General features: G+C 50.7%; 37 protein-coding genes (1 of these 37 running past the window's edge). 18 read left to right on the top strand and 19 right to left on the bottom strand.

Going from position 1 to position 43,948, the window contains the following annotated elements:
- Positions 1 to 28: 28 nt before the first annotated feature.
- The 5 genes from CSQ88_RS03525 to CSQ88_RS03505 all read right to left on the bottom strand — a co-directional run bounded on the left by CSQ88_RS03525 (position 29) and on the right by CSQ88_RS03505 (position 8,071).
- Complete coding sequence (locus CSQ88_RS03525; protein ID WP_099396717.1) at positions 29 to 559, bottom strand: helix-turn-helix domain-containing protein; 531 nt, start codon at positions 557 to 559, stop codon at positions 29 to 31.
- A 96-nt stretch (positions 560 to 655) separates the two neighbouring features.
- Positions 656 to 3,265: an EAL domain-containing protein gene (locus CSQ88_RS03520; protein ID WP_180273512.1), complete on the bottom strand. Its 2,610-nt coding sequence runs from the start codon at positions 3,263 to 3,265 to the stop codon at positions 656 to 658.
- A 120-nt stretch (positions 3,266 to 3,385) separates the two neighbouring features.
- A complete protein-coding gene (gene topA / locus CSQ88_RS03515; protein WP_099396715.1) occupies positions 3,386 to 5,692 on the bottom strand; it encodes a type I DNA topoisomerase in 2,307 nt (768 codons plus the stop codon).
- A 244-nt stretch (positions 5,693 to 5,936) separates the two neighbouring features.
- Complete coding sequence (gene dprA, locus CSQ88_RS03510) at positions 5,937 to 7,013, bottom strand: DNA-processing protein DprA (RefSeq protein ID WP_099396714.1); 1,077 nt, start codon at positions 7,011 to 7,013, stop codon at positions 5,937 to 5,939.
- On the bottom strand, positions 7,013 to 8,071 hold the full coding sequence (locus CSQ88_RS03505; RefSeq protein WP_099396713.1) for a LysM peptidoglycan-binding domain-containing protein: 1,059 nt from the start codon (positions 8,069 to 8,071) through the stop codon (positions 7,013 to 7,015). The genes dprA and CSQ88_RS03505 overlap by 1 nt, the downstream gene beginning before the upstream one ends.
- A gap of 147 nt (positions 8,072 to 8,218) precedes the next feature.
- Here CSQ88_RS03505 and def point away from each other — a divergent pair, with 147 nt between their 5' ends.
- The 12 genes from def (at position 8,219) to CSQ88_RS22895 (ending at position 23,374) form a co-directional block, all read left to right on the top strand.
- Positions 8,219 to 8,722, top strand: a complete 504-nt coding sequence (gene def / locus CSQ88_RS03500; protein ID WP_218962988.1) for a peptide deformylase — start codon at positions 8,219 to 8,221, stop codon at positions 8,720 to 8,722.
- An 81-nt stretch (positions 8,723 to 8,803) separates the two neighbouring features.
- Positions 8,804 to 9,730, top strand: coding sequence for a methionyl-tRNA formyltransferase (gene fmt, locus CSQ88_RS03495; protein WP_099396711.1), 927 nt, complete (start codon positions 8,804 to 8,806; stop codon positions 9,728 to 9,730).
- A gap of 221 nt (positions 9,731 to 9,951) precedes the next feature.
- Positions 9,952 to 10,797, top strand: coding sequence for a zinc metalloprotease HtpX (gene htpX / locus CSQ88_RS03490; RefSeq protein WP_099396710.1), 846 nt, complete (start codon positions 9,952 to 9,954; stop codon positions 10,795 to 10,797).
- A gap of 79 nt (positions 10,798 to 10,876) precedes the next feature.
- Positions 10,877 to 12,151, top strand: coding sequence for a 16S rRNA (cytosine(967)-C(5))-methyltransferase RsmB (rsmB, locus tag CSQ88_RS03485; protein ID WP_099396709.1), 1,275 nt, complete (start codon positions 10,877 to 10,879; stop codon positions 12,149 to 12,151).
- Positions 12,152 to 12,175: 24 nt separating this feature from the next.
- Entirely contained in the window at positions 12,176 to 12,814 is a 639-nt protein-coding gene (locus CSQ88_RS03480; protein ID WP_099396708.1) for a DUF4390 domain-containing protein, read from the top strand.
- Positions 12,807 to 14,945: an ATP-binding protein gene (locus CSQ88_RS03475; protein WP_099396707.1), complete on the top strand. Its 2,139-nt coding sequence runs from the start codon at positions 12,807 to 12,809 to the stop codon at positions 14,943 to 14,945. The genes CSQ88_RS03480 and CSQ88_RS03475 overlap by 8 nt, the downstream gene beginning before the upstream one ends.
- Complete coding sequence (locus CSQ88_RS03470; protein ID WP_099396706.1) at positions 14,938 to 16,239, top strand: sigma-54 dependent transcriptional regulator; 1,302 nt, start codon at positions 14,938 to 14,940, stop codon at positions 16,237 to 16,239. The genes CSQ88_RS03475 and CSQ88_RS03470 overlap by 8 nt, the downstream gene beginning before the upstream one ends.
- Complete coding sequence (locus CSQ88_RS03465; protein WP_099396705.1) at positions 16,239 to 17,216, top strand: hypothetical protein; 978 nt, start codon at positions 16,239 to 16,241, stop codon at positions 17,214 to 17,216. Before CSQ88_RS03470 ends, CSQ88_RS03465 begins: the two co-directional genes overlap by 1 nt.
- A 219-nt stretch (positions 17,217 to 17,435) precedes the next feature.
- Positions 17,436 to 18,803, top strand: a complete 1,368-nt coding sequence (gene trkA / locus CSQ88_RS03460; protein ID WP_306475234.1) for a Trk system potassium transporter TrkA — start codon at positions 17,436 to 17,438, stop codon at positions 18,801 to 18,803.
- Entirely contained in the window at positions 18,803 to 20,272 is a 1,470-nt protein-coding gene (locus CSQ88_RS03455; protein WP_180273511.1) for a TrkH family potassium uptake protein, read from the top strand. The genes trkA and CSQ88_RS03455 overlap by 1 nt, the downstream gene beginning before the upstream one ends.
- A 280-nt stretch (positions 20,273 to 20,552) precedes the next feature.
- Positions 20,553 to 21,182 (top strand): LysE family translocator, encoded by a 630-nt coding sequence (locus CSQ88_RS03450; RefSeq protein ID WP_099396703.1) that lies wholly within the window; start codon positions 20,553 to 20,555, stop codon positions 21,180 to 21,182.
- A 215-nt stretch (positions 21,183 to 21,397) separates the two neighbouring features.
- Complete coding sequence (locus tag CSQ88_RS22895; RefSeq protein WP_099396702.1) at positions 21,398 to 23,374, top strand: methyl-accepting chemotaxis protein; 1,977 nt, start codon at positions 21,398 to 21,400, stop codon at positions 23,372 to 23,374.
- 230 nt (positions 23,375 to 23,604) lie between these two features.
- Here the strand turns inward: CSQ88_RS22895 and CSQ88_RS03440 are convergent, their stop codons facing one another.
- Positions 23,605 to 24,387, bottom strand: a complete 783-nt coding sequence (locus CSQ88_RS03440; protein ID WP_099396701.1) for a MetQ/NlpA family ABC transporter substrate-binding protein — start codon at positions 24,385 to 24,387, stop codon at positions 23,605 to 23,607.
- A 256-nt stretch (positions 24,388 to 24,643) separates the two neighbouring features.
- Here CSQ88_RS03440 and CSQ88_RS03435 point away from each other — a divergent pair, with 256 nt between their 5' ends.
- Positions 24,644 to 25,378 carry a YoaK family protein gene (locus CSQ88_RS03435; RefSeq protein ID WP_099396700.1) on the top strand — a complete coding sequence of 245 codons (735 nt, stop codon included), beginning with the start codon at positions 24,644 to 24,646 and terminating at the stop codon, positions 25,376 to 25,378.
- A gap of 41 nt (positions 25,379 to 25,419) precedes the next feature.
- Here CSQ88_RS03435 and CSQ88_RS03430 read toward each other — a convergent pair whose 3' ends face one another.
- The 9 genes from CSQ88_RS03430 to CSQ88_RS03395 all read right to left on the bottom strand — a co-directional run bounded on the left by CSQ88_RS03430 (position 25,420) and on the right by CSQ88_RS03395 (position 33,919).
- A complete protein-coding gene (locus CSQ88_RS03430; RefSeq protein WP_099396699.1) occupies positions 25,420 to 26,532 on the bottom strand; it encodes a glycine betaine/L-proline ABC transporter ATP-binding protein in 1,113 nt (370 codons plus the stop codon).
- Positions 26,529 to 27,362 (bottom strand): proline/glycine betaine ABC transporter permease, encoded by an 834-nt coding sequence (locus tag CSQ88_RS03425; protein ID WP_218962987.1) that lies wholly within the window; start codon positions 27,360 to 27,362, stop codon positions 26,529 to 26,531. Before CSQ88_RS03425 ends, CSQ88_RS03430 begins: the two co-directional genes overlap by 4 nt.
- Positions 27,363 to 27,454: 92 nt before the next feature.
- Complete coding sequence (locus CSQ88_RS03420) at positions 27,455 to 28,447, bottom strand: choline ABC transporter substrate-binding protein (protein ID WP_218962986.1); 993 nt, start codon at positions 28,445 to 28,447, stop codon at positions 27,455 to 27,457.
- Complete coding sequence (locus CSQ88_RS22690) at positions 28,411 to 28,590, bottom strand: hypothetical protein (RefSeq protein WP_143449400.1); 180 nt, start codon at positions 28,588 to 28,590, stop codon at positions 28,411 to 28,413. Before CSQ88_RS22690 ends, CSQ88_RS03420 begins: the two co-directional genes overlap by 37 nt.
- Before the next feature lie 134 nt (positions 28,591 to 28,724).
- Positions 28,725 to 29,831, bottom strand: coding sequence for a VanZ family protein (locus CSQ88_RS03415; RefSeq protein ID WP_099396697.1), 1,107 nt, complete (start codon positions 29,829 to 29,831; stop codon positions 28,725 to 28,727).
- A gap of 46 nt (positions 29,832 to 29,877) precedes the next feature.
- On the bottom strand, positions 29,878 to 30,936 hold the full coding sequence (locus CSQ88_RS03410) for a PotD/PotF family extracellular solute-binding protein (protein WP_099396696.1): 1,059 nt from the start codon (positions 30,934 to 30,936) through the stop codon (positions 29,878 to 29,880).
- A gap of 183 nt (positions 30,937 to 31,119) precedes the next feature.
- On the bottom strand, positions 31,120 to 31,893 hold the full coding sequence (locus CSQ88_RS03405) for an ABC transporter permease (RefSeq protein ID WP_099396695.1): 774 nt from the start codon (positions 31,891 to 31,893) through the stop codon (positions 31,120 to 31,122).
- Entirely contained in the window at positions 31,886 to 32,821 is a 936-nt protein-coding gene (locus CSQ88_RS03400) for an ABC transporter permease (RefSeq protein ID WP_099396694.1), read from the bottom strand. The genes CSQ88_RS03405 and CSQ88_RS03400 overlap by 8 nt, the downstream gene beginning before the upstream one ends.
- 9 nt (positions 32,822 to 32,830) lie before the next feature.
- On the bottom strand, positions 32,831 to 33,919 hold the full coding sequence (locus CSQ88_RS03395) for an ABC transporter ATP-binding protein (protein ID WP_099396693.1): 1,089 nt from the start codon (positions 33,917 to 33,919) through the stop codon (positions 32,831 to 32,833).
- 92 nt (positions 33,920 to 34,011) lie between these two features.
- Between CSQ88_RS03395 and CSQ88_RS03390 the strand changes: the two genes are divergently transcribed.
- The 5 genes from CSQ88_RS03390 (at position 34,012) to CSQ88_RS03370 (ending at position 39,207) form a co-directional block, all read left to right on the top strand.
- A complete protein-coding gene (locus tag CSQ88_RS03390; protein WP_099396692.1) occupies positions 34,012 to 34,422 on the top strand; it encodes a hypothetical protein in 411 nt (136 codons plus the stop codon).
- 151 nt (positions 34,423 to 34,573) lie between these two features.
- On the top strand, positions 34,574 to 35,911 hold the full coding sequence (locus tag CSQ88_RS03385; RefSeq protein ID WP_099396691.1) for an HD-GYP domain-containing protein: 1,338 nt from the start codon (positions 34,574 to 34,576) through the stop codon (positions 35,909 to 35,911).
- The gene (locus CSQ88_RS03380) at positions 35,908 to 37,458 is read left to right on the top strand and encodes a GGDEF domain-containing phosphodiesterase (RefSeq protein ID WP_099396690.1); all 1,551 of its coding nucleotides are present in this window, start codon (positions 35,908 to 35,910) and stop codon (positions 37,456 to 37,458) included. Before CSQ88_RS03385 ends, CSQ88_RS03380 begins: the two co-directional genes overlap by 4 nt.
- Positions 37,459 to 37,502: 44 nt before the next feature.
- Positions 37,503 to 38,822 carry a deoxyguanosinetriphosphate triphosphohydrolase gene (locus CSQ88_RS03375; protein WP_099396689.1) on the top strand — a complete coding sequence of 440 codons (1,320 nt, stop codon included), beginning with the start codon at positions 37,503 to 37,505 and terminating at the stop codon, positions 38,820 to 38,822.
- 91 nt (positions 38,823 to 38,913) lie between these two features.
- The gene (locus tag CSQ88_RS03370; RefSeq protein WP_099396688.1) at positions 38,914 to 39,207 is read left to right on the top strand and encodes a hypothetical protein; all 294 of its coding nucleotides are present in this window, start codon (positions 38,914 to 38,916) and stop codon (positions 39,205 to 39,207) included.
- Positions 39,208 to 39,380: 173 nt separating this feature from the next.
- Here CSQ88_RS03370 and CSQ88_RS03365 read toward each other — a convergent pair whose 3' ends face one another.
- The 4 genes from CSQ88_RS03365 to CSQ88_RS03350 form a co-directional block, all read right to left on the bottom strand.
- Positions 39,381 to 39,980 (bottom strand): OmpW family protein, encoded by a 600-nt coding sequence (locus CSQ88_RS03365; protein WP_099396723.1) that lies wholly within the window; start codon positions 39,978 to 39,980, stop codon positions 39,381 to 39,383.
- A 280-nt stretch (positions 39,981 to 40,260) separates the two neighbouring features.
- Positions 40,261 to 41,850: a diguanylate cyclase gene (locus CSQ88_RS03360; RefSeq protein ID WP_099396687.1), complete on the bottom strand. Its 1,590-nt coding sequence runs from the start codon at positions 41,848 to 41,850 to the stop codon at positions 40,261 to 40,263.
- Entirely contained in the window at positions 41,840 to 42,976 is a 1,137-nt protein-coding gene (locus tag CSQ88_RS03355; RefSeq protein ID WP_143449399.1) for a hypothetical protein, read from the bottom strand. The genes CSQ88_RS03360 and CSQ88_RS03355 overlap by 11 nt, the downstream gene beginning before the upstream one ends.
- A 121-nt stretch (positions 42,977 to 43,097) precedes the next feature.
- Positions 43,098 to 43,948, bottom strand: the 3' end of a protein-coding gene (locus CSQ88_RS03350; protein ID WP_099396685.1) for a sigma-54-dependent Fis family transcriptional regulator. 934 nt of this gene lie beyond the right edge of the window; only the last 851 of its 1,785 coding nucleotides appear in the window; its start codon lies off the right edge, out of view; it ends in the stop codon at positions 43,098 to 43,100.

Raw genomic sequence — 43,948 nt, 5'->3', positions numbered from 1 at the left:
AATGGAAACTGCGGCCTTAATTCAAGCACTATTTGCGTGGCTTCTGCTGCGCCGATTGGGCTTTGGCTTGAACTAAGGCATTGTACTTTTTTATGTAGGCCACCTCTAAACGCAGGCGTTTGTTTTCTGCAATGAGTTCTTCGCGGCTACGGGTTTCATCGTCGGCCGGCAGCGGCGCAGTGTTGTTTTCGGTAATGGGCATAGGTGATTTCTTTCGACCTTTAGTTGCAGGTTCAAGGGCAGCCATTCCGCCAGTGTCATACTGCGCGCTCCATTGATTCAAGCAAGTGGGGCTACGAATATCAAAATAAGCGTTCGTTTCCTGCTGGGAGAGATGATTATCCCACATGTGCTGGAGCACGGAGAGCTTGAATGCTGCATTGTAATGACTGTATTTGGGCGCTAAACCCGATTCGCCATGCTGGCGAAACGACCTCACCCAGCGACGAAACATGGCCTGCTCAATGCCGTGTTGGTTGGTGATCGTTTTGATACCCGCTTCGCCAGTTAAATATTGCTGAACGACAGAGAGCTTGAATTGCGTTGAGTACTTGGACATAAAAACACCCCAAAAATATGGACGGGTGTCCAACTTTTGGGGTGCAGTTCAAGGGACGGCTTTTTTAAAGTGATTTTCAATTTAAAACAGCAGCGGCTAAATCTTCGCCTGCAAACCCAACCTCATCCACAGCTCGGCCACGCCACTGGGCACAGGTTCGCTGAAGTAAAAGCCTTGCATGCACTGCACGCCCAGGCCTTGCAGAAAGCGGGCGGTTTCCAGGTTTTCTACGCCTTCCACAATAATCTCTAAGCCCAGCCCCAGGCCAAGCTGCACAATGGCCTGCATAATGCGGCGGCCGTCTTCGGTATGCAGGCGCAGGGCAAAAGAGACATCAATTTTAATAATTTGCGCGGGCATTTCATGCAGCTGGGAGAGCGATGAATAGCCGGTGCCAAAATCATCAATGGCGATTTCAAAGCCCGATGCATTGAGCTGGCGTAAATGACGCAGCTGGCGCGAGTAATCAGTCAGCGCAACCGATTCGGTGATTTCCAGCACCACATCTTCGGCCCGCAGGCGGTGCTGCATGAGTTTCTCATTCAGTTGAGTCACAAATTGCGGCTGAAACAGCTGGCTGCGCGAGATATTGATCATCAATCTTTGCTTAAGGCCTGCATCCCGCCATTCGCGCAGTTTAATAAAGCTTTGCTCTATCACCAGCTCGGATAATTCCTGAATCAGACCAACTTTTTCGGCCATGGGGATAAATAACTCAGGGCTGATCCAGCCGCTTTGCTCATCCTGCCAGCGTGCCAGCGCTTCAACCATCAGCACTTCACCCGTTCTGCCATCCACCACAGGCTGGTAAAACACTTGCAGGCGCTGATCGCGGATGGCAGTTGAAAGGCGGGACTGAATGGCGACATGTTCACGGCCCAGCGCCTTTAAATGCACAATATCGCTGTAGAAACAGACATTATTACGCCCGGTATGCTTGGCGTGATACATGGTGTGATCCGCCGCAGAAAGAAGCTCTTCACCCGATTCTGCGTTATCCGGAAACACAGCAAAGCCCAGCGAAATAGTCGGCTGAGTTTCCATGCCGTTGATGGTGACGCCTTTTCTGGCGGCGTTTTTCAGGCGCTCAGATAACTCCCGCATCACATTTAAATCACTTAAATCCGGGATTAAAACCACAAACTCATCCCCGCCCCAGCGGGCGATCACATCATTTTCACGTAAAACACTTTCCAGCTGCCGCGCCACATTAACGAGCAGCTCATCGCCAACCTGGTGACCAAATGCATCATTAATCTGCTTAAAGTGATCCAGATCGATAAAACCAAGCGCAACTTTGGTGTTTTGAATACGGGCTCTGTCGATCGCGCTGTGAATCTCGCTATCGAGCATCAGGCGATTGGGCAGCTTGGTCAGCGTGTCGTAAAGCGCCAGCTGGGTAATATGCTGCTCATTTAAATGGCTGACAGTAACATCGCGCAATACCCCGCGAATCGCCGCTAACAAGCCATCAGGGGTACGGTGAGCAATCAGGCGGGCTTCCACCCACAGATATTCGCCACTGCCCTGAACCAGTCTGAAACGCTGGCTGACAGGCTCGGTTGTTTTGAGTATTTTTGAGAGTGCCTCAACCATCAGCATTCCATCGCCAGAATGCACCCAGGCAAATAGTGGCTGCCCCAGGTCTTTGGCCATTTCACGCAAATCCAGACCACGCAGCTTTGCCCATGCAGGCGTGGTGCGCACCAGCTCGCCGGTCGGCGCCAGATCGATCACCGCTTCTTCAAGTAAATTCAGCGTATCCAGCATGGTCTTGCGCTGCGCGTCTTCCAGCATCAGCGCCGTTACATCGTGGACGAGTACCACCGCATGGTTTTGCCCGTTTGGTGCTTGCACAGGCTGCAAACGAACCAGTAAATACACAGGCCCATTGATGGTTTGTACCGTGCAGTTAAATTGGGCGCTTTCTTTATTTTGCAAAATACGCGGCAAATAACGCACCAGCTCCGATGCCAGCTCGTAGGGCAAGACACTAATAATCGCCCGCCCCTGCAGCATTTCAGCAGAAGGCAAATTCGGATGCCCGGACCATACGCTGACAATCACGCTTTGCTGATTGCACTCAAACACCATATCTTGCAGCACGCCAACCAAGGCACGTAAGCGCTGCTGATTGCACAACAGCTCCTGCTCTACCCGCTTTTTAACCATTGCCTGCGCCACATGATTGCTCAGCATCGCCAGCAGGCGTAATTCACTGCGGCTGCGCTGAATTTCTGCATCATTTAAAAAACACAGAAAACCAAATGGCTCGCCTTTTTCAAGCAGGGGAATGCACAAAAGCTGACGAACACCAATTTGTGCCATCAGCATTTGTTCAGCAAGGGGTAATTCTAAAAGAGATTTACTCAGCATCATGCCCACAGCCAGCGTATCTGCCAGCAGCGGATAACTGCTGTAATCAAGCGAGCGGCAGGGATCTGGCGTGAAATCAGCAAGGCGGGTCTCGGGGGAGCGCCATGCAGAAGTCAGATGCGAAACCTGATTATCAGGGGTATTCAGATACAGGCAAGCCGCGCTGCTTTTAGACGCTTCGGCCAAAATTTGCAAAGCCTCCAGCATGTCTTGCTTGCTGGTATCGAGCAAAGCCGCCACGGTGCTGTCAAAAGCTTCAAAGTAAGTTTGCAACAGCCCAAGTTCGCTCCGAAGTTCGAAATCAGGATCAGATAATACATTGCGCTGCACGGCAAACCTCTTTTGAAGAGTACCCCAAAGTGCTGATTCGGGGACTCTGAAACTAAGCATTGCGGATTATTTCCGCCCTACAAAGGTAATGAGGGTGAGCATCAAGCTCACCCCAACACCTTACTCCGCCTCGGCTTTTTCAGCTTTTGGCGCAGGCCCTTCGATGACTTCCACATAACCACATTCTTTCTGTGGGCACACTTTTTCTGTACCACGACGCTTGGTCACCTTAATGGTCATCACTGGCCATTTACACTGCGGGCAACATTCGGCAATCGGTGGATTCCAGGTTGCGTATTTGCAATCCGGATAGGTATTGCACGAATAAAAGAGCTTACCATAGCGGCTCTTTCTCTCGATCAGGCTGCCCTTTTTGCATTCCGGACACTCAACACCCGTATCACGCGGTTTTTCGAGTGGCTCGATATGCTTACACTTTGGATAGGCCGAGCAGCCAATAAACTTACCATAACGCCCTACCTTGATATGCAGTGCCGATTCACATTTCGGGCAGGTGCGGTCAGGTACGACTTCAGGTTCGGTCGGCGCGGTATCGGCGTCATCCCCCAGATTGCGGGTGTAATCGCATTCCGGATACGTAGTGCAGCCAATAAAGCGGCCGCGTTTACCTAAGCGGATCGCCAGTTTTGCCACGCCACATTTTGGACAGTCTTCGTCCATTTCTTCCTGGGTGACTTCTTTGCGCGATAAGCCGGCTTTTTCTTCGCATTGCTTGTGAAAGCCTTTCCAGAAATCTGCCAGCACCGGAATCCAATCCCGTTTACCGGTAGAAATCTCATCCAGCTTATCCTCCAGCTTGGCAGTGAAGTTGTAATCCACATACTGGGTAAAATGCTCAGTAAGGAATTTATTCACCACTTCGCCGGTATCGGTCGGGGTAAAACGCTTTTTATCAAGGATCACATACTCGCGATCTTTCAGCGTTTTAATCGTCGATGCGTAGGTAGATGGGCGGCCAATACCAAATTCTTCCAGCGATTTAACCAAAGAAGCTTCAGTAAAGCGCGGTGGCGGCTGCGTAAAGTGCTGCTCACCGGATAACTTATCTACCGGTAGCTTATCGCCCACATTCAGTACCGGCAGGCGTGCTTCGTCTTCTTCTTCTTCATCATCGGTATCTTCCTGATAAACGGCAATAAAGCCAGGAAATACCAAGGTCTGGCCAGTGGCGCGGAAAATGGCATCCAGGCCAACGGCAATATCAACTGCTACCGTATCAAACTTAGCCGCAGCAATCTGGCTGGCTAAGGTACGCTTCCAGATCATTTGGTAAAGCTTAAACTGATCGGCTGTTAAATAGGCTTTAACCGCATCTGGCGAGCGATAAATCGAAGTCGGGCGAATCGCTTCGTGCGCTTCTTGTGCGTTTTTGGCTTTGTTTTTGAAAATAACCGGCGAATTAGGCAGGTATTCTTTCTCAAATTTTTCGCCAATATACGCACGGATTTCATCCAGCGCATCGTTGGCCAGAGCCACCGAGTCAGTACGCATATAGGTAATCAAACCGACGGTTTCACCACCAATGCTCATCCCTTCATACAGCTGCTGAGCTGTACGCATAGCGCGATCGGTGGTCATACCCAGTTTACGAACCGCTTCCTGTTGCAGGGTAGACGTTGTGAACGGCGCAGCAGCGCTGCGCGATTTCTTTTTCTTGTCTACGGCCTGAATCTCAGCAGTCTGGCCGCTGAGCGCATCAAGAATGCTCTCTTGCGTACCTGTATCTGGGATATCAAACTGCTCGAGCTTCTTGCCCTGCCATTGGGTCAGTTTTGCACCAAACTTGCTTCGGCCCTGATGGGTATCAAGGTGAACTGACCAGTATTCTTGCGAGGTAAACGCGCGAATCTCGATCTCACGCTCGCAAATCAGGCGAAGCGCCGGGCTTTGCACACGGCCAGCCGACAGGCCGGAGCGCACTTTACGCCAAAGCAACGGGGATAAATTAAATCCAACCAGGTAATCCAAAGCACTGCGTGCCTGCTGGGCATTCACCAGATCGCTGTCAATATCGCGCGGATTTGCCACGGCATTGAGTACGGCGGTTTCGGTAATTTCATGGAACACCACGCGCTTAAAAGTGCGACTGGCAGTCAGCAGCTTTTTAGAGCGTAAAATTTCCATGATATGCCAGGAAATCGCTTCACCTTCGCGGTCCGGGTCAGTTGCCAGAAAGATATTGGTGGATTCTTTCACAGCGGCAACCAGCGCATCGACGTGTTTTTTATTCCGTTCGATCACCTGGTATTTCATTTTGAAGTCATTCTCGGGATCAACCGAGCCGTCCTTTCTGACCAATCCACGGACGTGACCATAGGAAGCAAGGATCTGGAAATCCTTACCAAGATATTTAAGCAGCGTTTTCGCCTTAGACGGCGATTCGACAATCAATAGATTTGCGGGCATGGGTCCCCGGCACGTTTATACATAAATTAAAGGACTGACTTAACAGCAGGTGGCGTATTAATGACGGCAAACCCTTGTTTTACAAGTGCATACCTGAGCAAAAAAAACACATCCCTTACTATAAGCAGCGCATCTCACAACATTTTGCATACATATCCAAAACAATCAGCTCTATGGATATAGCAGGAAATCGGGCGGGGCAAGCAAGCATCCAAAATGGACAGAGCAAATACTTACGCCCTGCTCAGGCAATCCGCTGATAGCGGCTACCGGGCAGGGCGACAATGCAACCTTCAAGCTCCAAGGTCAACAGCATCGCGGATAGCCTGTCTGTCGTCAAGCCGCTGCGTTGTGACAATGTTTCAATATCGACGGGATCGAAACCCATATTTTGTAAAAAAGGACTACTTTTTGATGCTTTTTGCTTGCCTGGTCCTTGCACGGGGCTAGCCCAAGCCAGCTCGGATAATACATCCTCAGCTGACTCAACCAGCTTGGCTCCCTGCTTGATCAGCTGATGACAACCTCTTGCCATGGGCGAGTGAATAGAGCCTGGTATGGCAAAAACCTCTCTCCCTATATCTGCGGCCTGTTTCGCCGTTATCAAGGAGCCACTTCCCACGGTAGCCTCAACCACCAGACACCCCAGCCCCAAGGCGGCGATGATTCGGTTACGCCGGGGAAAATGTTCTGCTTTGGGAGGACTGCCTAAGGCTAACTCAGAAAGGATCACGCCATCACTGGCAATTTGATGTGCCAATTCACGATTGCTGGCCGGGTACACCCGGTCGAGCCCCGTACCCACCACCGCAATGGTCGATGAAGCGGCTGCAAGTGCCCCCTGATGGGCTGCCGCATCAATCCCTGCAGCAAGGCCGCTCACCACGCTAAGCCCGGCCCCGCTGAAGCACTGAGCAAATTCTCTTGCATTTATGATGCCCTGCGGGCTGGCGTTCCGGCTGCCAACAATGGCCAGTGCCGGAGCAGACAATAAATCTGTGCGCCCTTTTATATACAAGAGTACCGGCGCATCGGGTAAATCCAGGAGGCTGGACGGGTAATCTGCATCGCCAAGGCACAGCAGACGATTGCCTTCTTCTGCCTGCCAGGCAAGGGTTTGCCGGACAGTTTCTTCAATATCCGGGCTATCCAGCCAGGCTTTTAATACTAAGGGGCTCAGAACTTCAGCCAGCTCGGCCGGTTTGGCTGCAAAAACGGCCTCTGGCGTTCCAAAGCGGCTTAAAAGCGCAATTTGCTTTCTGGGCCCCACCTTGGTCACGGTGGTGAAGCGCAGCCAAAGCCGCACTTCATCCTCGCTCATCAAGGCGTTTTCACCTCGTCGCCCACATTCACCGCTCGGGTACTATCCAGCACTAAGCCATAGGAAAACGCCGGGAAAACACGGTAAATAAATAAATTACCGTTTTTCTCTACCGGGGTATAACGATCAGGCTCGTTGCGATTTTCCTTGCGAATCAGGCGGCCAGCCTTGTAGTTAAAAAACACACTGCCCACATCCACACCCTGATCTGAGCCGCGATTAATCACAACCGTTGTCAGAGGCCCCGCTTCAGCCACTCCACCATAAGATGAAACCACACGGCCACTCACCGGGGTTTCCGGCACATGCGGTACAAAATTAAGGAAAGGGGCTTCATTGGCGCGAATCAGGCGGCTGCCCACCAGAATTTCTTCTTTTGAAGAAGTCAGGCGCAATGTTGCCACATCACCTGTGACCTCCAGACGGGCATCCCCTAGGTATTCAACCTGATGGCCAATGACCCGTTTTCTTTCAGGATCGTCAGGATCAATCAGATTTTTACCATCACGGAAAACCTGCCAGTTATCGCCAACTTCACCTGTCAGGCCAACTGCATAGACCTTATCGCCACTGGCAAAAATCACACGCTCATCCGGACCAGCGGCAATTCTCGGTGCGGCGGCGAAGGTTTCGTTATCGATCACCAGTGGTTTATTCAGGAAGGGGCTGATTGCAGATAAAGGGATACTTGGTGTTGCGCCATCCGCCAGAGAGGTCGAGCGAATACGCGGTGACACCTTGCCCGAAACCGGCGCAGATGCAGGCGATTTTTCGTTTTTAAGCAAGCGCAGACGCGGTTCACCGCTGCTCTTATCCAGCAGCACCACATCACCCGGATAAATCCAGTGTGGATTTTTAATGTCCGCTTTATTAAGCTGCCAAATTTCCGGCCAGCGCCACGGTTGTTTCAAAAAACGACCCGAAATACCCCAGAGGGTATCGCCTTTTACCACCACATAACGATCAGGCGCGTTATCCTGCATGGCAAGAGTATCTGCAACAGCAGACCCAGATAAAAGTACGCCTACCCAAAGTAGCGATATAATTGTTTTTCGCATGATGGCGATTTCTCTCCGCCGAAAAAGATGTTAGCCGAGTGCTTACATCAGTTTTTCGGAACATGTTTATTTGACTACTGCTTATTTTACAGCCACAAGCAAGAAATTTGCTTGTGGCAATCACCGCTCTTACTTGCACAGACTAAAATGGCCATTCTAAATATTTTGCACTACCCCGACGACAGGCTGTACACCATTGCCAAGCCAGTTACTGTATTCGATGATCGCTTACAGCAGCTGGTTCGCGACATGAGTGAAACCATGTACGCCGCTCCAGGCATCGGTTTAGCAGCCACACAAGTGAACGTTCACCAGCGTGTTGTTGTGATCGATATCTCTGAAGAGAAAAATAGCCTAATGGCGCTGATTAATCCTCAAATCGTAACGATGGATGGAAAAACCATGTGGGAAGAAGGCTGTCTTTCTGTTCCTGGCATCTACGAAGAAGTAGAACGCGCCGAACGGGTTAAAGTCCGCGCCCTTGATATTAAAGGCGAAATCTTTGAATTAGAAGCCGACGGTTTACTCGCCATTTGCATTCAGCATGAATTAGATCATCTGGATGGTAAAGTTTTTGTAGAAAAGCTCTCCAAGCTGAAATTGAGCCGTATCGTGCAAAAACTTAAAAAAAATCAGCGTAAAACCATGTAACTCATTGCCGCCCTCTGGCCTGTATTGCGGTATTTTCACCACAATACAGGCCCGACAGCAGCCCACCGTGGCTCATACAAAATGAAAATAATCTTTGCCGGCACGCCGGATTTTGCCGCTTGTGCGCTACAAGCACTGATTGCGGCAGGGCATGACATTGCTCTCGTTTTAACTCAGCCTGACCGCCCCGCAGGGCGTGGAATGAAGCTCACAGCATCGCCGGTGAAAGTACTGGCAGAGCAGCATGGCATCCCCGTTTATCAGCCGGAAAAGCTGCGTACTCCGGAGCAACAGGCCCCATTAGCCGAAATAAAAGCAGACGTGATGATTGTCGCGGCATACGGCCTTATTTTGCCGCAGGCCGTGCTTGATTTACCAAAACTTGGTTGCCTGAATATCCACGGCTCACTACTGCCCCGCTGGCGTGGTGCAGCCCCCATTCACCGGGCAATTCTGGCTGGAGATACTGAGACTGGCATTACCATTATGCAAATGGATGCGGGCCTTGATACGGGGGACATGCTATCCATCCACCGCACAGCCATCGAAGCGGGCGACACCACGGCCAGCCTGCACGATAAGCTGGCAGCCCAGGGAGCAAAAGCCCTGATTGAAGCGCTGGAAAATCTGCCCGCACTGCAGCAAACACGCCAGTTGCAGCCTGAAGCGGGTGTGACTTACGCCGATAAACTAAAGCGTGAAGAATCACAAATCGACTGGCACAAATCCGCAGCCGAGCTTGATCAGATGATCCGTGCTTTTAATCCTTTTCCTTCGGCTCAGACACTGCTGACAGGGCAGGCACTGAAAATCTGGCAGGCCACGGTTTGCCAGCAAAGCGGCGCTCCCGGTACCGTACTGGCTGCTGATAAAGACGGGCTGCTTGTTGCCTGTGGCAGCGGCTCACTCAGAATTACCGAGCTGCAAAAAGCAGGCAGCAAACGAGTTACAGCGGCCGCATTTTTGTCGGGCAATAGCATTGAGGCAGGCTTAAAATTAGGGGAATAAGAAAGCGCTTTGGGTGCAGCGGCAGGTAAAAGTCTGACCCAAACGTGTTCGTCATTCTCTTTCGGTGGCCGTTTTAGCGACCACTGGCAAAATCCCGGGGAATACCGGTTTAAGCAGCGCAAACCCTGACAGGCTCTGGTTTTAATTGGCAGAGAACAGAGATTGAATTTTTCTAAAAAAAAAGCATCTGATGATAATCAATCTGATTTTCTGGGTAGAAAATGAATAACTGGCTAAAAACAAGCATTCTGATGGCGGGCATTATTGCCCTCTTTGCCATGATAGGCGCAATGCTCGGCGGCAAGAGCGGCATGCTGCTGGCCCTGCTTTTAGGGGGCGGAATGAATGTCTGGGCCTATTGGAATTCAGACAAGATGGTGTTGCGTATGTACAACGCTCACCCTGTTGATGCCCATAGCGCGCCCGAACTTTATGCAATGGTGGAAGAGCTTTCCAGAAATGCAGGCCTGCCCATGCCAAAAGTCTATGTCATCGATGAAGACCAGCCCAACGCTTTTGCCACCGGGCGCAACCCGGAAAATGCCGCCGTTGCCGCCACCACAGGCATTATGCGGGTGCTTTCTTACCGTGAATTACGCGGGGTGATGGCCCACGAGCTGGCGCACGTTCAGCACCGCGATATTTTAATTTCAACCATTTCAGCCACCATGGCCGGAGCCATTTCTGCGCTGGCTAACTTTGCCATGTTTTTTGGCGGCCGCGATGAAAATGGCCGGCCAATGAATCCGATTATCAGCATTGCTTTGGCCATTTTGGCCCCGATTGCTGCCTCGCTGATTCAAATGGCGATTTCCCGTGCACGGGAATTTGAAGCCGATGCCGGTGGCGCGCGTATTTCAGGCGATCCGCTGGCTTTGGCCGATGCTTTACAAAAAATTGAGGCTTACGCACGGGGCATCCCCATGCACGCTGCTGATGCCCATCCGGAAACCGCGCAAATGATGATTATCAACCCGCTGATTGGCGGTGGATTATCAGATTTATTTCGCACCCATCCACAAACAGCAGAACGCGTTGCAAGATTGCACGCCATTGCACGCGGTTAATTAAACACACAGTCACAGATGCTTCTGCCTTGCAGATCCAGCGTTTGTACTGGCGGCCATTTCACAGAAAGAGAATATTTTGCTTGCTACTCAAAAATTTGCCAGCCGTATTGTGGCCGGCGTACTCGCCGGCCAAAACCTGACCGAAGCCTTAAATAAAGTCTGGCGCGAAGACCCCAGCCTATTGCCGCGCCAAAAAGGCGCGATTCAGGATGTAAGCTACGGCACCCTGCGTCAGCTGGGCTTAATCGAAAGTATTTTAAAACAGCTATTGCAAAAGCCCTTGCACGAGCCAGAGCTGAAAGCGCTGCTGCTGGTTGCAATTTACCAGCTGCAATTTAGCCGCTCTGCCCCGCACGCCATTGTGGATCACGCCGTTAAAGTGGCGATGCAAACCGGTGCGGGCCACGGTAAGGGCCTGGTGAATGGCGTGCTGCGTAACTTCCTTCGCCAGAAAGACGATCTCTTCAAAATGGCGCAAAACAGCGAATACGGCCAGTACTCACACCCTGCATGGTGGATTTCGGCCATGCGCAAAACCTATCCAAGACAATGGCGCAATATCCTGCTGGCCAATAATCAGCATCCGCCAATGACCCTGCGGGTTAATCTGAACAAAACCACCAGCGATGCCTATATCGCCCTTTTAGCTCAGGATGAAATAGCCGCCAGCTCAAGCGACGGGCTGTCCATTCAGCTGCAAAACCCGGTTGGTGTTGATCGTTTACCACACTTTTTTGATGGCTGGGTTTCAGTACAGGATCTGGGCGCGCAATATGCCGCAAGGATTTTAGATGTAGCCGATGGCCAGCGCGTGCTGGATTCTTGTGCGGCGCCTGGTGGAAAAAGTGGCCATATTTTAGAGCTGGCCAAAGTCAGCTTAACCGCCATCGATAACGATGCAGCCCGACTTCGCCGTGTACAGGAAAACGTAGACCGGCTGGGCCAGACCGCCACCTTACAGCTGGGCGACGCCAGCCAGCCTGACACCTGGTGGGATGGCAAACAATTTGACCGCATCCTGGCGGATGTGCCCTGCTCCGCAACCGGGGTGGTGCGCCGCCACCCGGATATCAAGTGGCTGCGCCGTCCTGAAGACTTTGCAGGTTTCGCACGCCAGCAAGCCCAAATGCTTGATGCACTCTGGCCACTCGTAGCGCCAGGCGGCAAACTCCTGTACGCTACCTGCTCAGTTTTTGCGGCGGAAAATACCGAGGCAGCGAGTGCATTTGCGGCTCGGCATGCCAACGCAGAACGACTGCCTTTACCTGATTTTATTCCCGCAGATGGTCAACTCCTGCCGACACCGGAACATGATGGCTTTTTCTACGCCCTTTTTGCCAAAACGGCATAATCGCCGCGAATTGCGATTATCCTCATGCTGAAATCCAGCATGACGACCCGCCATGCACAAAGCCAGCCTCGTCTTATCAAGCTGGCTTTGTTTTGCATAGCCAGCCTGCTTTGCGCATGGGTTTGGGCCGATGCCGGTGATATTAAGGCGCAAAAGGCCGAGGCAAGCTTTGCGGATAATCGCGTTGAGATTGCTGCCCGCTTTGATGTATCGCTTTCTAATGATTTACAGGAAGCACTCAAAAATGGCTTGTCGCTGACCTTTGTGTATGAGTTTCAACTGACCCGCCCCCGGATTTACTCATGGTACCGCCAGCTTTCAGATGGCTTTGGCCCCAATGCCATGCTGAGTTACCAGCTTTCTTATCATTCGCTGTCGCGGCAATACCGCCTGCATATTGGCAGCTTTTACCGCAATTTTCCCAATGTAAATGATGCATTAGCCGCCTTGGGCATCGTGCGTAACTGGGGTGTGCTCACCGACAGCAATATTGCCCGCGACCGCAATCCTGATTTTGCGGGCAAAGTACGTTTAAAGCTTGATCGCTCCCGCCTGCCCAAAACCTATCAGCTCACCGCCTTTGGCCACGAAGAGTGGCAATTAGAATCGCCCTGGGTCGATCTGGCCAAAGTACGCACCGAAGACGCCGTCAGTAATGAGTAAACCTAAGCTGCTGTTTTTTGCCTCTCTGGGCGCAATTCTGATTTTCTTACTGGCCACCGCCAGTGGTAACACTTCGGCCTTTGCCGAGTATTACACCCTGCTGCTGGTGCTGAACTTGCTGCTGCTGGGCGGCCTGCTGGTTTTAGTCAGCATTCGCTTAATCAGCTTGGTTAAAAAAGTGCGGGCCAAAGTATTTGGCTCAAGGCTTACGCTGAGAATGGTGCTGATGTTTGCCCTTGTTGCCGTACTGCCCGGCACGCTGGTTTACACACTGTCGGTGCAGTTTTTAAACCGCAGTATTGAAAACTGGTTTGATGTGCGTGTCGATCATGCTCTGGATCGTGGCCTGAACCTGGGGCATAACGCCATCGATTATCAGTTGAGCGATCTGGCCAGAAAAGCCAGCGTGATTGCGCTCGATATCAGCGAAGACAGCAGCTCCGGGATGCTGCTGAGGCTGGGCCGTCTGCGCGAGCAAACAGGCGTGCAGGAATTATCTCTCTTTAACGAATCAGGCCAGACGCTTGCCCATATCGGCGGCGAGAACGCCAGCCTTTTCCCCATCCAGCCCGATCGCATCCAGCTGCGCCAGGCCATGCGCACGCCCTTTAAAATCATTGAGCCACTCAATGATCAGGGGTTGTCCATGCGGGTGCTTGTGCCGGTACGCGCCAGCAATTTTGGTGAAAAAACACGGTTGTTGCAGCTGGTTCAGCCCGTACCTAAGCAGCTTGCTGCCGATGCCGAGTTGGTTGAAAAAGTACGCAACGATTACAAACAATTATCGCAATCAAGGCGCGGGCTGAAACTGATTTACAGCCTGACGCTGACGCTTGCCCTGTTAATGGCCCTGCTGGGCGCACTGGCCCTGGCCATTTACTTATCAGACCGCCTTGCAGCTCCGCTCTCGGTGCTGGCCGAAGGCACCCGTGCCGTTGCTGCTGGCGACTACTCACAAATGCAGCCGGTAATCAGCAGGGATGAGCTGGGGATACTCACGCATTCGTTTAACCGTATGACAAGGCAGCTGTCAGAGGCGCGCAGCACGCTCGAAATGCACCAGGCCGAGCAAGCTGCAGGGCGGGCACATCTGGGCGCTATTTTGGGTTCTCTCTCTGCAGGCGTATTATCTTTTGATAACGCATGGCAATTGCGCTCATCCAACCAGAGCGCCTTAAGAATACTGGGGATAGACCCGGAAAGAATCGGCTCAGAGCCTCTTTCTAACTGGCATTTATTCTATCCGGCACTTACACCCTTTTGTGCTCAGATCGCAGATAGATTACTATCTGAGCAAGACCGTTGGCAGCATCAGTTAGAACTTGCTAATACAAAGCGCGTTTTGCATATCCGGGGCACGCATTTACTGGATCCGCAAGATGACAGCCACACCGGTTTTGTAGTGGTATTTGATGATGTCACCGATTTACTATCTGCTCAGCGTGATGCAGCATGGGGGGAAGTTGCCAGACGTTTAGCGCATGAAATTAAAAATCCGCTCACGCCGATCCAATTAGCGGCAGAACGGATGGAGCATAAGCTGGCAGATAAGCTGGATAAAGCCAGTGCAGAGCTTCTGGCAAGAAACACCCAGACGATTGTGCGGCAGGTGGGTGCATTAAAAGACATGGTTGATGCGTTCAGAGATTATGCACGCCAGCCCAGCGGCAAGAAAAAGCCGCTGGATTTACAGCAGCTGCTGACTGAAATTTTAGTGCTGTACGAAGCCTCTCCGCTGATTTTAAATCAGGTCAGCGAGGAGCCTTTAATCGTGCTTGGCGACGCTACCCAGCTGCGCCAGGTGATCCATAACCTCTTGCAAAATGCTCAGGACGCCATCACAGGGCTGGAAAATTCCGAAAATCCCAAGCGGATTTACCTTAAGATGGAAAAAAATGAACGCTTTGCAAGCCTAACCGTTACAGACAGTGGCAGTGGATTTCCAAATGAACTTTTGTCTCGGATTTTTGAGCCCTATGTCACCACTAAAATCAAAGGGACAGGCTTAGGTTTAGCTATCGTAAAAAAAATAATCGAAGAACATCAGGGCCGAATACAGGCCGGCAACAGGGATGAAGGCGGCGCTTGGGTAAGAATCGAGCTGCCCCTCGCGGAGGAAGCAATTGGCTAGTCAGGATATTTTGATCGTCGACGATGAAGTCGGCATTCGCGAATTATTATCGGAAATTCTGCAAGACGAAGGCTATGGCATTGTGCTGGCCGAAAATGCAGAAGCCGCCCGTAAAATCAGAAATCAATCCCAGCCACGTCTGGTGCTACTTGATATCTGGATGCCGGATACGGATGGTATTACTCTGCTGAAAGAATGGTCGCGTAATGGTCAGCTCACCATGCCTGTGGTGATGATGTCCGGCCACGCCACCATCGATACGGCAGTAGAAGCCACCCGCATCGGAGCGCTTGATTTCCTCGAAAAACCCATTGGTTTGCAAAAACTATTGGCTACGGTCAAGCGCGCCCTGTCGCTGCCCAGCGAGACATCTGTACGCGCCCCGACTTTAGAGCGTTTAGGCGCGGGCAGTGCCATCCAGGAATTGCAATCCACCCTCAGCCCGTTGCGTGGCAGGCCGGGCCCGGTCTTACTGCTGGGCTTACCTGGGGTAGGATTTGAGCACTGCGCCCGTTTTCTGAATTTGCCCAATGCGCCTTTTGTTTCGCCGCCCTCCAATGAAGATTTGGCTCAGGCGCCGCAAGAGCTGCTTAATAAAGCTACGGGCGGTATTTTATTCTTGCGTGATTTAGCCTGGCTGGATCGCCGTGCTCAGCTGGGCCTGAAAAGCATTTTGCCTAAGCTGGAAAAACAGCGTGTGCGCCTTGTGTGTGCATCAAGCAAGCCATTAAGTGTTCTGGCTGGCCAGCTGGAGCCTGAATTATTAAATTATATTTCCCAGCTGAGCATCGCCATTCCTTCTTTGGCAGAGCATCGCGAAGATATTCCTCAGCTGGCTGAAAAACTGCTTGCTGATGCAATCAGCGTGCATAAGCTGGGCCCCCGCTACTTCAGCCCGCTGGCCTTGCAGCTGCTATCGCGCCAGGTATGGGCCGGTAATCTGGATGAATTAGCCAATGTGGTTAAAAGCGTCGCCATTACCAGCCGCGATGGCGAAATTGACAGCGCACCACTGGCGCGTCTTTTGTCTCAGTTTGCTCCAAATGGCAGCATCAGCGCTGAAAGTCACAGCCAGCATGTATCGGGCCTGCCCAATATTGATCTGAGCCTGCCACTGCGTGAAGCGCGTGATCAGTTTGAAAAGCTCTATATCGAGCGGCAAATTGATTTATCAAACGGCAATATGAGCCGTGTGGCAGAAAAAGTGGGCCTGGAACGCACTCATCTTTACCGTAAGCTCAAGCAGCTGGGTATTGCTGTGCCTAAAAAACAGCGCAGTACCGAGGAAGAATAATGCTGGCAAGGCCCAAAGCGCTTCCCTCAGATATTGATCGCTTAATTGCCAGCGCAGATGAAATCCTTGCCACGCAGGCCAATGAAGGTCTGCAGCTGGCAGGACATGCGCTATTACAGGCGCAGGCAACGGGTTATATCAAAGGGGAAGTACTGGCAGGCCTCGTGCGGGGTAAAGCGCAGCTGATGCTTGGCAAGCATCAGAATGCACTAGCCACCCTCAGCCATGCTTTAACGCTGGCTCAGCCAGCATCAAACGAAAAAGCACTGCTGCTCGAACAGCTTGGCCGCAGCTATCTTGATTTGGGTGAAACAACAGAAGCGGCCCGAATCTGGGCCGGGTGCGCAGAGCTTGCGCTTCAGAACAATAACTTCACCACGTTTATTCAGGCCCAGATCGGGCTTGGACAAGTGCATTTTGGCTTTGAAGAATACGCAGCAGCACTGCAATGCCACTACAAGGCTTTTGATTTTTTGCACGCCAGCCATGATCCGGTCTTGCGCTCTCAGGTGTATATCAATATTGCCGTTGATCTTTACAGCCTTGAGCGCCTCGATGAAGCAAAGACCATGCTGCAAAGCGCGAAAGATATGTCGCTGTCAGTGCGCCATTTAGATCACGAAACCGAAATTTACCGCATCAGTGGTTTATTGCTTTTAAAGCAAGGCGATCTGGAAAACGCCAGATCGCAGCTTAATATCGCTTTAAAAATCAGCCTGTTACAAGATAACCCGTGGCATAAAGCCAACAGCTTACTGGGGCTGGGCCTGTGTGATCTGGCTGAGGAGCGCTGGGATCATGCACGAATACAGCTAGATCAGGCTTTAAGCCTCGCAACAGATCTGGCAAACCCGCATTTACTCTGCAAAATTCACCGCGCGCTGTCTGAAGCCCATATCAACCTAGATGCAGATGCTGCAGCCACGCATCATTTTGCGTATACCCGGCATCAGCATTCACTGCAACGCCCGCTCTGACCCCCAAAATCGCTAGCAAGCCTGCTGCCATCAATCCGGCACGATCAATATTTTTTCACTTGCTAAGATATAACAATCAAAGCAAGCTCTTTCCCCCGAAGGCTTTGCAAGTATTCTGGCCGCGTGCATTGTTCAGACTGCTTTTTTAAGCCAGCCTTATCTGTTTTAAGCTGACGTCTGCATATTTTGCTCATCAGATGGAAAAACACTGTGTCTAATATTTTGATCCTGGGTGCCGGCCGTGTGGGTGCCTCTGTTGCTGAACAGCTTGTTCACGAACGCTACAACGTCACCATTGTGGATGAAAACCCGGAAAGCTTAAAACCACTGGCAGACCGGCTGGACCTTCGTACTGTGGTAGGCCACGCAGCCAGCCCGGCGGTACTTGCTGCTGCCGGAGCCGCAGATGCAGATCTGCTGCTTGCGGTTACGCCACTGGATGAGCTCAATATGGTGGCGTGCAAAATTGCCTATGAGCTATTCAATATCCCTACCCGGCTGGCACGTATTCGTGACCCTGATTTGCTGGCCCACCCGGAGTTATTTATCGAGAGCAACTTTGCAATCGATCATGTGATTACCCCGGCGCAGATTGTGACTGATTATTTAGTCAGCCTTGTAGAAAACCCCGAGGCACTGCAGGTGCTGGATTTTGCCGACGGCAAAGCCCAGCTGGTTGCCACCAGAGTTGAGGCTGGCGCACATATGGATGGCCAGGATCTGGCTGCTCTGAATCGCCTGCTGCCTGGGATTGATCGCAGGGTGGTTTCTATATACCGCAAAGGCCATCGTATTCACCCTGATGGCAATACGATTTTGCAAGTGGGGGACGAGGTGTTTTTCCTTGCTGCAAGCGAGCATATCCGGGATGTCATCAAGGAAATGCGCGGTACAGAAACCCCAATCAAACGCATTACCCTCTCCGGAGGTGGCAATGTGGGCTTCAGGCTGGCACAGGCCTTAGAAAAAGACTACCAGGTTAAAATTATTGAAGCCAATCGCGAGCGTGCCAGCTGGCTGGCCGAAGCGCTGCCCAAAACGCTGGTACTCAGGGGCGATGCAACCGATGAAGCACTGCTGGAAAGCGAGCAGATTGAGCGCTGTGATCTCTATTTTGCCCTCACCTCGGATGATGAAGACAACATCATGTCCAGCCTCTTAGCCAAGCAAATGGGCGCAAGAAAAACCATCGCCATTATTAACCGCTCACGCTATGTGGATTTACTGCAGGGCGGGAAAATCGATGTGGCCATCTCTCCGGCCATTGCCACCATCGGCTCCCTGCTTGCACACGTCAGAAGCGGCGATGTGGTTGCTGTGCACAGCCTGCGCCGGGGTGCTGCCGAAGCCATGGAGCTTATCGTGCATGGCACCGCTGCCACCTCGCGGGTGATTGGCAAAAAGCTGGACGATATTAAATTACCATCCGGCGCTGATTTAGCAGCCATCGTGCGCGGAGAAAAAGTACTGATTGCCCATGGTGACACCATGATTGAAGCGGAAGATCACGTCATTTTATTTGTTGATAACAAGGCGCATATCAGAGAAGTAGAAAAACTCTTCGCCGTAAAAATGGGGTTTTTCTAATGTCACTCGTCCAACGCATTTTCCCCACAGTGAATATTCTGGCCCGGGTATCGGGCATGTTTTCGCTGTGGATTTTGCTGCCGATTGCGGTGGCATGGTTTGGCAATGATGAAGGGCTGGCCCCCTTTATCACCTCGCTGACCTTCCTGTTGCTTTTTAGTGTGGCTTTGGCTGTGCTGACCCATGGCTATAAGCGGGAAATGAAAGCAAGAGATGGCTTTGTTCTGGTGGTTGGCCTGTGGACGGTACTGCCCGCGGTTTCTGCCTTGCCGCTGCTGCTGTTTAACCCCTCTCTCTCTTTTACCCATGCCTACTTTGAAACCATGTCAGCGCTCACCACCACAGGGGCAACCGTATTAACGGGGCTGGATCAACTCCCCCCTTCAATTAATTTATGGCGGCATTTGCTTAACTGGCTGGGCGGCATGGGAATTATCGTGCTGGCAGTCGCTATTCTGCCCATGCTGGGCGTAGGGGGAATGCAGCTTTTTAAGGCCGAAACACCTGGCCCCATCAAAGATGCCAAGCTCACTCCCCGAATCAGAGAAACCGCACGTAATTTATGGATAGTCTATGCGGGGCTTACGCTGGCCTGCACTTTGCTGCTTAAATTTGCGGGCGGAATGAGCTGGCTGGATGCGGTTTGCCACGCTTTTGCCGCAATGTGCCTGGGTGGGTTTTCTACACACGATGCCAGCGTCGGCTATTTTAATTCGCCCATGATCGAAGCCATACTGATTGTATTTATGCTGCTGGCAGCCACTAATTTTGCCACGCACTATGTAGCACTTTCAGGGCGAAAACTCTCTGCCTATTTAAAAGACTCTGAATTTAAAGCCATGATTTTGCTGATTCTGATCAGCACCCTTGGCTGCGCTGCCTATTTAGTAGTTCAAAAAACCTATGGCGATTTTTTTACTTCGCTCAGGCATGTGGCCTTTAATCTGGTCTCCATTGCCACCGATTCGGGCTTTGCCAGTGTGGATTTTGGCATGTGGCCTATTTTTGTACCGCTGCTGATGCTGTTTTTATCCTGCATCACCGCCTGCTCCGGCTCTACAGGCGGCGGGGTTAAAATGATCCGAACACTGATTATGATGCGTGAATCCGGCCGGCAAATGTCCAGCTTACTGCATCCAAACGCCGTTCATCCGCTGCGCGTAAATGGTATGGCCATCCCCCATCAGATTATTTTTGCTGTGATGGGATTTATTTTTCTATACGCAATGAGTATTTTTGTACTCACCTTTTTACTCCTGCTCTCTGGTCTGGATTTTCTTTCCAGCTTTACCGCCATTATTGCCTGCATCAACAACGCGGGCCCCGGCCTTGGCGTGGTTGGCCCTGCATCCAATTACGGCGTGCTCAGCGATATTCAAATCTGGATTTGTAATTTCGCCATGCTGCTTGGGCGGCTGGAAGTCTTTTCACTGCTGATTTTGTTTACCCGGGTCTTTTGGAAATCTTAAGCGGTACTGCGCAGCAAAGCCCAAACCTTGAACCACATAGAACACGAAGTTTCACAGACAGAAAAACCTGGTTTTTTATGTTTGTCTCCATCTGCTTCGAGTCAAAGTGGTTTAAGGCCTGGCTTTTTGTATCAGCCCATAGTTGCCACCGCACCCCAAGCTCAATAGATTTCTGCGGACTAAAGGTAATACGTCCATTCAAGCCCTTATCTCAAACTGTTAAACTGCCCGTCCTGCCGTATTCGCCCCTGCCCCAAGCAAGCACTGACAGAGCCTTAAAATGGATGTATTCATCACCGGTTTTTTACTTTCTATTTCACTTTGCCTGGATCTGGGCATTGTCAACGTCGCCCTGATCGATACCAGCCTGAAACACGGACCCCGACCCGCGCTGTGGATGGGCTTTGGCTCGTGTTTTGGTGATATGGTTTGGGCGATTGTTTCCCTCTTAGGGATGAGCGTTTTACTGCAGTTTACGGCAGTAAGATGGCTCACTTGGCTTGGTGGTGGCTCGGTCTTACTTTACCTCGCAGTAAAAATGGCACGCCAGGCATGGCAGGATGCTAAGCAAATAGAAAGCACAACCCTGCCACATGCAGGCCGCCGCGGAATGTTTGCCAGAGGCATGATGCTCGCAATGGCCTCTCCCTCATCCATCCTCTGGTTTGCCGCCGTGGGTGGTAGCCTGATTGCTCAAGCCACTGATGGCAGCATGCTCTCTACGGCTCGGTTTCTTTCTGGATTTTTTGCAGGGGGTATGGCCTGGACTTTACTGATGGTTTACAGCGCCACCCACGGCGCCAAGCTATTTGGCCAGCGCTTTACCCAAGGCTGCCTGCTGCTGTCCGCCCTGCTTTACCTCTGGTTTGCGGGCCTCGTTTTGATTAACGGCTATCGTAATTTGCTGTAAGTGCGTCGGCCCAAGCCGTCCTTCGGCTCGTCAACCGCTTATACCGAACTCAGCCTTATCTTTGTTGCAGTGCACTTCTTTTTGAATGATAACGATAACTGTAATTTTTACGAATGAAATTACATGTTATTCAATCAAAAATTCAAAGCATTAAGTAATTTATTACGGAGTTTTCCTAAATAAATCTTACTTAGTGATGTGAAGGTGCCTCTGCCATGACGCTTATCCGCCACGATTCTCTGATCGTCCGCCTTAATTTAGTGCTGTTGGCTCTGCTGATTATTCTGTTTGGGGGTCTGTTCTGGGGATTATCCAGCGGGCTGGAACAGCGTCTTACGCATACGGCCAGAGCCAGTCTGCACACCACCAATCAATCTGTTGTTGATCTTTTAGCAGCCTACCGTGCCAATCTGGATCGATCGGCTTCCAGCCTTAATGCTGTGTGGGCCAGCAATTTCAGCCCGGATTGGGATCTTCATGAGGGTAAGCTGCTCAACGATGGCAAAATCATACTCGATGGCAATGAGCAGGCAGACCGCTTTACCCAAATCACCGGCTCTGTAGCCACAATTTTTATCAGGGAAGGACAGGATTTTCGCCGTCTGGCCACTTCGCTCACCAAAGCTGACGGCACACGCTCAACAGGCACCTTACTTGGTGATGCCCATCCTGCCCGGCTTGGCTTACTCAGTGGCAAGCCCTATGTAGGTGTAGCCAATCTTTTTGGCCATGACTATATGACCGTTTACCGCCCCATCAAAAACAAGCAGGGTGAAATCGTTGGCAGCCTGTTTATTGGCTTTGATTTCTCGCTGGGCATGGCCGATTTAAAAAAGAAAATCGCCGCCATTAAGCTGGGAGAAAGTGGCTATTTGCTGATTATTGACGCGGGTAAAAACCTAGGCAAAGCGCTGGTCCACCCCACCATGGCCAATAAGGATCTGCTAAAAGACCCTGATGCCCAAAGCTATATCCAGACCATGCTCAAACAAGGGGAAGGGCAAATAGTTTATAGCGACAAAGGCGAAGCCAGAGAGGCATCTTTTGCAAGACTAAATGACCCCAACTGGCTGATTGTCAGCACGCAAAGCCAAAAAGAAGTTTTGGCCGATGCCAGATGGACGCATGATCTCATTCTGATTGCCTGCATTGCCGGTGCCTTATTGCTCTCTGTTTCGCTGCATCTGGCTTTATCCCGCTGGTTAAAACAGCCGCTTTTAATTGCCATTCGCCATATCGAAAGATTAGCCAATGGCGATTTCAGCGGCCATATTCCGCATGCCCGCAACGATGAAATTGGCGATCTGCTCAATGCCTTTGAAAAAATGCAGGAGCAATTACTCAAGCTATTTATGGATACGAAAGAAAGCGCCGACCATCTATTGCGGGGCGCGGAGCAAATCAGCAGCAGCTCGGAGCAAGTTTCAGGCGGAGCCAAAGAGCAAAGCGAAGCTGCAGCCAGCATGGCTTCTGCCGTGCAAGAGCTGACCGTAAGTATTAATCTTGTTGCCAATAATGCGCGGGACGCCCAGCTCACCTCTACCGAATCAGGCCGTGTTTCCCATGAAGGCGGCGAGGTAATCCAGCAAACAGTGGCGGGTATTCAGGCGATAGCCTCTACGGTACGCATTGCCTCTGATAGCGTGGCCGAGCTGAATGAATACTCTCAGCAAATTGCCGGCATCGCCAATGTCATCAAAGAAATTGCCGATCAGACTAATTTGCTGGCACTAAACGCCGCCATCGAAGCTGCCAGAGCTGGCGACACAGGCCGGGGCTTTGCCGTGGTGGCCGATGAAGTGCGTAAATTGGCCGAGCGCACCACCGCCAGCACTTTTGAAATTGGCAAAATGATAGAAAAAATCCAAACCGGCACCAGCAACGCCGTCCAAAACATGAGCCAGGGCGTAATTGAAGTAGAAAAAGGGATGGTACTCGCCAATCAGGCAGGGGACGCCATCAGGAAAATCCGCGAAGGATCGCTGAAAGTGATGAATGTGGTCATGGAAATCAGCCAGGCACTTAAAACCCAGACCAGCATGGCCAATAGCGTGGCAGGTAATGTAGACCGCATTGCACAAATGAGCGTGGAAAACAGCCGCGCCGTTGAAGAATCAGCCCATACCGCGCATTCATTAAGAGATCTCGCCAGCCGCATGGATTTGGCCGTGGCGCATTTTAAATTAAGTTAATAGATAACGACTCAGGCGTGCACGAAAACCCAAATATTGAACCACAGAGAACACTTCGGCCCCAGAGTTACACGGAGCAAAGCGGATAGGGAATTAAAGCCGCAGGTATGTCTGCGTATATAAATGTAGGTTGGGTTAGCTGATTATCATCGCAGTTTTAGCGGTGATAATCAGCGTAACCCAACATGCGCAAGTGATAAAAATATTGAATTACGCAGGCCTGCACACAATTAAAACGCTGGAACCACCGCGCCTGCGTATTTGCCTTCGATAAAGGTTTTAACTTGCTGGCTGGTTAAAGCTGCGGCCAGTTTTTTAATTGCGGCGCTGTCTTTATTATCCGGGCGGGCAACCAGGTAATTCACATAAGGCGAGCTGCGGTCTTCCAGGGCTAATGAATCTTTAACCGGATTAAGCTTGGCTTCCAATGCGTAATTAGTATTGATCAGCGCTAAATCAACCTGATCCAATACGCGTGCCAGCATTGCTGCATCCAGCTCTTTAAACTTCAATTGCTTTGGATTTTCGCTGATGTCTTTAGGTGTAGACAAAGCATTTGTCGGGTCTTTCAATTTTAATAAACCTGCTTTTTGCAGCAGTAATAAAGCGCGGCCACTATTGCTGCCTTCATTAGGAATAGCAACGGTTGCGCCGTTTGGTAAATCTTTTAATGATTTATATTTGCGTGAATAAGCGCCAAATGGCTCTACGTGCACACCCGCTACAATCACCAAATGCGTGCCCTTACCTTTATTAAAGTTATCTAAATAAGGCTTGGTCTGAAAGTAATTGGCATCAATATTTTTTTGATCGACTTGCAGATTAGGCTGCACATAATCGGTAAATACTTTGATCTGCAAATCCACGCCTTCTTTGGCCAATTGTGGTTTTACCAATTCAAGGATTTCTGCATGAGGCACAGCCGTTGCAGCAATAGTGAGTTTTTCTGCAGCTTGTGCAAAACCAGTTGCCAATAAAGCCGCCAGAGCGCTAAGAACCAGAGTTTTTTTCATTTTAATTCCTTAGATAGAGAGTGGGGCTAAAGCTGAATGTCTTGATCTGTCTGAAGTCTAACAAGCATTATTCACACAAAGAAGAACTATTAAATAACTTATATATAACAAAATAAACTATAAATTTATTTTAGCCGCAAATCCTACCGGTCTCTCAAGGGACCCGCAAAGGCATGCAAGGGTAATGTTGGCAACATGGCAGAAGCATGAAGGCGAGTACAATTGCAGCACCGAAAGCATTTAAATATAAGCCGACATGCCCCTTCAATACCTTCGCACCCTTACCGCGCCAGAGCGCACCGATCGCAATAATCTGCACCTTGGGATTACCCTTTGTTTTGTGGCGGGCGCAACCAATGCAGGGGGCTTTTTGGCAGTAGGTCAGTACACATCGCATATGACGGGGATTTTATCGGGACTGGTCGATAACTGGGTACTGGGTAATTCCAGGCTGATCATTGCTGCAGTGGCCAGCTTGCTGATGTTTATGGCGGGGGCCATCACCTCTACCCTGCTGATAAACTGGGCGCGCCGCCGTGGCAGCCGCAGCTTATATGCCGAACCTCTGATGCTGGAAGCTTTGCTTCTGCTGTGCTTTGGCCTGCTGGGCGGGCAGCTTGATTCCCACTCCCCTGGCCTTGTTTCGCTGACTATGCTGCTGCTGTGTTTTATTATGGGCCTGCAAAACGCCATCATTACCAAGATTTCTAAAGCCGTGATTCGCACCACCCACCTGACCGGTTTAATCACCGATATCAGCATCGAGCTTGGGCGTTTGATTTACTGGAACCGCAATCCAAGCACGCCAGAACATATCAAGGTGCTTTGCGACCGTACCCATTTAAAAGTGCAAGCCAGCCTGGTCATGGCGTTTTTTTGTGGCGCGCTGCTGGGTGCCTTCGGCTTCAGCCATCTTGGCTTTAGCTCAACCATATTCCTGGCGCTGATTCTGGCGATTCTTTCTATCGGGCCGCTGATTGAAGATTTTTAAATCTGCCAGAGCCTGCCTCCGGAACAGGGTGATCTGCCCCCCTAAGCAGCCTGCCCCAGAATCGCCCGCGACATTTGTGCCCCAGATAAGCAGCCTACCAGCTTGCCATCTTGCGCCAGAATCAGCTCGCAGCCAGTCTGGGCATAAACCGCAAAGGCCTCGCGCAAGCGGATATCCGCATCCACCACGGTAGGTTTGGCACGCAATAAGGATAAAGGCTCTGGTGCATGCCAGTATTGCACCGCAGAGCGTGCATTCTGTGCGCCAGACATGATCTGCTCCAGGCCAGGAAAATGGCCGGGCCGCATCAGGCTGGCGGCAGACAGCACATTCAGCGGATTACTATGTTTTACAAACTGGCGGACATAATCATCAGCCGGCTGAAACATAATCTCTTGCGGTGTGCCATTTTGCACAATCTGCCCATCACGCAGGATGGCAATGTGCGAGCCCAGCTTTAATGCTTCGTCCATATCATGGCTGACAAAAACAATGGTTTTACGCAGTGTTTTTTGCAAGCTGAGTAATTCATCCTGCAGCTGATTACGAATCAGCGGATCAAGCGCCGAAAAGGGCTCGTCCATCAGTAAAATATCGCTATCCACTGCCAGCGCCCGTGCTAATCCTACCCTTTGCTGCATGCCGCCAGACAGCTCGGCAGGCAGCGCATAACGCCTGCGCCCCAGCCCTACCTGCTCCAGCACGGTATCCACACGGCGCTTGCTTTCTTTGGCGCTCAGTTGCAAAGCATGCAAGCCAAAGGCTACGTTTTCTTCCACATTCAGCCAGGGCATCAGCGCAAAGTTTTGAAACACCATGGCAATGCCACGGGTACGCACCTCCCGCAGCTGCCTGGCCGGGCAATTAGCCATATCTACTTCTGCCCCGGCACAGCGCACGGTCAGCTGGCCGCGGCTGATTGGATTTAAACCATTAATCGCCCTGAGCAGGCTGGATTTTCCTGAGCCAGACAAGCCCATCAGCACACACATTTCGCCCTCTTCTACCCGCAGACAGGCATCACGCACTGCAACTAACTGACCGGTGCGGTCAAAAATATCATCGCGCGACAGCGCCTGATCAATCAGCGGGAAAGCGGCTTCAGGCTGCTGGCCGAATACTTCATCGACATGGTCAAAACAAATGGCGCTCATCGTTTTTCTCTTGATAAAGAATTGGACTGACAGAGGCGATCGAGCATGATCGCCAGTAAAACAATCGCTAAACCCGCCTCAAAACCCAGGGCCATATCGGCGGTATTTAAGGCACGAACAACAGGCTGGCCCAATCCTTCTGCCCCCACTAAGGCCGCAATCACCACCATAGAGAGCGATAACATAATGCACTGCGTTAAGCCAGCGGCAATACCGGGCATGGCAGCGGGCAGCTCCACCCGCCACAGCCGGGCTAAAGGAGAATAGCCAAAGGCCTTAGCGGCTTCTAACAGGGGAGGAGGAATATCACGCAAACCCAGATAAGTTAGCCGCACAGGGGCAGGCAGGGCAAAAATAATGGTAGAGACCATCGCAGGCACGATGCCCAGGCCAAATAACATTAAGGTAGGAATCAGATACACAAAGGTAGGGATGGTCTGCATTAAATCCAGCAGAGGGTGCAGCACCCGGTAAACCCAGGGCCGGTGCGCCGCTGCAATGCCTAAGGGCACACCAATTAACATGCAGATTGCAGTAGCCAGAGCAACTTGCACCAGCGTTTGCAAAGTGGCCTCTCGATAAGCCAGATTGTCGATCAGAATCAGGGCCAATGCTGAAAACAGCGTAAAGCCCCAACTTCGTCGTAATCGATAAATCAAAAAAGTGGCAATAAACAACAATAAGAGTGGCGGGCAAGCGACCAGCACACGGGTCAGCGCCTGCACCGCACTTTCAAGACCATCACTAAAAAAGGCCACACCACCTGCTGCGGGCTCGGTCAGCCGGGACACGCCGGCTGCCACCCACTGACCTATTGGCAATTTATCCACGAGGCTCTCCCACATCATCGGCAGATGAGCTGCCAGGAACTGTCTTTTTCCCGGCAGCAGCGGTGGATTGATCCCTTAAATACACAATCATCCTAGCGAGCATCCGACACCACGGCAGATTGATTCAACCAGGCTTTTAATACCGGCACAGCAGGCTGGCCGTTAAAACTATTTACCCCGCTTAACCAGGGCGTCCAGATGGCCGGGTTTTGGCTCAGCCACTGACGGGCCGCTACTTTCGCGTCCTGCTTCTGATCCAGAATCTGCCCCATCAGCTTGTTTTCAATTTCGGTGCTGAATGAGATATTTTTCAGCAGACGGCCAACATTAGGGCATTGCTTTGCGTAAGCAGAGCGGGTGGTGGTATGCACGGTCGCGCCGCCCAGATTAGGCCCGAAGTATGCATCGCCTCCTTCCAGATAGCGCAGCTTTAAATTGCGGTTCATCGGGTGTGGCTCCCAGCCCAAAAACACCACCCATTGCTGCTTCAGAACGGCGCGTTTAACCTGGGTAAGCATGCCCGCTTCGCTGGATTCCACCAATTTGAAATCCTGCAAACCAAAGGCTTTATCTTTAATCATGCTGCTGATCAGGCGATTGCCATCGTTGCCCGCTTCAATGCCATAAATTCGTTTGGCAAAGCGATCAGAAAACTTAGCTATATCACTAAAGCGGCGCACCCCGGCCTGATATACATATTCGGGCACAGCTAGGGTGTATTTAGCGCCGGTCAGATTGGTGCGCAGCACTTCTACACTGCCATTTTTTAAATAAGGATCGATGTCGTTTTTCATTGTGGGCATCCAATTGCCCAGAAAAACGTCGATATCCTGCGTCTGCATCGCGTGAAAGGTAACGGGCACAGAGAGCATTTTAATTTCAGACTGATAGCCCAGCGCGGCAAGCATCTCGCTGGTGAGCGCAGTCGTTGCCGTAACATCCGTCCAGCCCACATCAGAAAAACGCACCGTTTTACAGGCAGCGGGCTCAGCGGCATAGCTTGCAACGCTGGCTAATAAGAGAGCAGTTAAAAGTAAGCGCGGCATCATCATAACTGGCGCAACTTTGCCACGATAAAGCAGCATAACTTTTGCAAAACCGGCCTTAGTTCAGGAGCAGCCCCCGCCGAATTGGCGCTAAAGCGCGAAACCAGCATAAAACGCACTGGTGCAGCATGGGGAACGTCTTCACGACGTGTATTGACCATCGAACCATAGAGCAGACTCATTGCAATCATCCTTCCAGAAGGAAAATGTATGTATGAATGCTAAAGGTCTGCTTGTAAAAATGCGGTAAATAAACGAAGTGCAGATATAAAGACGCTATAAAAACGGCAGAATAACTAAAGGCGCTTCACCCGGCTTACCAGGATTCTTCACGCGGAGCACGAATTGACAGCCACAGCAGCAAAGCGATTGCGCCATAGGGCCACAGATCACTGATTACAGCCGACAGGCCATTGAAATGCAGCAAATGCCCGTAATGCCAGCGGAACAGCGGCAAAGTAGCCGACAGCTGAGGAGTAAGCGGCCAAAACCAGCCAATCACGAGAGTAGCGATCAGCGCCAGCGCCCCCACTAAGGCCCGCAGCCGCCGGTTTAATCGCCACAGCAGCACTAAGGCCAGCGTGCCCAGCAGGCCCCCCACCACGATATTGATATTAATCCATGCAAAAAACTGAGCGGGCTTGAGCAAGAGCCCGGCAAAACCCAGCTTAAGCAGCAAAGCAGTCAGCAGAGTAAAGCGGATCGCCTTCGGGCTTTGCCAGGTATGACGCACCAGGACCGACACAAACAAAGCCACACCCAAAAAGTGCAGCATCATGCCGCCGCCTTCCAGCAGTCTTAAAAACAGCTTGGCATTTTGCATCGGCGATTCAAAAGGCTGTGGCAGGCCGGGGGATTCAACCACCACGCCCAAAAAAGGCTGGGATGGATCCAGCTGAGTAATAAACCACAGTACCAGCCAGGTTGTGCCCCACTCCACGGCAGGGCCAGGCGCAAACCATGCGTGGCGGACAGCCAGCCAGCGGTTTTGCCAGTAACGGTTTCCTAAAATCAGCGCCAGCAGCACACCAAGCAGTGCGCCAAAGCTATTACTCAAAATATCCAGATTAGAGGCCACACGGCCAGGCAAAAATTGTTGAATAAACTCGACCGTTGAAGATAAAGCCAAACCGGACAATGCAGCTAAAAAGCTGCCATAGCGAAGGTGGCGTAATGAAATGGCCATACTAAAACCCAGAGGTAAATAGGCCAGCACATTGATGGTGTTATCAAAAAAGGTGAAATAGTAAGGCAGAGGATAGGCATAAAATGCCCAAATTGGCTCCCCTGTAAAACGCCAGCCACTAAAGGGATAGAGGCTGACCACCAGAATCACCAGCGCCGAGCAGAAGGCAATATAACGAGGCACTCTGGTCGGAGTAATTCGCCTGGCAAGATAGCTGATGTTGAGGGAATGTCTCATTCAAGGAAAGGGAGAGCCGCATCATTGCAGCTCTCCTTATTGCCCCTTATTTAGAGGTTTTAACCTGAGTCCACAAACGGCTTAAATCACGGCGTTGCTTGGCATCAAGCGGCTTAAGCTGCTGCAGTTTCTTTAATGCGGCTTCATCCGGGAATACAGCCGTATTCTTTTTCATTTCAGCATTCACAAACGGCGCAGCAGCGCTGTTTGGATTGCCCGTACCCACCATATTGGTCAGCTCGCTCGAGTTTTTACCTTCCAGCATAAAATTAACAAACTTATGCGCGAGATCCGGGCGCGGTGCGGATTTGAGCACCATCATATTATCCACAGACAGGGTGTTACCTTCTTTTTGCAAACCGTAGCTGACGGTAAAGGCACGCTTGGCTGTTTTGGCATCGTTTGCTGCCTGAAACATATCGCTGGAATAGCCATGAGCGACCCAGATATTGCCCAGCGTTAATTCCTTGATATAGCTTTGTGAATTAAACGCAGCCCAGAATGGCTTGGCTTTAATAATGGTTTCTTGCGCTTTTTTCCATTCTTCCGGCTTGGTGGAGTTTGGAGAAAAACCGTTATACATCAGAGATGCTGCAAATAATTCATTGGCATCATCCAGTACCGTAACCTTGCCTTTAATTTTTGCCAGGATAGCCGGATCAAAAATAAGCGACCATGAATTTGGCTCAATACCCAGCTCTTTTAGCTTGGTTTGATTAAAGCCCAGCAAGGTGGTGGTAAAGGAATAAGGCAGGGAGAATTGATTACCCGGATCAAACTGGCTGTTTAAAAAAGTAGGGTTCACATTTTTAATATTAGGGAGCTTGGATTTATCCAGAGTCTGCACCATGCCCTGCTTAATCAAAGGCGGCATCGCAAAACCTGTAGGCACAACCACGTCGTAGCCTTTAGCACCCGCACTCAGCTTGGCCAGCATTTCTTCCATGGCGCCGTAGTAATCCTGCACCACGCGGCATTTACATTCTGCCTGGAAGCGTTTAACCGTTTCTGGCGCAATATAATTGTTCCAGTTGTAAACGTGGAGCACTTCTTCGGCATTTGCCATATTGGCTGCCAGTAAAAGCGTGAATAATAATTTCTTCATGTCTCAAACACTCCAAAGCAGTTGAATAAAAAGACCCGCTGATTATGCCTTATTTTGTACAATCCATTTCAGGCGCCTGCGCAAATGTTGCTGATCCGCCATAAGCGTAAAAAAACCAGAACATATGCGCATTAAACAGCACCGAAACAGCGCAAGCGGGCAATGCCCGCCCCGCTCAAAACATTACTTCGCCCTTAAAGCCCCCGGCGCCAATTTACCTGCAATCAGAATCAAAGCCAGAGTAAGCAACATCAGTAAAGTAGAAATCGCATTCACTTCTGGTGTAACGGCAATTCTGATCATTGAATAAATTTGCAGCGGTAAAGTAGAAGCACCAGCCCCGGCAGTAAAGAAAGTAATCACAAAATCATCAATCGATAAAGTGAATGCCATTAAAGCACCTGCAATAATCCCCGGCATAATTAAAGGCATGGTAATTAAGCGAAATGCCTGCAGCGGCGTTGCACCCAGATCACGCGCAGCCTCTACCAGGGCTTCATCCATACCCTGCAAACGGGAACGCACCACAATCGCCACAAAGCCAATACAAAAAGCAATATGCGCCAGCGTGACCGAAAACAAACCTAAGGTCATATTGAGCATCACAAAAAACATTAACAGCGATACGCCCATTAATATTTCAGGGATTGCGATCGGCGTGAGCACTAAAACCGGTAATAGGCGCAGCTTGTATTTATACATTGCCATACCCGCTAAAGTGCCAAAAATAGTGGCAAAGAAGCTGGTAATCACTGCAATTAATAATGAGTTGCGGGCAGCCACCAGCATTTGCTCATCATTAAATAAAATGCGATACCACTTGAATGTAAAGCCAACCCATTCAGCATTTAAGCGTGAATCATTAAATGAATACACGACCACAATCACCAGTGGTAAATACAAAAAACCATAGGTTAATAAGGCCACGGCCCACAGCCATTTACTTTGCTTAGTCATGTTGTTTTTTCCTTCCACGACTAATCAAGGTCGCCAATACCGCCAGCAGTAACACCCCACCCGTGAGCATAATCGACAGGGTCGAGCCAAATGGCCAGTCACGGCTATCAAGGAACTGCTGTTTAATTAAATTACCCACCATAATGCCATCGGTGCCGCCCACCAGATCAGGCACGGCAAACATGCCCAGAGCCGGAATAAACACTAAAGCCGCGCCTGCCCAGACACCCGGCAGGGATAATGGCCAGGTGATGCGCCAGAAACGCTGCCATGCCGACGCGCCCAAATCTTGCGCAGCATCCAATAGCGCCATATCGTGTTTTTCTAAATTGGCATAAAGCGGCAATACCATAAACGGTAAATGCACATACACCAGCACCACAATCACCGCAAAATGAGTAAACAGAAACTGCTGCGGACCAATACCAAACCACGCTAATACGCTGTTTACCGTCATGGCAAAATAGCCCTGCGGCCCCAGAATAATCATCCAGGCATAAACGCGGATTAAGAAATTACTCCAGAATGGCAGAATCACCAGCAATACTAATAAATCACGGTATTTCTTCGGGCTGCGCGCAATCAGCCACGCCAGCGGATATGCCAGAATGATGCAAAACAGCGTAGTTAAGCCTGCGTACCAGAATGATTTAATAAATAATTCAACATAAACCCCGTCTTCAAAAAAACGACTGAAGTTTTCCAGCGTTAAAAAATCACGCCAGTTTTGTGAATTAATTAAAAGCTCGCGTGCGCCTGTATCCGGGTTGATATCTACCAGCGGCATCAGCCCGCCGTATTCACCCGGAAAGCGAAACGCTGAAAAAATCATTATCAGCGTAGGCACGGCAAAAAAGATCAGCAGATATAAGAGCGGCGGGCCAGAAATCAGCCACTTCGCCAGACCTGGCGATTTTACTTTGGACATCTCGCCCCCTTAAGACAGCAAAAAGTGGCCGGCGTCATAACGCCATGCCAGCTCTACTGCATCATTGTCATCAAAGAATTTGGCGCGGCCCGCTGCAGAATTAGGCAGCATGGCCTCAACTAGGATGCCATTATCTAATTTCACGATATAAATGGTGACGTCGCCAAGGTAGAGGCAGTTTTCAACCGTTCCCTTAAAGTGCACTTCATCTGCATCTGTATTATCCAGGCTGGCAGCCAGTTTGATTTTCTCAGGGCGCAAGCTCAGCGTGCCTTTCTGACCAACCACTGCTCCTGCAACCGGCAGGGTTTCAGCAATCCCCACACCTGCAATTTCAACCTGCATACGCTCACCGGACACAGATTTAATCGTGGCATCCAGTAAATTGCACTGGCCAATAAAATCAGCCACAAAACGGCTTTTGGGATAACTGTAGATGGTTTCAGGCGCGTCCAGCTGCTCTACCTGGCCTTTATTCATCACGGCAATCCGGTGCGATAAAGCCAGCGCTTCGCCCTGATCGTGCGTCACATACACAAAGGTCACGCCCACTTCTTTTTGCAGGGTGATCAGCTCCATCTGCATCTGCTCGCGTAATTTAGCATCCAGCGCAGATAAGGGCTCATCCAGCAGCAAGAGGCGCGGACGATTCACCAAAGAGCGGGCAATGGCCACGCGCTGACGCTGGCCACCGGATAACTCATGCGGAAAACGATGAGCAAATTCCTGCAAACGCACGTCTTCCAGAATTTCTGCCACGCGAAATTTAATTTCAGCGGCTTCAGCCTTCGCCATTTTTAGCGGAAAGGCGATATTGTCTGCCACGCTCATATGCGGAAACAGCGCGTAATTTTGAAATACAGTATGTACCGGGCGCTTTTCAGGCGGCACCATGGACATATCTTGCCCATCAAGCAAAATAGCGCCTGAATCCGGCTGTTCAAAACCGGCCAGCATCCGCAATAAAGTGGTTTTGCCACAGCCCGAAGGGCCCAGCAAAGTAAAGAATTCACCGGCTTCCACCGACAAGCTCACATGATTAACGGCAGTGAAATCGCCGAAAGTTTTTACGACGTCACGGATCTCCAGCAGGGCCATAGTCTTCTCACAAAAAAACGGTCGCCATTTTAACAAAAACTTACCCGGGAGGGAGTTTTTCTAAGCGCAAAAACCAGCCTTCATCATAGAAAATGAAAACATCTTATTCGGTTAAAATAATACCGATTGCCCATAATGCCCCTCAATCGGCACCTAGGGGCGGTAACACGAATTCAGCCCACTTTTTTTCACCCTTCCAAGCCAGGGAAACAGGCATTATTTACGGCAAGAATAAGCCCTGGCAGCGTGCAAAAAAGGACGCTATTTCGCTCCGCCCGCCCGATAAAGCGCGCGATGCCTGCCTGAGCAGCCTTGAAATACTGAAAAGTAATACAATAAATTTATTAATTGCGATTAATATTAAATCTGCTTTTACGATATTTGCTTATCCACACAATAGGGCACTTCAATACTTTGATAGCAAATATCTGTATGCCAAAAATAATAGCCGGATATCGCGGCAAGTATTCCTTACTGCTATGAATCATTTACAATCACGCTAATGACGCATTTGAAACAAGGGCAAGTGCTTGCTTACAATCAGCAAATAGCACTTTGCAAGCAAATACTTAGCTTTGCTCCAGGCGACTGGCAAAGGCCAAGTCAGCAAAAGCCAAATATGCAGCCCTAAACCCTTAGCACAGACCTATACAATTGGAAACACGCCTTCCCGTCACAGCTTTGCAAGCTGGTTTATTTATTAGCGAACTCGATCGCCCGTGGCTGGACACGCCTTTTTTGCTGGAAGGCTTTCTGCTTGAAACCCCTGAGCACCTCTCACAGCTCCAAGAATACTGCAAGTTTGTAACGGTTAACCTGGATCGCTCTGTGGGTGGCATAGAGCGCTGGGCATTTTTAATCGATCAAAAATTCAATTCAGAGCCGCTTGTACCGTACATCCAATACCAGACCATAGAAATTAAAGAACAAATTACCCTGCTTAAAGAATTACGCCAGCGCTTTGCACTTTGGTCCCAGGGCAAAAACAGCAAGGCAGACACGGCCTGGGTTGAGCCTAAAATTATTATTTATGCCGACAGCACGCCAATTAAGCGGGAAATTCCTCATGCTCAGGCTGTACATCGCCTAGCCAGTGATGTGATTGAAGCGGCGATGGAGGCCATCAGCAGAGATCTGCAACCCAGGGTAGAAGCCATCAATGATGTTGTTTCCGAAATGGTGGATTCAATTATCCGGAATCCCAGCGCCCTGCTTTGGCTGTCGCAACTCAAAGCCACCGACAACTATGCTTACGGGCATGCGCTCGACACCGCCGTTTATATGCTGGCCTTTGGTCGGCACCTTGGCTATCCGCAGGAAGACCTGCATAAGCTGGGGTTTGCTGGCTTAATGCTGGATATTGGCAAAATGAAACTGCCGGAAAACCTGCTTAAACACAGCGGCTCTTATTCGCCGGGCGAGTTTTCCATGATGAAAACGCATGTCTGGCACAGCCTGGATATTCTGAACCAAATTAAAGAAGTACCCCTCGATGTCTACGATATGGTGGCGCGTCACCACGAGCGCATCGATGGCAGCGGCTACCCGGCCGGATTAAAAGGCGAAAGCATCGGTTTGTTTTCCTGTATGGCGGGCATTGTGGATTGCTATACCGCCCTGACCAGCGACCGCAATCACGCAGAAACAAAAAACAACCACTCTGCCTTACAGCTCTTATATAAATGGAGCGATAAATACTTTCACCAGGCACTGGTGGAGCAATTTGCCCAGTGCATTGGTATTTTCCCCGTCGGTACACTGGTTGAGCTGAGCAGTGGCGATATCGGCATTGTGGCCGGGCAAAATCGCAGCAGAAGGCTCAAACCCAAAGTGCTTTTAATCTTAGGCCCGGATAAGCAGCCACATGCCCGCCCCAATTTATTAGATTTAATGATTAATCCTGCGATGAATGCCGGGCAGGAAATTTGCATCCGCAGAGAATGGCCACAGGGCAGCTTTAATATCGATCCTAAGGAGTATTTTCTGGGATGAAAGAGCCCCTCACTATCGACCTTGCTCTTCTCGCCAGCTATAAGCTTGAAGAGCAGGATGTACTGATACCCAAGCTAGAAGCCATGGTACAAGCGCACTGTCAGCCAGCAGATGAAGTACTTTACAATGAATATTTTCAGGCCCTGATTCAGGGTGAAGCCATTGCCCTGTGGCCTCAGCTCAGCCCTCATGGTTTAAGCCAGTCAACGCTGCTTTTATTAGGCTGGCGCGAGCTGATTTTGCGCCATATTCCCGCGGAAGCCGAAGCACTGATTAACCGGCTGTGTTTTACCGAGCTTGAAAAAACGCGGCAGCATATACAGGCCCTCACCCCCTTACAAACCAGCACGCCCGCTCATGGCTTAGAACATGCAAAATTGCATTCCCAGCCCGAGCGTCATATTGCCCTGCTCTATATCGAGCTTGGCCATATTGAATCTTTGCGCCAAAACGCCAGCCAGCAGCTCAATGAAATGCTGCGCCAGGAAGACAAACTTTATCCACTGGAAGGTGGCCTGCTGATGATTCTGCCAAATATGGCAGGCGAAGGGCATTCCTTGCTGGCGGCGGACAGGGCACAAAAACTACTGAAGCAATCATTTACAGAGTGGGCAATCAGCCCGCGTATTGGCATCGCTTTATGGCCGGATCATGGCCAAACGGCCAAGCAGCTGATACTGGCGGCCCAGGCTGCGGCTAAGCTATGCAGCAATGAAGAGCCATCTGTTTATCAGGCTAAACGGGATATTCAGGGCCGTCTGCTGAATAAACTGGAACAGCCACTTAGAGATGCGCTGGCACAAAACCGCTTTCATCTGGCCTTTCAGCCGCAGATTCAGCCTGGTCCCGATGGCCCTGTTTACAAAGGCGCTGAAGCGCTGCTGCGCTGGCAGGATGCCGTGCTTGGCGCAATCCGCCCCGATGAAGCAGTGCTGGTTGCCGAGCTGCTGGGCCTGATGCCGCAGCTGACCCGCTGGGTGATCCACACTGCATTGCGGGGGTTTTCCAAATTAAGCAAGATGGGGCTCAAGGGAAGTCTGAGCATCAATCTCACCCCTTCCAATCTGCTGGATTCGCGCCTTGCTTATGAAGTTGAAAATGCGCTGCAGCTGTGGAATATCCCCGGAGAGCGGATTATTTTCGAAATCACAGAATCGGCAGCCATCGAAGATCTGGAAGCCACGATCAGCAGCCTGCACGCGCTGAAAGCGCTGGGCTGTAAATTAGCACTGGATGACTTTGGTACGGGCTATGCGTCACTTTCTTACTTAAAACGCCTGCCAATTGATGAGTTAAAAATCGATCAAAGCTTTATCCGCACCATTACACAAAACAATATAGATTCACATATTGTTGAAAGCGTCATTAAGCTGTCTCACACCCTGGGCCTGAGCGTGGTGGCCGAAGGGGTAGAAGACAAAGCTACCCTTGAGATGCTGGTTTCCTACGATTGCAATTTAATCCAGGGATATTACTTCAGCCGCCCTCTGGCTCCCCGCGATTTAATGCAGTTTTACCGGCTGTTACAGCACTCCCGGCCAGCATAAGCAAGCCTCTGTACTCAGCCTCATTCACACGAGATCAATGAATAATGAACTGGCAACAGCTGCTCAATGCCGAGCGACTCGGCGCGGTACGCAATGATTTATTCCCCCACGAATCGGGGCGCAGCGATTTTCATAAAGATCATGACCGGATTGTTTTTTCTTCGCCATTTCGTCGTTTGGGCCGTAAAACACAAGTCCACCCACTGACCGAGAATGATCATGTTCACACCCGCCTCACCCATTCAATTGAAGTCAGCTGCGTAGGCCGCAGCTTAGGGGTGATTGTCGGGCAAAGGCTGCAATATGCCCTGCCCCAGCACATTACCCCTTATGATATTGGGGCCATTGTGCAAGCCGCATGTCTGGCCCACGATATTGGCAACCCGCCCTTTGGCCATGCCGGTGAATATGCGATTCGTGATTGGTTTTGCCGTGATCAGCATGCTTATTTACTGCAAAACCTGAGTGCAAATGAGCGGCTGGATTTAATGACCTTCGAAGGTAACGCTCAGGGCTTCAGAGTGGTGACCCAGCTTGAAAACCATCGCTTTGAAGGCGGCATGCGCCTCACTTACGCCACGCTGGGCACCACACTGAAATACCCATGGACATCCAGTGATGCGACGCCCAGCGGCAAATTCAGCTGTTATCAGTCTGAGCAAAACATTCTTGAAGAAATCGCCACCGAGCTGGGGCTGCCCATGCTGGGTAAAAACCGCTGGGCCCGCCATCCGCTCTCTTATCTGATGGAAGCCGCCGATGATATTTGCTACGCCATTCTTGATTTGGAAGACGGCATAGAAATCGGCATGCTGGCGTACGAGCAGGTTGAGCCGCTGCTGATTAAAATTTGTGGCGGAAAGCAAGATCTGCTTGAGCTGGAAATTGCCGCAGCCCCATCTGCCCGGCGCAAAATATCGCTGCTGCGTGGTAAAGCCATAGAGCGCTGCATCCACGATGTAAGTGAAACATTTATGCAGCACTACACGGCCATTATGGAAGGCAAATTTCAGGGTGATTTACTCAATGCCACCCCCAGCAGTATGCGCGATGGTATTAACGCCGCCAAACAGCTGGCCCGCGACCGCATTTTTAACGAAAGACGTAAGATTGAAATCGAAGTGGGCTCCTTTACCTGCCTCGATATCCTGCTCAACGCCTTTTGCAACGCAGCCTACCAGCAGAAAGTATCGCCACAGATGAGTTTCAGAATGAAACGGATTCTCGATCTGATGGAATACAACGCGCCCAAAAAAGAATGGTCGCTGTATGAAAGCTACAGCCGCGTACTCGACTTTATCGGCGGCATGACGGATAACTACGCCACCTATCTGGCACAACAAGTCGGTGGAATGGGGCGATAAGCCTGGCAGGCTGAAATACCGCCCCGCCTTTGAGACACCACTTTAATTAATTATCCAGTTTGTCTGCCTTAGCAGCAGGGGAAAAAGACCAATGAAAACTTTTATGCTCACCATCGCGTGCGCCCTTAGCCTGAGCGGCTGTGCCGTTGTAGCCGTGGGTGCTGCTGCAGTCAGCGTCACCAGCACTGCCGTTGGCGTGGCATGGGATGTGGGCAAAGCGGGCGTTTCCGGGGTAGCCGCCGTGGGCGGCGCAGCGGCAGATGCTTTAAGCAGCCCGCCCAAGCCCACCCCGCCAGCCACGGTGCCAGCAGCAGCTTATGTCACCCCTGCCCCCATTCCCCCTGTTGCAAATGAAGCCGAAGTAAGGCCATTTAAACCCGAATAAGCAGTTAGAAAGGGCATATCGATATGCCCTTATGATCCAGTGCCTGCCTGCAGAATAAAAAAATGCCGCATACGGATTGCTCCGGTACACGGCATAAACTTGAAAAATGTATTTATTAATCAGCCCGATTTAAATACATTTTTTAATTCATCATTAATTAAAATGACTTATTCTCAGAATTTTGTACCTACACCAAAACCAAAGACCCATGGATCAATTTTTAAAGTGCCCAAATCAGCACCATTCAGGCTCACATCCGTTTTAATCCAGAGTTTTTTGACATCGACATTAATAAATATATTTTTGCTTACGGCAAAATCTGCGCCAATTTGTAATGCGCCGCCAAAGCTGTTGTTATCAATGCTTAAACCCTGATTGCCCACTTTCAAATCATTATTATAAAAACGGGTGTAATTCAAACCGGCCCCTACATATGGGCGGAAAAAACTATCCGGGGTAAAGTGATATTGAACAGTGACGGTAGGAGGTAAAACAGAAACCTTGCCTAAGCTGCCCAGGCTGGAGGTCACTTCGTGGCGGGTTGTGCCTAAAATTAATTCAGCACCAATGTTATTGGTGATCATATAAGTAAAATCAAGCTCACCCGTTGTTGCTGAATTTGCGCCCACATTTAATGTACTTAATGCGCCGTCGGTGCTGTCTGCAGGTGCAACATTAATAACCCGCACACGGGTCAGAAAATCGCCCTGGGCCGCAAAAGAAACGGTAGAAACCAGGCTTAATACAGCGGCTGCAATGAATGTCTTTCTCATACTCTTACTCCGGATTATATCCATAATCAAATCAGTATCTGAATGGATGCGGGCAGGGCTTTTTTCATTACTAATGCCATGCCGCGCAAATAAGGGAGTGAAATGTAGCAAACAAAAAACGACTACATTTTGAGCCAGATCAGATAAATCACACTCAATTGCAATTTGATCTTTATTCACAAAACAAATAGCGATGATACGGAATATGGTTTAAAACAAAAAAAACCGCAATATAGCGGCGCAAATGTGTTTTAAACAGAAAGGATATAACTTTATATAATTAAGATGTAAAACCGGATGAAGAGATTCGCCATCGCACACAATTACGCCCTGCCGCTTTGGCCTCATACAAAGCCGCATCGGCCTCCAGAGCAAGCGTTCGGCAAGGCAGCCAGTGCCCGTTGTTGCTGGCAAGACCAATGCTCACCGTGGCGTGCAAGCCCCTGGCAATATTATCCCAATCGTGATTTTCCACCATGGTGCAAAGCCGCTCCGCAATTTGCCTTGCATCTGCAAACAAAACTTGCGGCAATAAGATATAAAACTCCTCCCCTCCATAACGGGCAATCAGCTCATTATTCCGGCAGGCAAATTGCAGCACCGAAGCCATGCGCTGCAAGACTAAATCGCCAATGGCGTGGCCATAAGCATCATTGACCTGCTTAAAATAATCGATATCCACAATCAGCAGAGACATTGGTAAGCGGGCCTGCTGATCTAGGCTGTCTAACTGCTGCTCCAGATGGCGGCGATTGGCTAATCCTGTGAGCGGATCACTTAAAGCGGCTCTGCTTAAAGAATCAAGCTGAGCGCTCTGCTGATTAAGGGTCTGGCACAGCAGTGCGTTTTCTTGCTTACGCTGCGTCAGCTCGATACGGTTTTCTAGGCGCTGCAAACGCCTTGCAGTAGACTGAGCCAGCCGTGGCAGACAAGCCCTGCCGTGGTTTTGCTCGTAATACTCTAAATAAATCCGATAATATTTCAGCGCCTCCCGGCTGTCTCCCTGCGACTTATGCTGCTGATAAGTGCCAAAGGCAAAACGCTCCAGTAAAGAGGTTGCTTGAATAGCTTTGGCCTGGGCTTCAGCATTAGCCAGATGCTGTGCGGCCTCCTGCCCGTCCTGGCGCAGGCAATAGAGCTTAAACAATTGAAACTCCACTTGGCTGGCCACCCAGCTGAAACTCAGTGCCGTGGATTGCAGCAGGGCAACCGTTAAATCAGCTTCAGCAAGTGCCAGCTGCCCCTGCTCCAGATAAACACGGCCACGAAATAATAAATATTCGGCCTGCCAATGGCGGTTTTTACAATCGAGTACAAAAAGATGCGCAAGGCGAAGAGCAATACCCGCCTCGGTATAACGATCCGCAGCCAGCATATCGGCAATCAGGCAAAGATACGCGCCTGCCAAGCTGGCTTTATCCTGCAAAGGCAGTGCAAATTCCAATGCAAGACAGTGGTAATGATGAGCCGATTTAAAATCATTTAAAACCCAAAACGCTTTGCCAATACCCAGTAAGGCCTGCACTGCAAAAAATCCATTCTGAAGCACCATGGCTTCTTCAAGGCAAGCCGACCACTGGTGAATCGCCTCATTCACATTGCCCTGCACCATGGCATGGCCGCCGCATTCATCGAGCGCCGCCAAATACTCATCCCAAAGCTGATAGCGCCGCAAAGCGGGCAAAAGGCGCTGATACTCCTGCGTTGAAGCCACTGTATCGCGCCGCCCTAAGGCTTTGGCCGCCAGATGCCTTGCTTTCAGTGCCTGGGGTTTATCCGCAGCGGCACACTGCGCCGCCAGCGCTAAAGCCGCTTCACGGGTATCAAAGGGGGATGAATCAAGCGATTCAAGCAATTGCTCAAGTTGCATATTCAGGCGCCAGGCTTGATTGCAACTGAGAACGCAAATTTTTATTCTCGTCTTTAAGCTGCATCACTTGCAGCAATAAAGACAGCTGCCGGAGTAAACCCGGTGCAATACGGCGTTTATGCTCATGCCGGGCCAGAAGATCGGCACGATGCCTGATATGCCATTGCTCAAGTGTGGCTAAAGCATCATCCGGCAGGCCACATTCTTCCTGCCAGCGGCCAAGCTTAAGCATAAAATCATGGGGGATAAAATGGCAGCCATTGGCCTCTCGTGCGGCATTTAAGACGGAATGCCCGGCCTTTATGGCCACATCAAGCTGGCCGCGTGTGGCCGCTAAGTCGGCAGCAATCAACTGCGCCTGCAGGCTGCCCCAAAGATAGCGGCAGGCATGAGCCCGGGCTGTTGCGGCCTGCAATACGGGCCCGGCGGCCTGGGTATCATTTTGTAAGCAAAGTAAACGGGCGCGGGTATTTTCAATATCAATCAGCAGGGTTTCTTCGATATCATCGACCGGCAGCTGCTTCAGCCACGCCAAGCACTGGGCCAGTCCTTGCAAATCATTTTGCTGCGCCAGAAAATTGGCGGTGTAAAGGCCTGCTTTAAACGACAATCGATTTAAGCCCGAGCGCATGGCCTGATTACACGCCAGCTCCAGCACTTGCCGTGCCTCCTGATACTGCTGATCTGCCAGCAGGATATTACTCATCCCAAGGCAGGCTTCGCAAAGCGCAGCGTAGTGATCACTTTTCTGTGCCAGCTCCAGAGAACTGACCCAGCAGGCAAGCGACTGATCATAGCGGCGCTGATCATAATGAGCATTCGCAAGCAGCTGCTGCGCCTCAATCTGCCAGGCCAGCTCGCCTGAGCTTACGGCAAGCTTTTCTAAAATACGTGCATGACGCAGCATCAGTGGGAAACGTAACTCTGCCCAGGCGGCCCGGCAAATCAACTCGTGCAGCACCATTTCATCCTGCAATGAAGCGGCCTGAGGCGCATCACGCAATAAAATGCGCGCTGCAGGCAGCGCCTCGGGTGACGCAAGCCATACCAGCTGACGCACAGCCAGCAAGCGCTCGCCCCACATTGCAGGCTTACACCTAGTCGATTTATCTACTTTACTATTCACAAGTTATGTGTCAGAAAAAAGATTGTAATAGTATGACTTAATTTTCAATAAAAGGCGCAACTAAACACTTAGCATTCGCCTTTATGCAGCAAATTTGTACTTTAAAATCCAACACTACTTTTTATCCCGCTTTAAAACGCCGGCGGTACAAAGTGCTGCGAGCCACGCCCAAGGCTGCTGCCGCCTTGCTTAAATTACCTTCAAACCGGGCAATGGTGTTTTCAATCAGCTCATGGCTGCTGCTTGCCAAAGAGCTGGCTTCACTTATAACCGGCATTTGGTATTCTTCAGGTAAATCTGCATAAGTAAGGCATGCTCCGTCATCAGACAAAGCCAGCAGTGTTTTCAGCAGGCTTAATAATTGCCTTACATTACCCGGCCATGGATAGCGCACCAGCGAAGCCATTAAATCATCGCCCAAAATCACGCCCCGCGCAGCGCCGCTCGACTCCTGCCACAGGCTGGCAATAAAACCTAGTAAATCGGCATGCTCCCGCAGCGGTGGCAAATGAACGATAAAATCCTGCAGACGGTAAAACAGATCGGCTCTGAACTCGCCCGCAGCCACCATCCCGGGCAGATCACGGTGGCTGGCACAAACGACAGAAAAATCCACCTTATAAGGCTGGCTGGCTCCCAGCGGCGTGACTTCGCGCTCCTGTAATACGCGTAATAATCTTGCCTGCATCAGCAGCGGCATATCGCCGATTTCATCCAGCAGCAGCACGCCCCCATTGGCTTCGCGCAATTTACCCATACTGCCCTTACGCTTAGCACCAGTAAATGCGCCCTCTTCATAACCAAATAATTCGGATTCAATTAAGGATTCGGGCAGTGCGGCGCAATTAATCGCCACAAACGGCCCCTTGCTGCGCTGACTGGCGGCATGTAAAGCGCGGGCAAAGACTTCTTTGCCACTGCCCGTTTCGCCTTGCAACAACACCGCCACACCTGCGTTCAATACGCGCACCG

The organism is Iodobacter sp. BJB302 (genome assembly GCF_002735645.1).
Lineage (GTDB): Bacteria > Pseudomonadota > Gammaproteobacteria > Burkholderiales > Chitinibacteraceae > Iodobacter.
The sequence above is the reverse complement of the archived record's forward strand: the minus strand, read 5'-3'. Positions and strand labels throughout refer to the sequence as shown.

Excerpts from the sequence above, each read along its gene's own strand:
- CSQ88_RS03525 (WP_099396717.1), bottom strand. The coding sequence starts at position 559 with ATGTCCAAGTACTCAACGCAATTCAAGCTCTCTGTCGTTCAGCAATAT.
- topA (WP_099396715.1), bottom strand. The coding sequence starts at position 5,692 with ATGCCCGCAAATCTATTGATTGTCGAATCGCCGTCTAAGGCGAAAACG.
- dprA (WP_099396714.1), bottom strand. The coding sequence starts at position 7,013 with ATGAGCGAGGATGAAGTGCGGCTTTGGCTGCGCTTCACCACCGTGACC.
- CSQ88_RS03505 (WP_099396713.1), bottom strand. The coding sequence starts at position 8,071 with ATGCGAAAAACAATTATATCGCTACTTTGGGTAGGCGTACTTTTATCT.
- def (WP_218962988.1), top strand. The coding sequence starts at position 8,219 with ATGGCCATTCTAAATATTTTGCACTACCCCGACGACAGGCTGTACACC.
- fmt (WP_099396711.1), top strand. The coding sequence starts at position 8,804 with ATGAAAATAATCTTTGCCGGCACGCCGGATTTTGCCGCTTGTGCGCTA.
- htpX (WP_099396710.1), top strand. The coding sequence starts at position 9,952 with ATGAATAACTGGCTAAAAACAAGCATTCTGATGGCGGGCATTATTGCC.
- CSQ88_RS03480 (WP_099396708.1), top strand. The coding sequence starts at position 12,176 with ATGCTGAAATCCAGCATGACGACCCGCCATGCACAAAGCCAGCCTCGT.
- CSQ88_RS03475 (WP_099396707.1), top strand. The coding sequence starts at position 12,807 with ATGAGTAAACCTAAGCTGCTGTTTTTTGCCTCTCTGGGCGCAATTCTG.
- CSQ88_RS03465 (WP_099396705.1), top strand. The coding sequence starts at position 16,239 with ATGCTGGCAAGGCCCAAAGCGCTTCCCTCAGATATTGATCGCTTAATT.
- CSQ88_RS03455 (WP_180273511.1), top strand. The coding sequence starts at position 18,803 with ATGTCACTCGTCCAACGCATTTTCCCCACAGTGAATATTCTGGCCCGG.
- CSQ88_RS03450 (WP_099396703.1), top strand. The coding sequence starts at position 20,553 with ATGGATGTATTCATCACCGGTTTTTTACTTTCTATTTCACTTTGCCTG.
- CSQ88_RS22895 (WP_099396702.1), top strand. The coding sequence starts at position 21,398 with ATGACGCTTATCCGCCACGATTCTCTGATCGTCCGCCTTAATTTAGTG.
- CSQ88_RS03440 (WP_099396701.1), bottom strand. The coding sequence starts at position 24,387 with ATGAAAAAAACTCTGGTTCTTAGCGCTCTGGCGGCTTTATTGGCAACT.
- CSQ88_RS03435 (WP_099396700.1), top strand. The coding sequence starts at position 24,644 with ATGCCCCTTCAATACCTTCGCACCCTTACCGCGCCAGAGCGCACCGAT.
- CSQ88_RS03430 (WP_099396699.1), bottom strand. The coding sequence starts at position 26,532 with ATGAGCGCCATTTGTTTTGACCATGTCGATGAAGTATTCGGCCAGCAG.
- CSQ88_RS03420 (WP_218962986.1), bottom strand. The coding sequence starts at position 28,447 with ATGCTGCTTTATCGTGGCAAAGTTGCGCCAGTTATGATGATGCCGCGC.
- CSQ88_RS22690 (WP_143449400.1), bottom strand. The coding sequence starts at position 28,590 with ATGAGTCTGCTCTATGGTTCGATGGTCAATACACGTCGTGAAGACGTT.
- CSQ88_RS03415 (WP_099396697.1), bottom strand. The coding sequence starts at position 29,831 with ATGAGACATTCCCTCAACATCAGCTATCTTGCCAGGCGAATTACTCCG.
- CSQ88_RS03410 (WP_099396696.1), bottom strand. The coding sequence starts at position 30,936 with ATGAAGAAATTATTATTCACGCTTTTACTGGCAGCCAATATGGCAAAT.
- CSQ88_RS03405 (WP_099396695.1), bottom strand. The coding sequence starts at position 31,893 with ATGACTAAGCAAAGTAAATGGCTGTGGGCCGTGGCCTTATTAACCTAT.
- CSQ88_RS03400 (WP_099396694.1), bottom strand. The coding sequence starts at position 32,821 with ATGTCCAAAGTAAAATCGCCAGGTCTGGCGAAGTGGCTGATTTCTGGC.
- CSQ88_RS03395 (WP_099396693.1), bottom strand. The coding sequence starts at position 33,919 with ATGGCCCTGCTGGAGATCCGTGACGTCGTAAAAACTTTCGGCGATTTC.
- CSQ88_RS03390 (WP_099396692.1), top strand. The coding sequence starts at position 34,012 with ATGAAAACATCTTATTCGGTTAAAATAATACCGATTGCCCATAATGCC.
- CSQ88_RS03380 (WP_099396690.1), top strand. The coding sequence starts at position 35,908 with ATGAAAGAGCCCCTCACTATCGACCTTGCTCTTCTCGCCAGCTATAAG.
- CSQ88_RS03375 (WP_099396689.1), top strand. The coding sequence starts at position 37,503 with ATGAACTGGCAACAGCTGCTCAATGCCGAGCGACTCGGCGCGGTACGC.
- CSQ88_RS03370 (WP_099396688.1), top strand. The coding sequence starts at position 38,914 with ATGAAAACTTTTATGCTCACCATCGCGTGCGCCCTTAGCCTGAGCGGC.
- CSQ88_RS03365 (WP_099396723.1), bottom strand. The coding sequence starts at position 39,980 with ATGAGAAAGACATTCATTGCAGCCGCTGTATTAAGCCTGGTTTCTACC.
- CSQ88_RS03360 (WP_099396687.1), bottom strand. The coding sequence starts at position 41,850 with ATGCAACTTGAGCAATTGCTTGAATCGCTTGATTCATCCCCCTTTGAT.